This window comes from Agromyces soli, from assembly GCF_022811605.1.
GTDB lineage: Bacteria > Actinomycetota > Actinomycetes > Actinomycetales > Microbacteriaceae > Agromyces > Agromyces soli.
This window is the reverse complement of record NZ_CP094533.1, coordinates 3533571-3591112: the sequence shown is the minus strand read 5'-3', so window position 1 is coordinate 3591112 and position 57542 is coordinate 3533571. Positions and strand designations below refer to the sequence as shown.

The following is a 57542-nucleotide window of genomic DNA, read 5'->3' as shown; positions in this document are numbered from 1 at the left end:
AGCATGAGGGGGTACATGCAGATCGTGCCGACGATCGCGCCGACGATGGTGCTCGATGCGAGCACTCGTTCGAGCCCCAGCGCGGTCAGGCAGGCGAAGCCGGTCAGCTGCGACGCGAGGATCGCCGCGAGGTTCACGCCCATGGGCACCGCGAGTGCGTAGCTCAGGTCGAGCGACCAGCCGGAGAGCACGAGGCCGATCCACGGGCCCGCGACCGCGTAGACGGCCCCGCCGAGTGCGCCGAGACCGAGCGCGACGGCCGTCACCCGGCGGGCGCGGGCCGCGCGCACCGCAGGATCGGGGTTCGGCACCCAGCCCTGCGCCACCTGCACCACCGGGCGAGTGGCGTACAGCGCCAGGCGCACGATCCGCTCGGCGAGCGCGTACGCGGCGGTCGCCTGCGGCAGGAAGAGCTGCACGAGCACGATCGGGACGTTGAGGTACACCGAGGAGGTCGCGGACATCGCGACGGGCGCCGCCTGGCCCCTGAGGTTCCGCGCGGCCCGCAGCGGAGACGCGCTGAAGGTCCAGCCGGGGTGCCGGCGCAGGATGTCCCAACTGGAGATCAGGGCGGCGAGGAGCACGCCCGACAGCTGGATGGCGGCGAACCAGCTGGCGTCCTTCGTCACGATCAGCGCGACGGCTCCCGCCACGGTGCCGGCGATCCGCGGCGCCGTGTCGAGGAGCAGGAAGCGCATCGGGCTCGATTCGCCGACGTAGAACCAGCTGGCACCGAGGCTGACCAGCGTGCCGCTCGCGACGGTCAGCGCCGCGAGCAGCGCCTGATCCGGGACGAGGGCGATCGCGATGGCGATGGCGATCGGGACGATGAGGAGCGCGAGCCAGAGGCGGCTGAGCACCGAGTCGAAGAAGTACCCGCCGCGATCGGCCGGGTCGAGCTCGGCGACCCGGGTCGGGCCGACGACGCCCCAGCCGTACACGGCGAACACCGAGGCGAACCCCGCGACCGCCTGGGCGACGGCGATCGCGGCCCAGGCCTCGTCGCCCGCGGCGATGATCACGGTCGGGATCACGGCGAGGCTCACGATGCCGCTGAGGACGACGGACAGCCCGTAGCCGCCGGCGAACCGCGCGACGGTGCTCTTCTTCACGGGCAGCTCCTCGGGCCTGGTCGCGCGTCGTTCCGGCGCGCGGGTCGGTCCATTCTGCCCCACGGCGCCCGCCCGGCGAGCCTTCGGAGCGGCGGCCCCGGGAGCGACGGGCATAGACTGTGGGGTACGGGTGACGGCGAACGGCCGACGGGGGCATGGAGGTGCGATGTCTACTCTGCCGGTTCCCCGCGCCCTGCCGCGCCCGGTGACGGTCCGCCGTCGATGGCTCGAATGGCCGGCCGCACCCGGCGAACGCGAGCTCGACGTCGACGTCGAGATCGGCGGGGTCCGGCTCTGGTCGGGCAAGTCCGAGCGCCCCGGCCCGCGGATCCACCGGATGACCTGGCCGCGCGCGCTGCACCCCTACCTGAGCGGCAGCGGGGTGGTCGCGGTGCGCGCCGCCGGCGGCGAGGTGCTCGCGACCGGCCGCTACTCGCTCGGCGAGCCTCGGCTCGGGCGCGATCTCCGCTCGCTCGGCCAAGCGGGCCTCGTCGTGGACAAGTGGGGCAAGATCGCGAGCGCGCCGAGCCAGGATCTGCACTCGCTCCTGATCGACGGCCTCGAGCAGGTCATCACGGTCCTGCAGCACGGCGGCTACACCGTCAGCATCACCGGCGGCACCCTGCTCGGGGCCGTCCGCTCGGGAGAGATCATCGAGCGGGACGACGACGTCGACGTCTTCGTCTATCTGGGCGAACTCGGTCCGACCGACGTCTCGCTCGCGTCCTACCGCATCCAGCGCACGCTCGAATCCGCGTCGCACCGCGTCGTGCGGCACAGCGATGCGCACCTGCAGGTGATCATCACCGGCGAGCGGGGCACCGCCCACGTCGACGTGTTCCTCGGCTTCCACCACGACGGCACGTACCATCAGCCGATCGCGGTGCGCGGCGAGCTCCCGGTCGAGGCGATCCTCCCGCTCGGAACGGCGCGGCTCGCCGGGCGGGAGTTCCCGGCCGTCGCCGATCCGGAGCGCTGGCTCGCCCTCTGCTACGGGCCCGGCTGGCGCACTCCCGACCCGTCGTTCCGGTTCCGCACTCCGCCCTCGACGCGGCGCCGCTTCGAGAACTGGTTCGGCGTCTACGACCTCAACCGTCACTTCTGGGAGGACTGGATCGGCCGGGCCGCCGCCGGCTGGCACGCCGATGCGGAGCAGCTCGACCGCGTGGTGCCCCGCGGAGCGCGGATCATCGACCTCGGCAGCGGGATCGGCGAGAACTCCCGGCTGCTCGCCGAGCGCGGGCACCGGGTGCTCGCCGCCGACTATGCGCTCGGCGCCGTCTCGGCGGCCGAACAGCTCTCCGGCGGCCGCTTCGAGGTCCGTCGGGTGAATGCCGCCGACCGACGCGAGCTCCTCGCGCTGGGGGCGGAGGAGCTCCTGGCCGGCCACGCCCCGCACGTCCTGCTGAGCGATGTCCTCGCCTACCTCACCCGCTCGACACGGGCGAACGCGTTCCGGTTCCTGGAGCTGGTGCTCGGCCGGTCAGGGCGGGCGGTCGCGTCCTTCCCGGTGAACCCCTCGCTGCACTACGAGCACGCACGGCCCGACACCTGGCACCTCCCGCTCGCCTGGCTCGCCGAGGAGATCGCCGCCTTCGGCCTGGAGTTCGCGCTCCTCGGCACCGGGTATCGTCGGACGAGTGCCGGCCTGCGGAGGTTCGCCACCGTCGAACTCAGGAGGGCACGCGCGACGAGCGCGGTCACGTCCCGGAAGGAAGCGCAATGAGCAGAATCCGTCGAGCGGTGTCCAGGCTCGCGGGACGCCCGCGTCCGTCCCGGCCGGCGTCGTCGCCGGAGATCATGCGGCTCGAAGGAGAGATCGCCGAGCTCCGACGGGAACTCGACGAGCTCCGCTCCGAGGCGCGCCGCGCGGCCGAGCTGTACGACCTGGTGTTCGAGGGGATCCGTCGGGAGGACGCCGCCCGCTGACCGGGCGTTCCTCGGGCGTGCTCACCGTGCGCCCACGGCGAGCGCGTCGCGCCAGCTCATGTCCCTGGCGGCCTTCACCGCGCAGACGACGAGCAGCATCCAGCCGCCCTCGAGCAGCGCGAAGCTCTCGGCGAAGCTCGTGACCGCGATCACCACGAGCATCATGGCGGGCCAGGCGTAGACGACGCTGCGGCGGTTCGAGGCGAGCAGCCAGGCGCGCACCAGGGCGACGCCGACGAGCGCGACGAGCAGCAGCGCGCCGATGACGCCCACTTGGAAGTAGGCGTCCATGTACGCGTTCAGGGCGGACTCGTGCGGGCGGCCGGTGGCCACCTCGATCCACGTGTACGGAATGCGGTCGGGCCATGGCCCGACGAACCCCCAGCCCTGCAGCGGGTTCGTGTTGAGGTACCGCGAGAGCTCGCGCCAGACGTCGAGTCGCACGTCGAACTCGCCGCGGGCGTCCAGCGCCTCGATGATCTGCACCCGGAACGCCCAGCCGAGCACCACGGCGACGACGCCGGTGCTGATCAGGGCCAGTTGCCAGTTCCGGCGGGTCGCCGGGCGCGCACGGCGGAGGCCGTAGAGCGCGAGGGTCGCGACGAGCGCCGCGCCGAGGGCGATCCAGGTGGTGGGGGAGCCGGAGAGGACGAGGCATCCGGCCGCCAGGATGAACGAGGCGATCGCGCGACCGCGCAGGACGCTCTTGGTGCGCCACTCGATGACGAAGGTCAGCAGCGCGATGAGGGCCACGAAACCGAGCAGGTTGCGCGAGCCGAAGAGCCCCTGGATGGGGCCGAGGCTGGCGAGGTCGCCCTTGATGCCGAGGAAGACGATCGGCAGGTCGAGCAGCAGGCCGGACAGCACTTCGAGCACGAGCGACACCGACAGCAGCAGCCGCAGCACGTCGCCGAACGCGCGGACGATCTGGATCGTGTCGCGCATGAGCGCGACGTACACGCCGAGGACGGTGAAGGCGACGAGGTAGGCGACGCCTGCGGCGCTCCGAGCGGGGGTCGCGCTCCAGATGACCGACGCCGCGCACCAGCCGACGAAGACGAGGATGGTGAGCGGGAGGATGCCGTACCACTCGACCGCGCGCCACCTGGCGACGAGCGAGACGCCGCAGAGCGCGATGAGGGCGGTCAGGGCGGCGAGCAGCCCCGGCCAGCCGACGAGGCTCCGGATCGCGTGCGTCGAGAACGCGAGTCCGATCGCGATCAGCGTGAGCGCCTGGGCGAAGCGGGCGGACCCGGCGAACTCGCGCAGGGCCGCGACGGCCGTGCGTTCGGTCATCGGCGAACGCTCCGGATCATGCGTCCGCCTGCGGCGGCAGCCGGTGGGCTGGGACGGGCGGCGCCTCGGCGGGCATCGGCTCCGGCTGCCACTGGCCGCGCTTCGTCGACCAGGCGATGACGACCAGGAGCGCGAGGCCGCCCTCGACGAGCAGCCGGCTCTCGGCGAAGCTCTGACCGATCAGGGCGACGAGCAGCAGCAGCGGCGCGAGCGAGGCCGCCGTGTGCCGCAGGCGTCGCCCGACCGCGTCCATGGGCGGGTCGACCGCGAGGAACCAGCTGCGCCAGAGCGCCCCGATCACGACGGCGGCGAAGGCGAGCAGCCCGAGCACGCCGAGCTGCATCCAGACGTCGAGCCAGGCATCGTGCGCCTGCAGATAGGTGACGCCCTTGCGCACGGCGAGATCCTCGAACTCGGGCACCCAGGGCATCCAGTAGCCGATCCAGCCCCAGCCGAACCAGGGTCGCTCGAGCGCCATGCCGACGACCGCGTTCCAGATGTCGAGGCGGCCGGTGAGGTCCTCGCCCTTGCCGAACAGGCGCAGCAGGAGGTCCCAGCCGGCGATCAGGGCGGTCGCGCCGGCGACGAGGGCGGCGAGCGCCGTCGCGTAGACCCGTCTGCGCCGCTCGGGCCCGACCCGCCTGGCCCACACCGCGAAGCCGAGGGCGACGGCGACGAGGACGCCCGCGAGGATCACCGTCGCCGAGCGCGTCAGTGCGAGGGTGAGCACGGCGACGACGAGCCAGGCGATGCCCGGGCCGCGGCGCACGCTGCCGGCCGCGAGCATCGTGGCGAACAGGATGACGGCGAGCAGCGCGACCATCGCGAGCAGGTTGCGGCTCGCGACGACGCCCTCGATCGGGCCGCCGTCGAGCAGCAGCCCGCGCGACCAGTAGAACGCCATCGGCAGTTTCTCGCCGGTGACCTCGAAATCGGGGAAGTTCGGCAGCAACGGCGCCCGCACGAAGACCGCCACCCAGAGCTCGAAGAGGAGGGAGAGGGCCAGGATCCACTTCAGGGCGCCGGCGAGGGCGCGAGCGAGGCGGTTCCAGCTCAGCGAGATCGCGAGCGCCACGCCGACGAAGATCGTGACGAGCGCGAGCGCGACCCCCAGCGCCGAGGACGCCGGGTAGGCGGACCAGGCGATCGACGCCGTCGCGACGAACGCGAAGACCAGGGTCGACTTCGGTACGCGTCGCCAGCTCCACGCCGGGCGCTCCGCGAGCACGAGCCAGACTCCGCCGACGACGACCAGGAGCGCGACGGCCCCGAAGCCCCACCAGCCGAGCAGATTCCGCCAGAACTGTCCGGCGAACAGCGTGAAGAACGCGAAGGTCGCGTACGCGCCCACGAGCGTGTCGCGCCGGGCCGGGGTCATGCGGTCAAGCGTAGCGCGGCGGCTCAGCTCCCCGTGGTGCGGCGCACGGGCGGCGTGGCCGGCTGCTGCACCCGGACGTCGACCACCTGGCCGGTGAGCCCGGAGTCGAGCACGGCCAGCGAGACCCGGGCCACCTCGTCGGGGTCGAGCAGGGTCGCGGAGGGCTCTTCGCCGAACGCCCGCACGCGCATCGGGGTGCGGGTGCGCTGCGGATTGATGCAGTTGACCGCGACCCCGGCATCGGCCCACTCGTCGGCGAGGGCCTGCGTGAGATTGACCACGCCGGCCTTGGTGGCCGAGTACATGCTGTACCCGGCGCGGCCCCGCGTGTAGGAGCTGGACGTGAAGAGCAGCAGCTGGCCGCCGGATGCCTCGAGGTAGGGGTACGCCTCCTGTGCGACCTTGGCCGGGCCGACGAGATTGGTCTGCACCGTGCGTTGCAGGCGCTTCTTCGAGGTGCGGGTGAGCTCGGACATCGTGAGCAGGCCGGCGGTGACGACGACGTAGTCGATCGCGCCCGACTCGGCGGCGGCGGCGAGCGCCCGGCGCACGGCCTTGCGCGAGCTGACGTCGGTGCCCGTGGTGCTTCGGCTGAAGGCGTGCACGGTCGCCCCGGCGGTGCGGGCCCGCTCGGCGATCGCGGCGCCGATGCCGTAGCTGCCGCCGAACACGACGACGGACCGGCCCTCGAGCCTCGGCAGTTCGGCATCGCTCGCCTGCGCGGCGAAGGAGGCGGACTGCAGCTGGAAGATCTTGTCCGCGATGTGCAGGTCGAGCGGCTCGGTGACCTTCATGTTCTCGGCGGTGCCCTCGATCACCTTGATGTGCACCTCGGGCAGATACGTGAACACCACGCCGCAGTCGTCGGTCGCCGCGAACGCGGGGTCGTCGGCCGCGAGCGCGTAGGCGCGGCGGATGACCGGGAGGCGGAAGCCCTGCGGCGTCTGCCCGCGACGCAGGGCCGCCCGCTTCGGGATGCCGGCGATCACGGAGTGCTCGTCGACCTCGATGATCGTGTCGGTGGAGGGGATCGCCGTGTCGACCGCGTCGTACTCGTCGAGCGCCGCGATGCAGTCCTCGATGATGCGGTCGTCGAGGAACGGGCGGACCGCGTCGTGGAAGAGCACCTTGCCGTCCGCGGGGAGGACGGCGAGGGCGGCGTTCGTGCTGTCGTTGCGGGTCTCGCCGCCGGGGATGATGTCGACGAGCTTCGTGAACCGCGCGTCGTCGCGAAGGTGGTCGAGCTCGTGGATCGCACTCGCGTTCATGACGACGAGCACCTCGTCGATGGCCGGGTTCGCGTCGAGCCGCTCGAGCGTGTGCTCGACGATCGCCTTGCCGGCGATGCGGATCAGCTGCTTCGGCATGCCGAGGCCGACACGGGTGCCGACCCCTCCGGCCAGGACGACGGCGGTCGTTTTCAGGGGGACTCACTCCTTCGGGCGGGCGCCCGCAGGGCCCCGCGAGCGGGCGAATTCGCCCGGCGCGGGCGGGGACGTGGGTTCGATGCTAGCCCGTGGCGACGACGGAGTCGAGTTCCGGAGGCCATTTGGGATACTAGACTCGAGCTGGCTCGCGCGCTGCGCCGGGCGCGCGGATCCGAAATGGAAGAGAAGAGAACGGTGGAGACCCCAGCAGTGCGGAATAGGAAGATCTGGCTGTTCAATGCCGCGGAATTCGCCGGGAATCCGAAGTGGCTCTTCGAGTACGTCCGCCGGTTCCGCCCCGACATTCGGGCGTACTGGATCACGGAGTCGGCGGAGACGGTGCAGCGACTCCGCCGTCTGGGCTACCAAGCGTTGAGCTTCTCAGCACCCGAGAGTCGACGGATCCAGCGCGCCGCGGGGGTCTTCGTGGTCAATCAGGTCAAGGAGCGGATCCCCGATGCGATGCGCGGGATCGTGCTGCTGAACCTCTGGCACGGGGTCGGCGTGAAGCGCGTCGAACGCGCCATGACGACGGGGGTCCTCATGCCGCGGATCGCGGGGAAGTACATCCGCAACAACAAGGCGTACCGCGACACGCAGTTGTTCCTCGTGTCGTCGGAGCTGATGGAGACGCACTTCCGCGAGCAGATCGGCTTCGACGAGTCGCAGGTGATCCGGGCGGGGTATCCGCAGAACACCTACCTCCGCGCCCACGGCAGCATGACGACGTTCGATCATGAGCTCCGGGGCGCAGACGGGCTCACGCCGCGGACGAGCGTGATCTTGTACGCGCCGACTCATCGGGTGAGCGGGAACGCCGGATTCCTCACTCGAGCGCTTCCCGACTTCGACGCGCTCGTCGCGGTGCTCGAGGCCAACGACCAGCTCCTCATCCTGAAGATGCACCCGCATCTCGTCGGCGACCGCGCGTACCTCGAGCTCAAGCGCCGGTACGGGCGGCATCCGAGGCTGCGATTCTGGGACAACGCCCACGACGTCTACGAGGTCTTCGACCAGATCGACACGGCGATCATCGACTACTCCTCGATCCACTACGACTTGATCGCGGCCGGGGTGACGTCGTTCATCCGCTACGTCTTCGACCTCGACGCGCCCGAAGCGCTCGAGCCCGGGTTCGACTACCTCGAACTCTCCCGCGGCACGATCGCCGCGGACTTCCCCGCCCTGCTCACCGCCCTCGGCGGCGACAACCGAGTCGCCGAGGCGGAGCTCGACGAGCTCAGACGGCAGTTCTGGTCGTACGACGACGACGCGTCCATCGAGCGCATCATCGAGCACGCCCTGCAGTACGAGGTGCGCGACGTCGAGCTGCCGACGCTCTACAGCTTCGACGTCTTCGACACGGTCATGCACCGCCGCGCCGTGCGGCCGGTCTCGATCTTCCTCGCAGTCCGCCGGGAGATCGCCCGGGCGGGCGACGACTTCCCCCAGTTCCTCGCGCAGCGCTTCGTCGAAGTCCGCCAGCAGAGCGAAGCCGCCGTCCGCGAAGGACTGCGGAAGGACCCGCGCCGCGCAACCGGGGCCGAGTTCGAGATCACCTTCGACGCGATCTACGAACGGATCGGGCGGCTCTTCGATCTCGATCAGCCCCAGCTCGACCGGATCAAGGCGTGGGAGATCGAAAGCGAACTCCGCGACGTCGTGCCGGATGCCGAGATCGTCGCCAGGGTGCGCGAGCTGCACGAGGCAGGGGAGCGGGTCATCCTGATCAGCGACATGTACCTGCCGCGCTCGGTCGTCGCACGCATGCTGGAGCGTGCCGATCCGCTGCTCGCGGAGCTGCCGCTCTATCTCTCGAGCGAGCACGGCGTGCAGAAGTCGACGAAGCAGCTCTATCTCCGGGCCTTCGTCGACGTCGACTACGACTTCGAGCGCTGGGTGCACACCGGCGACAACCCGCACGCCGACGTCCGGATGGCCGCGCAGCTCGGCATCACGACCGTCAAGCTCGAGACGCCGGTCTTCGACGGCTACGAGCAGGCGATGGCGAACACGATCGGCTCGTACGACGGCTATCTGCTCGCGGGCTTGAACCGCGCCAAGCGGTTCGAGGGAGCGTCGCGAACGGAACTGTTCGCCTACCGGACCGCCTCGCTCTACCTGGTCCCGTACGTCGTGTGGGCGGTCCGGGACGCCGTAGCGCGCGGCTACGAGACGCTCTACTTCATCTCGCGCGACGGTCACCTGCTGCGCGGCATCGCGGAGCGGTGCATCGAGGAGCTCGGGCTCCCGTTGAAGACGCGCTACATCCACGGATCGCGCCGCGCGTGGCGGCTCGCCTCCCAGCTCGACGGCATCGACGACGACACCTTCGCGCCGCACGGGAGCTTCGGCGGCATCCGCACCTTCGCGGGGCTCGTCGAGGCGTCCCGACTGGAGGAGCGCGAGCTGCTGGAGCTGTTTCCGGACTTCGCGCGATTCCGCCGGGCTGGTGGGTTCAGCGCGCACGAGGCGGCCGGAATCGTGGAGACGATGCGGGCCTCGCACGCCTTCCGCAGCAGGCTCGCCGAGATCGCGGCCGCGGATCGCGAACTCGCCACGGCCTACCTGGCGCAGGAGATCGATTTCGACGAGCGGTTCGCCTTCGTCGAGTACTGGGGGCGCGGCTACACGCAGGACTGCCTGGTCCGGCTGTTCGAATCGATGGGGGTGGAGACGGGCGCTCCGTTCTATTACGCGCGGAGCATCTACCCTTCCGCCACCGCGGCCGAGCGGCACAACTACACGTCGGCCTCGTACTCGCTGCTGCTCATCGAAGCGATCTTCGCGAACCTGCCGTACGGCACGACCGAGGGCTACGACCGCGTCGACGGCCGCCTCGTGGCGCGCACCTCGCCGCGAGGTCACGACGCTGAGCTGCTCGAGGCGATGGAACGGATGCTGCCGATGTTCGCGGCCGACTTCCTCGCGCTGCCCGCACTCGACCAGGTCCAGCTCGCCCGCGACGCCTTCCGCTTCGGCTTCGAGCACTTTCGCACGCAGCCCGGATTCATCGATTACGTCGAACTGATCGCGCCGCTCCGCGACGCGGTGGAACTCGGCGGACACGAGCGGGAATTCGCGCCCGCGCTTCGCCTCGGCGACCTCGTCGCCTTCCTCCGTGGCAAGCCGATGAGCGAGATCACGAGATCGTTCCCGATCAGCATGACGCGCTCACGAGGGCTCGCCCCGAAGCTCTTCCGCCTGCAGCGCGAGGTGGGGTTGCGCCGGGTGGTCAAGCGACAGCTCCGCCGCCTCATCGGCGCGAGGCCGAACCGTCCCGGTGCGGCAGCGCCCGCTGCCGAGCAGTCCCGGCCGTCCGTGAACCCCGCGATCATGACCGATCCGGGCGCGTGAGCGGCCCCGGTGGCGGCGAGCCGGGTCCGCCCGACCGCACGTCGACCACCTGACCGGTCAGCCCGGATGTGAGGACCGCGAGCGACACGCTCGCCACGTCGTCGGGATCGAGGAGCGTGTGCGCGGGCTCCTCGCCGAAGGCCTGCGCGCGCATCGGGGTGCGGGTCCGTTGCGGATTGACGCAGTTCACGGACACCCCGGCCGTCGCCCACTCGTCCGCGAGCGCCTGGGTCAGGTTCACCACGCCGGCCTTCGTGGCCGAGTACAGCGCGTACCCGGCCCGTCCGCGGGTGTACGAGCTCGAGGTGAACAGCAGGAGCTGACCGGCCGAGGCCTCGAGGTAGGGGAACGCTTCCTGCGCGATCACCGCGGGTGCGAGGAGGTTCGTCTCGAGCGTGGACTGCAGGGCCTCCTGCGGCGTGTCGACCAGCGTGTTCACGTCCAGCCGACCGGCAGTGACGACGACGGCGTCGATCGGTCCGCTCGCAGCGGCCTCGGCCAGCGCGCTCGCGACCTGCGCTCGTGACGTCACATCGGTGCCCGTGTCCGTCCGGCTGAACCCGTGCACCCGGGCACCGGCCGCGCGCGCCGCTTCGATGATGCTCGCCCCGATGCCGTAGGACGCGCCGAACACCACGATCGAGCGGCCCGAGAGCCCCGCCTCGACCTCCAGGCCGTCCGCGGCGAACGACGCCGACTGCAGCTGGAACAGCTTGTCGGCGATGTGGATGTCCAGCGGTTCCGTGATCTTCAGGTTCTCGGCGGAGCCGACGACGACTTTGATCGGGACATCCGGGAGGTAGGTGAAGACCACGCCGCAGTCGTCGGTCGCCGTGAACTCCGGATCGGACGCGGCGCGGTCGTAGGCGCGGCGGATCGTCCCGAGCCGGAACGCCTGGGGGGTCTGGCCGCGGCGCAAGCGGGAACGCGGCGGAATGCCGGTGATGATCGAGCGATCGTCGACCTCGATGATCGTGTCCGCCGAGGGGATCGCGGTGTCGACCGCGTCGAACTCCTCGAGGGCGGCGACGCAGTCGGCGATGATCCGTTCGTCGACGAAGGGTCGGACGGCGTCGTGGAACAGCACTTTCGTCGACCCGTCGGCGGGCAGCGCATCGAGCGCGAGCCGGGTCGACTCGTTGCGGGTCTCACCGCCGGGGAGCACCGCCGACAGTTTGCCGAACCGCGGGTTGCCGAGGTACCGGTCGAGTTCGCGGATGGACTCGGCGTTCATCATGACGAGGATCTCGTCGATCGACGGGCTCGTCTGCAGCGCCTCGAGGGTGTGCTCGACGATCGCCTTGCCCGCGAGCCGGATGAGCTGCTTCGGGGTGCCGAGCCCCACGCGCTCGCCGACCCCGCCGGCGAGCACGACGGCGATCGTCCTCGTCTCCGCGGTCATCTGGTGATGGCCTTGAGCTGGTCGATGGCGTCGTCGATGGCGCCGTCGTAAACGAGTTCCCCGCGCCGGAGGACGAGGCCCCGGCTGCAGAGCTCGGCGACCATGCTGAGGTCGTGGCTGACGATGAAGAGCGTCTTGCCCGCCGCGACGAGCTCACGGATCTTCGCCTTGCACTTCTCGCGGAACGGCGCGTCGCCGACCGCGAGGACCTCGTCGACGAGCAGGATGTCGAGTTCCGTGTGAATCGCCACCGAGAAGGCGAGTCTGACGAACATGCCCGACGAGTAATGCTTGACCTCGGTGTCGATGAACTCGCCGATCTCGCTGAACTCGACGATCTCGTCGAAGCGGGCGTCGATCTCGGTCTTCGACATGCCGAGGATGGCCGCGTTGAGGTACACGTTCTCGCGACCCGAGAGGTCGGGGTGGAACCCCGCGCCCACCTCGATCAGTCCGGCCACTCGTCCGCGGGTGAGCACTCGACCACGGTCAGGCCGGAGCACGCCGGAGACGAGTTTCAGCAGCGTCGACTTGCCCGACCCGTTGTAGCCGAGCAGGGCGACCGCCTCCGACTCGCCCACGGTGAGGTCGATGTGCTGGAGCGCGTCGAAGGACGTGGACACCTTCTTCCGGCGCAGCCAGGCGACGAACGTCTCCTTGAACGAATGGGTGTGACGAAGCGTGTAGGTCTTGCGAACGCCTTCGATGATGATGCGGGGGAGCGGGGGTTCAGAGGTCCTGGGCAAAACGACCCTCCAACCTGCGGAAGACGAGCTGGCCCACGACGAGCGCGACGATCGCGATCACGATCGCGAGCGCCGAGATCAGCCAGAGATGCTCCGGACGGGCCGCGGACCCGCTCGTCGTCGGGAACCAGAATGCGGAGTGGAACAGTTCGACGGCAGCCGTGACCGGATTCATCATGTACAGGTCGAACAGCCACGGCGGCAGTTTGTTCTCGACCATCTGGAACGAGTACAGCACCGGCGAGGTGTACGTCGCGAACATGAGGATCAGCTCGACGAGGTTCTGCGAGTCGCGGAAGGTGACATTGATCGAGCCGAAGAGCAGGCCGAGGCCCGTGGCGATCAGCAGGATGATCACGATGGCGAGGAGGGCGCCGGCGAGCTGCACGAGGCTCGGGGCCCACCCGGAGAACAGGCAGACCGCGATGAGGATGGTGAGCTGCGGCAGGAAGTGCACGAAGGCGATGAACACGTCGGCGATGGGGAAGAGCTCGCGGGGGAGATAGATCTTCTTCACCAGCGCCCGGTTGTTCACGATCGACCGCGTGGCGTTGCCGAACGCCTCGTTGAAGAGGTTGACGACGACGATCCCGGAGAACAGGTACACGGGGAACGCTTCGATGCCCCGGTTGAGGCCGAGGAACACGCCCATCACCAGGTAGTAGATGAGGAACTGCGCGGCGGGCTTCACATAGGACCACGCCCAGCCGAGTGCCGAGCCGTGGTACCGGGTGAGGATGCCCTTCCGCACGAGCAGGCGCAACAGGTAGCGGTACCCGAACACGTCGAAGACGCCGCGGCCGGTGCCGGGCACGGTGAAGGCCGACAGGTCGACCGAATCGGGCTTGGACATCCTGACGATTGTATGCGCGTACGGTTGGTCGCAAGCTCTGAACCCACGCGCAGGCCGCCGTGCCGAAGAACGAGGCGACTCGAATACCCCAGAATGGTCTGGATCGACTTTCAAGGAGACACGTGAAGCTCTCGGTAATCGGCTGCGGCTACCTCGGTGCGGTGCACGCGGCGGCGATGGCCAAGCTCGGCCACGAGGTCGTCGGCATCGACACGGACGCGGAGAAGATCGCGAAGCTCGCGGCCGGGTCCGCGCCTTTCCACGAGCCCGGTCTGCAGGAACTGCTCGCAGACGGCATCGCGGCCGGGCGGCTGCGGTTCACGACGGACATCACGGAGGCCGCCGACGCCCGGGTGCACTTCGTGGCGGTCGGCACCCCCCAGCTGGCCGACGGCGACGGCGCCGATCTCCGCTACGTCCACGGCGCGATCGAGTCGCTCCGCCCGGTGCTCCGACCCGGCGCGCTCGTCGTGGGCAAGAGCACCGTGCCGGTGGGCACCGCGGCGGTGCTCGTGGACCGGATCGCCGAAACCGGGGCGTCGCTCGCCTGGAATCCGGAGTTCCTGCGAGAGGGCTTCGCGGTCGCCGATACGCTGACTCCCGATCGCATCGTCTACGGCGTGGTCGACGATGCCGACGCCGGGCTGCTCGACGAGGTCTATCGCGCGGCGCTCGAGGCGGGGACGCCCCGCATCGTCACCGACCTCGCCACGGCCGAGCTGGTGAAGACCGCCGCGAACGCCTTCCTCGCGACCAAGATCAGCTTCATCAACGCGATGGCCGAGATCGCCGAGGTCACGGGTGCGGATGTGACGACGTTGGCCGATGCGATCGGCCACGATGCGAGGATCGGCCGGCGCTTCCTGAACGCCGGCATCGGCTTCGGCGGCGGGTGCCTGCCGAAGGACATCCGGGCGTTCACCGCGCGGGCCGAGGAGCTCGGGCGAGCCGAGTCCGTCGCATTCCTGCGACAGGTCGACGCGATCAACCTGCGCCGTCGGGAACGCGTCGTCGAGCACGCGATCGAACTCCTGGGGGGCAGCGTCTTCACCCGGCGGATCGCCGTGCTCGGCCTCACCTTCAAGCCTGACTCCGACGACATCCGCGATTCGCCGGCACTCGATGTCGCGGCCCGCCTGTACGGACTCGGGGCGGACGTCGTCGCGACGGACCCGCACGGCATCGACAACTCCCGGGCGAAGCACCCGCAGCTCGAGTACGTCGCCGACGTCGGCGACGCGCTCCGCGGTGCGGAGCTCGCCGTCCTCGTCACGGAGTGGGCCGCCTACCGCGAGCTGGATCCGCGACGCACCGCCGAGCTCATGGCCGTGCCCCGCATCATCGACGCCCGCAACGCGCTCGACCCGGCGTCGTGGAAGGCAGCCGGCTTCGAGTACCGGGGGCTCGGCCGCAGCTGACCCCCGGCCGCGCCGCGTTCGCGTCGGGGCGGTGCGGCCGTGCTAGATCCCGGCGGCGGCGCGGATGCGTTCGATGAGGAACGGGGCCATCGACTTCATGTACGTCCCCGTGATGTGGCCCGCCGCGTCGCGGGCGACGATGACACCGCCGATCACGGCCGGGCACACCTCGTCGGTGCAGTAGAAGTCCGTCATGTCCACGACGTCGGCCCCGGCGTCGCGCGCGGCGACGAGCTCGACATCGTCCGGCTGCAGGGCGTCCGTCCGCGGTGTGGCGCACTCCTCGGGCGTCGCGCCGACACGGGTGAGGCAGGCGAGCACCGACTCGGGAACCGTGGGTGCGGCCGCCACGACGACCACGGCGGCCCCCGCGGCCTCGGCAGCCTCCCATCGCGAGCTGAACGACTCCGGCGGGGCGTCCTCGGTCGCCCAGCGCGCGGCCGTGGTGATGATCAGGTCGTAGCCGCCGCTCACGAGCCGATCCTGGACCTCGTCGGCCACCCGGTCGCAGTCGCTCACCTCGGGCTGGTCGCGCCATTGGCAGCCGTAGCCCGTGTACGTGTCGAGGGACCAGCCGAGCCCTTCGGCCTCCCCGAGCAGCGCGGGCAGCAGTGCGGCGGCGTGGCTGTCGCCCACGAGCGCGACCTTCAGCGCATCCGCCGCCTCCGACCCGAAGGTGCACGTCTTGAGCTCGCCGCCCTCGGGACGCCAGCACGAGTAGCCGCCCGCGGTGTCCTCGGCGAGATCGTCGAGGCTCGGCGCGACGTCGGCGAGCCCGCCGGCACGGTTCTCCTCGCACGCGTTGCCCGCACCGGGGGCGGCCGCGGCGCCGAAGCACGACGCGGACGCGTCGGCCGTCGTGCGCGCATCGCCAGGCATCGCGAGACGGACGGCACCGAGGCCCATGGCCACGACGAGGGCGGTGATGCCGACCGCCGTTGCGGCCACCTGGAGCCGGCTGCGGCGCTGCCGACGGGGCGGGCTCCCGGGCAGCAGCCAGTTCGAGCGCCGCACCGGTTCCTCGACGAAGTGATAGGACAGCACCGACAGCACCGCCGTCAGCGCCAGCGCGAGCGCAAAGTACCTGCGGGAGCCCTGCGGCACGAAGGAGACGAGGAGCACGATGACGGGGAAGTGCCAGAGGTACACCGAGTAGGAGATCGCCCCGACGTAGGTGCTGATCCGGTTCGTGAGCGGCCAGAGCGCCCGGTCGTAGCGAGGCTCGGCGCTGCTGCCCACCCCCGCCGCGATGACCGCGACGGTGGCCAGGACCGGCAGTGCGACCGTCGGCGCGGGGAACACGGAGGCCGAGTCGATGAGGAAGACGCTGGCGACGAGTCCGGCGAGGCCCGCCCATGCGAGAGTGATCCGCCAGCCGAAGGGGATCGTCAGGCTGCGCGTCAGCACGGCGGCCAGCAGGGCTCCGACGCCGAGTTCCCAAGCTCTCGAGAACGTCGAGAAGTAGGCGACGGTCGGGTTCTGCGCGGTCTCCACGACCGCCCAGACGAAGGAGGCGACGACGAGGACGGCGTAGGTGGCCACGACCGCGCGGCGGGCGCTCGTGGCGCCGCCCCAGCGGCGCAGCGCCACGAGGAAGACGATCATGGTGAGCAGCGGCCAGACGAAGTAGAACTGCTCCTCCACCGACAGCGACCAGTAGTGCTGCAGCGGCGAGGGCAGCTGGCCGAGCTGGAAGTAGTCCGTCCCGACGGACATCGAGCGCCAGTTCGCTCCGAAGAAGAACGCCCAGATGCCGTCGATCGCGACGGAGACCGCTCTGCTGCGCGGGAGGATGAGCGCCGAGACGGCGACCGTGACGAGGATGACGACCGTCGCGGCCGGGGCGATGCGACGGATCCTCCGCCGGTAGAAGCCCGAGAGCGAGAGCCGCTCGGTGCGCTCGAGCTCCCGCAGGATGTGCGAGGTGATGAGGTAGCCGGAGATGACGAAGAAGACGTCCACGCCGATGAAGCCGCCGCTCGGCCAACGGAACAGGTGATCGAGCACCACGACGACGACGGCGAAGGCGCGCAGCCCCTGAATGTCGGCGCGGAACCCGGAGCGGACGGGACGGACCGCCGCCTCCCCGGGCGTGTTCATCGTCGCCGACCGAGTCATCGATCACCTTCTTCATTCGACGCACGGTCGGACACCGAGCCGCAAAGAAGAGTACCCTCCCCATTCGTCGTCAGCGAGACGAGCGCGCCGACGTCGAAGAGGGTTCTCCGATCGAGTCGGTCCCGGATAGCATGTTCGCTCGTGCGCACCATGCAGAGAGTCCTCGTCTTCCCCGCGTGGGGCGACAACCCCTACTTGAACCTGATGAGCCTCGCGCCGCGCGCGAGCGGCTACGAGTTCCGCGGCGCGACGATCGTCGATTCTCTCGTGAAGTCCGCTGCGGATCTCGCGGCGAACGACGTGCTGCACCTGCACTGGACCTCGCCGATCCTCCAGCGGGCGGCCGACGGTCGGGAAGCTGCGGCGGCGTTCGCGCGATTCCGTGCGCTCCTCGACGAGCTGCGCGAGCGCGGGGTCAAGCTCGTGTGGACCGTGCACAATCAGCTTCCGCACGAACTCGCCTACCGCGAGCCGGAGATCGAGCTGTACCGCCTGCTCGCCGAACGGGCCGATGTCGTGCATGTCATGTCACCCGCGACGGCCGAGGTCCTCGCGGGGATCTGCACGCTCCCCGCCGATCGGGTCAGGCACCTCCCTCACCCGAGCTATCTCGGCGTCTACGGCGTCCCGCCGGCCAAGAGCGAGGCTCGGGCGCTGCTGGGGGTCGATCCAGTGGCGCCCACCGTGCTCTTCCTCGGTCAGATGCGTCCGTACAAGGGGCTCGGCACGCTCCTCGCCGCGCTCCGCCGTCTCGCCGAGACCGAGCGCACGCTGCCGACACTGCTCCTCGCCGGCTCGGCGTCCGCCGAGGTCCGCGCCGAGATCGAGTCGAGCCTTCCGGACGGGATCCCGGTCGTCGCGAAGTACGAGTTCGTGCCCGACGGCGAGGTGGGCACCTGGTTCGCCGCGGCCGACCTCGCGATCTTCCCCTACACGGCGATCCTCAACTCGGGCAGCGTGCATCTCTCGGCCGCGTTCGAGGTGCCGGCGATGCTCCCGAACGAGCCCCACCTCGTGCAGCAGTTCGCGAGCGAGCCGTGGGTGAGCTACTTCGACGTCGCGAATCCCGTCGAGTCGATGGCGAACGGGATCCGCGACCGCCTGCTCGTCGACCACCGCACCGAGCACGGGCCCGGTATCGACTTCGACGGTTTCAACGAATCGGTGTCGCCGTGGCGCATCTCGCGCCGCTACGCAGGCTTGCTCGACGAACTCACCGGCCGCCGGAGCGAGTAGCTCGCGCGGGCCATCCGCTCGCGGAGCGTCCGTGCGGCGCGCCGCGCGCCGCGCAGCGCCCAGTGCGGCCGTCGCTCGAGCCAGATCCCGCCCTCGCTGTTCCGCCCGACGGTGAATCCGGCGAAGCGGTCGTAGGGCGTCGAGAAGCGGACGGACGTCGGGAACGCGACGATCGTCGTGTCCGAGCCCGAGCCCGAGCCCGAGCCCGAGCCCGAGCCCGAGGCGCTCGCGACGAGGTGGAGGCGGACGCCGACGGGCACCCGCGAGCGGCCGATGCTCGCGGTCCATTCGGACGCCCCCTCGGCGGTGCGCCGCTGCGAGGCCGGGACGCTCACCAAGCCGTCCGCGGCACTCGTTCGGAGGTGCAGTCGGACCTCCTCGGACCCGCTCGCGCCGGAGAGCGCCACGCGTCCGCGTTCGATCCGGACGTGCGCGAGCCGATGCGCGCCCGCACGGCTCGCGCGGATGCGCCGGAGCAGCGTGTCGTCGGATACGGTGCGCGATGCCTCGAACTCCGGGAGGCGGTGCAGCGGGCGCCACGGGTCGTCGTCGGACGCTGACTCCGCCGCTCGGACGAGCCTGATCAGCTCGGCGTCGTCCGTCTCCGCCCCGGCGCGGATCTGCTCGGCGAGCACCGGGGTGAGCATGCGGACGGCGTCGCGGGCGGCGAGCGCATGGTCGGACACGCGCAGGCCGTCGAGCGCGTGCGTCCAGAGCGCGAGGTGGTCGGATTCATGCGGCGGGCGCCGCTCCACCAGTCGGACGAGCGCGGATGCCGCCTCGAGCCGATGGCGGCGGGCGAGATCGAAGACCGCCCGACGCGAGGGAGCCAGACGATTGAACCGGAACTCTGGCAGCAGTGCCATGATCGCGGCCACGGTCTCGCTGATCTGCGCGTCGGCCGAGTCGTCGCGCGACGAGACGGCCAAGTGCTCCGAGAGGTGCTTCCAGCCGTCCGCCTCGTAGAAGATCCCGGCGTAGGTCGAGCTGAGTCCGGGGTCGGCGGCTTCGGCGATCAGTGCGGCGCAGGCCAGTTCCTGGCGGAGATAGGCGAGCACGGACGCCGCCGTGGTAGCGCGCGCGGTCATCGAGGAGGCGCCCGGACGTTCGCGATAGAGGTAGACGACCTCCGGCACGACATCGACGCGGGTCGCCGCGAGGTAGCTCGTCACCATGGGCACGATGTCGTTCGAGCGCACGGTCTCGGGGTACTCGATGCCGAGACGGCGCCAGTAGTCCGCGCGGAACACTTTGTTCCAGACCGCGCGGCCTCGCAGCAGCGACGGGTGGTCGACGAGCCGGACGGCGCGCCGGGCCTCCTGGAAGGCGGGCCATCCGGCGGTCGGGCGCCAGGTCTTCGTCGGCGAGAACTTGAGGAAGTCCCCGAAGGCGAGGTCGGAGCCGGTGGCCTCGAGCGAGGCGACGAGCGAGCGGTAGCCGCCGGGCGGGACGAGGTCGTCCGCATCGCAGAAGGCGAGATAGCGTCCGCGGGCGTGGAGCACGGCGGTGTTCCGCGCGGCGGCGCCTCCGCTCTGCTCCGCGTCGACGAGTGCGACCCGGGCGTCGCACTCGGCGAACCGCGCCACGATCTCCCTGGTGCCGTCGCTCGAGTGGTCGTCGACGACGACGACCTCGAGCTCGCGCAACTCCTGGCTCAGGAGCGATTCGAGCGTCTCGCCGATCCAGTTCCGCACGTTGTGCGCCGGGACGAGGACGCTGAGCATCGGCGCAGCGGGCCGGCCGACGACGGCCCCCTCGTCACCGCCGGTGGCGTGAATCGTCATGGCAGTGGTCCTCCGGTCCCCGATCGTGCACCGGGGGAGTCTACCGGAGGGTATTCATCCCTTCGGCGTCCCGCGCAGTCGGCGGAGAAGCCCGCGAACTCCTCGTCGGCCGGCCCGGGGCAGCCACCCCGGTCGCCGTTCGACGAGCACCCCGCGCCGATCGAAATGCAGCAGGAAGCGGTCGAACGGGCTGTACTCGGGGGTGGAGGCGGCGAACCGCAGCGACATCGCCCAGCCGGTCTCGGGGTCGACGAGCACCGCTCGCAGACGGACCGCCATCGGCAGCCGCCGCCCCGCGAGCCTGCTGCGGACGCCAGGGCCGTGCTGGGCGGGTCGGGTCGGGGCGCGGGCGACGACCCGACCGCTGGACTCGTCGTACAGGGCGGCGAGATCGGCCGCGGCGACGTTCCCGTCGACCTGCAAGCCGATCGAACGGCCCGACGACACCGCGACGAGTTCAGCGGCCCGTGCGCGCGTCGCGCGCAGCCGGGCGCGCAGCTCCTCGGCCGAGCTGTTCGCTGCGTCGGCGAACTCGGGCACGGCGCGGAGCAGTTCCGGACGCGAAGTCGCGACGGCGCCGACGGCACCGAGGAGCGCGACGTCGGCGGAGTCGTCCGCGGCGTGGACGCCGGCCACGAGCGCGGCGCACAGCCGGGAGGAGAAGACGGGCTCGGCGAGCAGCGCGGCGTCGTCCGCCGCATCGTGCTCGGCGATCGTCCGCCAGCTCTCGAAGAGCCGTGCGTCCGGCGCGGCGTCGTCGTCGCAGACGACGGCCGCCGCGGCGGCGAGATCGATGCGTCCCGCGAGCAGGAGCTCGAAGACCGCGGCCTTCTGCCGGTCCCGCGCGTTCGGGCGATCGATCCCGAGTTCGGCGACGAGTTCGCGCACCAGCCCGACGATCTCGGCGTCGCGCCCGTGGTCGCCGCGGTCCGCACGGAGGTACCTGGCGAGGTGGACCCAGCCGTCGCGATCGAGGATGAGCGTGCGATACACGCGAGTCAGTTCGGGAGACGACGCGGCGCTGATGAGCCGCGCGCAGACGATCTCCTGAGTCAGATAGCTGATGAGGGAATCCGCGGACTTCGCCCGCGACGTCATCGAGCCGAGACCCGGCCGTTCCCGGTAGAGGTAGACGACGTCTTCGACGATGTCGACCGCATCGGCGGCGAGATAGGACCGGACCATCGGGACGATGTCGTTGGAGCGGGGGACGTCGGGGAAGGAGAGCTCGGTCCGCGCCCAGAACGACCGCCGGAACACCTTGTTCCAGCACGGCCGACCGTTCAGCAGCGAGGGCTCGTCCTGCACGCGGATGCCGCGTCTGGCGGCCCGGAACGCGGGCCAGTTCTGCGTCGGCGACCAGGTCCTCGTCGGCGAGAACTTGAGGTAGTCGCCGAACGCGATGTCCGAGCCGGACGCTTCCAGGCTGTCGACGAGCGCCCGGTACGCGCCCGGCGCGACGAGGTCGTCGCCGTCGCAGAACGCGAGGTAGCGGCCGCGCGCGTGGTCGGACCCGATGTTCCGCGCGGTCCCGCCGCCTCGGGTGACCGCATCGATCACGCGGATGCGCGGGTCGGCGGCGGCCAGCGCGTCGAGGAGCGCCCTGGTGCCGTCGGTCGAGTGATCGTCCACGATCAGCACCTCGAGGTCGAGGTCCTGAGCGAGCACGGAATCGAGCGTCTCCCCGATCCAAGGGCGCACGTCGTGCGACGGGATGACGACCGAGAGCAGCGGACCGCCGGCGTCGTCGCCCGGCGCGGAGGCCCGGACGGGGGCGGCGCCGATCGCGCGGCGCTCCTCGTCGGTCAGACCCTCGAGCGGCGGATTCCGCAGGCTCAGCATCTCCAGCCGTTCGATCGCCGAGCCCGCTTCGTCGAGCTCGGCATCCGCATCCGGCACCGGCGCGCCGAGCGCCGCGCGCAGGGCGGTCCGTTGCGCCAGTGAATCGGCGCGCAACTCCAGATAGCTTCGGGAGCGCGACGGGCGTGGGGCGCCCGTTCCCGCCCAGAGGTCGATCGGGAACGCGGCGAGCAGCGCCGCCGCGTCGAACTCCGGCGCCGGGACGGGGCCGAGCTCGAGGGCCTCCTCGACCGTGTGCGCGAAGCGCACGTCGGATCGCCCGGTGCCCGCGTAGTAGTCCAGGTACTTGAAGGTGCTCTCGTTCTCCGGGGCGATGGGGCGCGACGGGATCCCGAGGGCGTCCGCGACGACGAGCGCGTGCAGCGAGGTTCCGGTGACGAACTCGCTCGCCGCGAGATCGTCGATGATCGCCCAGGGATCGCCGATCGGCGAGCGGGAGAGCGCTGGGGCGAAGCGGGCCGTCTCGTTCAGGTTCGGCACGACCGTGAGCGCACGTCGCTTCGGTCGCGGGCGGCGCACGAGTTCGGGCCAGAGCTCCGGCAGCAGGAGTGCCGGGTCGCCGAACACCTCCGGCGCCTCGATCCCTCGCGCGGTCAGGACGGCGCGGGTGAGCGGACCGCGGACCGCCCGGACGTCGAGCGACGGCGGGAGGGGTTGCGTGCCGATCTTCCCGTTCACCCCGGTGCCCCAGACCACGTCGCCCGGGTTCGCGAAGTGCATGACCGAGCCGACGCTCAGCAGACGGCGCGACGCCGAGGACGCGAAACGGATGCGCCGGGTCTCGACGATCCTGCGGATCACGAGCGGGCCGAGCAGGTCGCCGAAGTTCGAGACGGGCGCGGTGCGGCCCTCCTCGTCGGCGCGTTCCGGGTTCCAGCGCACGCACCGGACCCCGAGCACCTGTTCCTCAAGATCGCTGGTCACCCGCCCGATCATAGGCGGCGAAGCTCGGCAACAGCCGGTGCGGTAGCTTGGCTGGGTGCCGATTCCCATCGCCCGGCGGATGCGCGCCGCGGCCGAGCGGCTCAGCGGCGCCGTCCACGCGGCCAGAGGAAGGTCGTGGGCGGCGCGCGCCGAGGACGACGGCCGAGGACGCGTGGACCTCGTCATGCCCGCGCACGACGTGGGGCGCTTCATCGACGAGGCGATCCGCTCCGTGCTCTCCCAGGATCGACCGCGGCTTCGGCTGTTCGTGCTCGACGACGACTCCCAGGACGACACGGCGAGCCGCGTCGAGCGCTGGGTGCGGCGGGACGCGAGGGTGCGGCTCGTCCGGGTCGCCCATCACGACCCGAATGCCGTCCGCAACGACGGGATCGCTCGGGCCGACGGGGAGTACCTCGGGTTCCTCGACGCCGACGACCGGTTGCGGCCGGGCGCCCTGCGCGACCTGGTGCGGAGCCTGGAGCGCTCGGGGTCGGACTTCGCGGTGGGCTCCTACGATCGCCTCGTCGGATCGGAGCGCCGGGCACCGGCGTTCTGGATCGACGAGGCGCACGCTCGCGAGCGGCTCGGCACGAACGTGCGCTCCTTCCCCGAGGTCATGGTCAACGCGGTGCAGTGGACGAAGCTCTACCGTCGCTCGTTCTGGGACGCGGCAGCGCTCGAATTCCCGTCCGGCGGCCATTTCCAGGACCAGCTCGTGAGCGCCCGCGCGTACTCGCGCGCCGCCGCCTTCGACGTGCTCGCCCGGAAGACGGTCGACTGGCGGATCCGCGGCGACGGTTCCTCGATGACGCAGCAGGGGGTGCGCGCGGCACAGGTTCGGGACCGCTTCACGACCGCGCTGGGCGCGCTCGCAGTGCTCGACGCCGAGACGGACGAGGCGACCTCGCGCGCCCGGCTGCTCCAGTTCCTCTCGAACGATGCCGCGATCGCCGCCGCCGAGCTCCGGGGGATGGACCGGGAGGCGTTCGACGCACTCGGGACCGGGCTCGCGGCGCTCGCGGAACGCGCGGATCGCGCGATCTGGGAACAGGTCCCCGCCGAGTCGAAGGTGCTCTTCGAGTTCGTGCTTCGCGGAGATCGAGCCCGCGCCCTCGAGTATCTGGACCGGGGCGGCCTCGACTCCCTCGCCGCGCCGCTGGTCGTCCACCGCGGCCAAACGTTCGTCGGACTGCCGTTCTGGCAGGATCCCGAGGCGGCCGTGCCCATCGACCGCTTCCGGGCGGCGCCGAGGGAGCTCCGCGCGTACGCCGAGCAGCCCCGTCGATCGAGCTGAGGCCGTGCAGCGGGACGGTCCGGCGCCGCCCTAGACGAACGCCGCTTCCCCGGTCACGGTGCGGCCGACGATGAGGGTGTTCATCTCGCGGGTGCCCTCGTAGGAGTAGAGCGCCTCGGCGTCGGCGAAGTAGCGCGCCACCCCGTAGTCGAGCACGATGCCGTTGCCGCCGAGGGTCTCCCGCGCCCACGCGACCGTCTCGCGCATCCGCGCCGTCGCGTAGGCCTTGGCGAGGGCCGAGTGCTCGTCGCGCTGGGTGCCGGCGTCGAGCATCTGCGACACCCGCACCACCATGGCGAGCGAGGCGGTGATGTTGCCCAGGCTGTTCACGAGGTGCTCCTGGATGAGCTGGTGGGCGGCGATCGGCTTGCCGAACTGCTCGCGCTCCTTCGCGTAGGCGACGGCCGCCTCGTAGGCACCGATGGCGGTGCCGACGGCGGCCCAGGCGACCTCGGCGCGGGTCTGGCGGAGGATGGCGGCGGTGTCGCGGAACGAGTTCGCGTTCTGCAGGCGCAGCGCCTCCGGCACGCGGACGTCGCGCAGCTCGATGTCGGCGTTCTGCACGGGCCGCAGGCTGATCTTGCCCTCGATCTTCGTCGCCGTGTAGCCGGGGGTCGAGGTCGGCACGATGAAGCCCTTGACCTGGCCGTCGGACTCGTCCTTCGCCCAGATGATCGTCACGTCCGAGAAGGTCGCGTTGCCGATCCAGCGCTTCTGCCCGTTCAGCACCCACTCGTCGCCCTCGCGCCGGGCGGTCGTGCGCAGGCCCCGCGCGGAGTCGGAGCCGGAGAGCGGCTCGGTGAGCCCGAAGGCGCCGATGACCTCGGCGGAGGCGAGCTTCGGCAGCCACTCGGCGCGCTGCTCGGCGGAGCCGGCGAGTGCGATCGAGCCGGCGGCCAGGCCGTTCTGCACGCCGACGAAGGTGCTGACCGAGGCGTCGATGCGGGCGAGCTCGAGGGCGACGAAGCCGCGGAACACGGCCGAGTTCTCGAAGGGCTTCGTCTCGTCCCAGGCGAACGACAGCACGCCGAGCTCGGCGAGCGGCTGCACGATCCCGGTGGGGAACTCGGCGCGCTCCCAGTAGCCGCCGATGACGGGCTTGACCTCGCGCTCGCCCCAGGCTCGGATGGCCATGACGGCCTCCTGCTCGCGATCGCCGAGGAGGGCCTCGGCGTAGCCGTAGAAGTCGCTCGAGAGGGGCGCGAAGGTCATGACTGCTCCAATGCGGGTCGGATGCCCCGAGCCTAGGACGCCGGCTCGGGGCATCCGAAGCCGTTGGTAGTTTGGAGCCAAGCCGCGAAAGGAACTGCGCCGAGATGTTCGTCAGGATCGACAACGAGCCCAGGGACTACGCCTGGGGCGACCGCGGGCTGATCGCGGCCTTCCGCGGCCGGGAGGCGAGCGGCGCGCCCGAGGCGGAGCTCTGGCTCGGCGCGCACCCCGGCTCGCCGTCGCGCATCGTCGGCGCCGAGCCGCCGTTCGGCGACCTCGCAGCCTGGATCGCCGCGGAGCCCGAGCGGGCGCTCGGCGCCGAGGTCGCGTCGCGCTTCGCCGACGAGGGGATGCCGCGGCTGCCGTTCCTGCTGAAGCTGCTCGCCGCCGGCGGCCCCCTGTCGCTGCAGGCGCACCCCACGACGGAGCGCGCGCGGCTCGGCTTCGCCAAGGAGGAGTCGGAGGGCGTGCCCGTCGACGCCTACGACCGCAACTACCGCGACCGCTTCCACAAGCCGGAGCTCGTCGTCGCGCTCAGCGAGACCTTCGACGCGCTGTCCGGCTTCCGGCCCCTCGACGAGGTCGCCGCGGTGATCGAGGTCCTGCGCGACGCCGACGCCGCATCGGCCGAGCCGCAGCCCGGCGCGATCGAGCTGCTCGCCGTGCGCCTCGGCGCCGAGGGGCTCGACGGAGCGGTCGAGTGGCTGCTCACCGACGGCCGCGGCGGCGACACGGGGGAGTCCACGTGGCTCGTCGAGCGCGTCGTCGCCCTCGCCGCCGAGCCGCTCGCGCTCGCCTCGCCCGCCGCGGCGTCGTTCCGCACGGTCACGGCGCTCGCCGAGGCATATCCGGGCGATCCGGGCATCGTCATCTCGCTGCTTCTGAACCGGGTGCGCCTGGCGCGGGGCGAGTCGCTGTTCCTCGCCGCCGGCAACATCCACGCCTACCTCGGCGGCCTCGGCATCGAGCTCATGGCCGCGAGCGACAACGTGCTGCGCGGCGGATTGACCCCGAAGCACATCGACGTCGGCGAGCTCGTCGAGGTGCTCGACTTCACCCCGATGCCGCCGCCGCGGCTCGAGCCGGAGCAGCCGGCACCCGGGGTGCGGAGCTTCCGCCCGCCGGTGCCCGACTTCGTGCTGCATCGGCTCGAGGCGGCCGAGGGGGAGGCCGCGCTCCCCGAGGTGCAGATCGACGGGCCGGCGATCGCGATCGCGGAGGCCGGGCCGGCCCGCCTCGCCGGTGCGCTCGGTTCGATCGAGCTCGGCCGTGGCGAGGCGGTGTTCGTCACGCCGGACGAGGCTCGCCTGCGCCTCGAGGGCCCCGGCACGGTCTGGCTCGCGACGACCGGCTGAGCCGAGGCATCCGCCCGCTCAGCCGGCGAGCGCCGCCGTCTCGCGCCGTCCGAAGAGCCGCCGGTAGGCGGTCGGCGTCGTCTGCAGCACCTTCACGAAGTGGTGCCGCATCACGGCCGCCGCACCGAAGCCGCACTCGCGCGCGATCTCCTCGAGGCTCAGGCCGGTCTCCTCGAGGAGCTGCTGCGCGCGCAGCAGGCGCTGCCGGTTGAGCCAGGCGTTCGGCGTGGTGCCCGTCTCGGCGCGGAAGCGCCGCGCGAAGGTGCGCGGCGACATGAGCGCCTTCCTGGCGAGCCGGTCGACGGTGAGTTCCTCGTCGAGGTGCTCCAGCATCCACGCCGTGACGGTCGCGAAGGAGTCGCTCTTGCACTCGACGACGGGCGTCTGGATGAACTGCGACTGGCCGCCGTCGCGCTGCGGGGGGACGACCATCCGGCGGGCGACGATGTTCGCGGCGCTCGCGCCGAGCTCGGTGCGCACGATGTGCAGCGCGGCGTCGATGCCGGCGGCGGTGCCGGCGCCCGTGACGACGAGGCCGTCCTGCACGAACAGCACGTCGGGGTCGACCTCGGTGGCGGGGAACGCGGAGGCGAGCCGGTCGGTGTACATCCAGTGCGTGGTCGAGCGGCGGCCGTCGAGGACGCCGGCCTGCCCCAGGATGAACGCGCCGGAGCAGACGGAGAGCACCCAGGCCCCGCGCTCGACCGCCTCGCGGATGGCCTCGAGCACGCGCTCGTCGGCGTCCTGATCGATGAGCGCGGCGGGCACGGCGACGAGGTCGGCGGTGCGGGCCGCGTCGAGTCCCTCGTGCACGACGACGTCGAAGCCGAGCTTCGTCGGGATCGGGCCGGGCTCGGCCGCGACGACGTGGAAGTCGAACGTGGGCCCGCCGTGCTCGCGCCGGTCGATGCCGAAGACCTCGCAGATGACGCCGAACTCGAACGGCGCCATGTGCGGGACGGCGATGCAGGCGATGGATCGGAGCATGGGCACCTCGCGTGGCAGGAACTGGCTGATTCGTGGCAATGCTGCCACTGTCGGCAGAATCTCACAAGTCATAGATTTCCTGCCATGACCACGATTCTGCTCCTGATCCTCGCGGGCCTCGCCGTCTGGGGCGTGGTGGCGACCCTGCTCCGGCTCGACTCCGACGGCTACGGCCGACCGGAGATCCGAGACCGCGTCCGGCACGCCCAGCACGAGCCGATCTCCAGCCGTTAGCATCATCGAGGCGGCGGCCGCTCGGGCCGCCGCGTCGAGGTGCTGCGGAGGGAACGACGGATGAGCTGGATGGTCACCGGGGGAGCGGGCTACATCGGAGCGCACGTCGTGCGGGCGTTCCAGGCCAAGGGCATCGACGTCGTCGTGCTCGACGATCTCTCCTCCGGGCGGCGCGGCTTCGTCACCGACGGCGTGGACTTCGTGCACGGCTCCATCCTCGACGGCGCTCTGCTCGAGAGCGTCTTCGCCCGGCACGACGTGCGCGGCGTCGTGCACCTCGCCGGCTTCAAGTACGCGGGCGTCTCGGTGCAGCGGCCGCTGCACACCTATCAGCAGAACGTCACCGGAACCGCGACGCTGCTCGCCGCGATGGAGGCGGCGAAGGTCGCCCGGATCGTGTTCTCGTCGAGCGCCGCCGTCTACGGCACGCCGGACGTCGACCTCGTCACGGAGGAGACGGCGAAGCATCCGCAGTCGCCGTACGGCGAGTCGAAGCTGATCGGCGAGTGGCTCCTCGCCGACCAGGCCGTGGCGACCGGTCTGGCGCACACGAGCCTGCGCTACTTCAACGTCGTCGGCTCGGGCACGCCCGAGATCTTCGACCCGAGCCCGCACAACCTCTTCCCGTTGGTGTTCGACGCGCTGCTGGACGGCCGCACCCCGAAGGTCTACGGCGACGACTACGCGACGCCCGACGGCACCTGCGTGCGCGACTACATCCACGTGGCCGACCTCGCGGCGGCGCATGTCGTGGCGGCCGAGCGGCTCGAGGCGGGGGAGCCCGTCGCGCCCGTCTACAACCTCGGATCGGGCGACGGCGTCTCGGTCGCCGAGATCATGTCCGCGGTCGCGGCCGTCACCGGCATCGACTTCGCGCCGGAGAATGCCCCGCGCCGGGCCGGGGATCCCGCCCGGATCGTGGCCTCGGGCGAGCTCGCCGCGCGCGACCTCGACTGGCGTATGCGGCACTCGCTCGAGGACATGGTGCGCAGCGCCTGGGAGGCGCGCCGCGCCGCCGGCTGAGCGCCGCGAACGGGCGCGCCGTGTCCCCAGAGCGGGGGACGGGATCACAACTCCGGAACGACTCCGGCGTGTCGCGGCGAGGCGGAAGCTTCGATCCCTGCCTGAGGGTTTACGATCTGCGACTTGACTCACTCGAATTACACCGCTGTAATTGGTCGTGACGCGGCATCCGGATCCTCGGGAGCGGCGGGCGGTACAACTGGGTGGGAGACGATATGGCAATTCCTGAATATCGTTCTGGAGTACCTGACGACTGGTTCATCGATCCGGTGCGGCTGGGGGTCCCGGGGGTGCGTCCAACGACGGACGACGACGACAACCCCCTGGCATGGCAGAGCGACGCGCTGTGCGCGCAGACCGACCCGGAGGCGTTCTTCCCCGAGAAGGGCGGATCGACCCGGGACGCGAAGAAGATCTGCACCGGCTGCGAGGTTCGTGCGCAGTGCCTCGAGTACGCGCTGTCGAACGACGAACGGTTCGGGATCTGGGGCGGGCTCTCCGAACGAGAACGACGAAAGCTCCGCAAACGAGCGGTGTAGCAACATCCGGCAGGACGAACGAGGGCCCGTGCGATGCACGGGCCCTCGTCGTTCGACCGCGGATCGGCGGCACGCCCGCCGATGGCGACGGCTCGCAGCGAGCCGGTGCTTAGGCTGACTGCGATGTCCCCCAGAGTGACCGCCATCCTCGTCGTGCACCGCGGCGGCGAACGCCTGACCCGTGCCCTCGACGCCATCCGCGCGCAATCACGCCGGCCCGAGCGCCTGCTCGTCGCGCTGGTCCAGGCGAACGCGGAGACCCGCGCCGCCGCAGCAGAGGCCGCTCCCGACGGGATCATCCAGATCGAGGAGCGCGTCGCCTTCGGCGAGGCCGTCCGCCGCGCCGAGCAGACGCTGCCGCCCCCGCAGGACGACGAGGACGCCGTCTGGCTGCTCTCCGAGGACACCGAGCCGGAGTCCCGTGCCCTGGCCGCGCTCGAGACCACCCTCGAGACCGCACGGTCCGTCGCGATCGCCGGCCCCAAGCTGCTCGAGGCGGAGCGTCCCGACCGGATCGCGAGCCTCGGCCGCTCGATGACCCGCTTCGGCGCCGCCGTGCCGCTCGTGACCGGCGAGCTCGACCAGGGCCAGCACGACGGGCTCAGCGACGTGCTCGGGGTCGACCCCGGCGGGATCCTGGTCCGGCGCGCCGTCTGGCGTTCGCTCGAGGGCTTCGACCCCGCGCTGCCGGTCGTCGACGACGGGCTCGACCTCGCCGTCCGGGCGCGCCTCGGCGGGCACCGCGTCGCCGTGGTGCCGACCGCGCACGTCCGCTTCGCCGCCGGCGGCCTGATCGGCCCGGCCGCCGGGCACCGCGCGGGCGCCGTGCGCCGCAGGGCCGCCGCGACCAGGCGCGCCGCACTGCACCGGCGGATGAGCTATGCGCCCGCCGCGGCCACGCCCCTGCACTGGCTGAGCCTGCTGCCCCTCGCGGTGCTGCGCTCGATCGTGCTGCTCGTGACGAAGGCCCCCGGCCGCATCGTCGGCGAGTTCGGCGCGGCGCTGCGCACCATGTTCTCCTTCGGCGCCATCGCCCGCTCGCGCCGGGTGCTCCGCGGCGCGCGCTCGGTCGGCTGGTCGGCGATCGCGCCGCTGCGGATGCAGCCGGACGAGATGCGCCGCCGACGCCGGCTCGAGGCCGAGGAGCGGCGGGCCAGGGCCAGGGGGCGGGTGGACGGCGTCGACTTCCTCGCCACCGGTGGAGGTTGGGTGCTGCTCGTCGCGGTCGTCGTGTCGATCGCCGTCATGTTCCCCCTGCTCGGTGCCGCCGGCGTCTCCGGCGCGGGGCTCCTGCCGCTGTCGCCCGCGGTCGACGAGCTCTGGCGGAATGCGAGCTACGGCTGGCGCGACGTCAGCACGGGCTTCATCGGTGCAGCGGACCCGTTCCAGGCCGTGCTCGCGGTGCTCGGTTCGCTCGCGTTCTGGTCGCCATCCTGGGCGCTCGTCGCGCTCTGGCTGCTCGCCATCCCGGTCTCCGCGCTCGGCGCCTGGTTCGCGGCGGCCCGGCTCACCGAGCGCGGCGCCCTGCGTGCGCTCGCGGCGGTGCTCTGGATGCTCGCGCCGCCGCTGCTGTCCTCGCTCGCCGACGGGCGACCCGGTGCGGTGCTCGCTCACGTTCTGCTCGCCTGGCTGCTGTACGCGGCACTCGGCTCGGCGACGAGCTGGGCGACGGCCGCGACCGCATCTCTGCTGTTCGCCGCCGTCGTGGCGGCCGCGCCGAGCCTCGCCCCGGCGCTGCTCGTCGCCTGGATCGTCGGCATGGCGGCGTCCGGCCGTGGCGCGGCCAGGCTCGCGCTCCTGCCCGTCCCCGCCGTGGTGCTCGCCGCACCGCTGATCTGGGCGCAGCTGGCCGCGGGCAACCGCTTGGCGCTGCTCGCGGATCCCGGCGTCCCCGTGCCTGCCGCGGTGCCGGGCTCCGGAGTGCTCGGGCTCGGCTTCACCGATCCCGCGCTCGGCGGATGGCAGCAGGTGCTGGCCGCGCTGCAGGCGAGCATCGACCCGCGTTGGGTCGTCGCCGCGCTGCTGCTGCCGCTCGCGCTCGCGGCGCTGGCGGCCTTCGCGACCGGTCGCATCCGGGCCGCGGCCTTCGCCCTCGCCGGCGCGGCCCTCGGCTTCGCCACCGCCGTGGCCGCCGCGCAGCTGTCGCTCGCGATCATCGGCGCCTCGGCCGCCCCTGTGGCCTCCGCTCCGGGCCAGAGCATGATGTGGCTCGGCCTCGTGCTCGCCGCTGTCGTCGCCCTCGACGGGGTGCGTCGCGCGTCCGCCTGGCTCGCAGCGCTGCTCACCGTCGCGACGGCGGGCGCCGTGCTGCCGCTCGCCGTCAGCATCGCCACCGGGCGGGCGGAGGTCGGTCCCGCCGCCCAGCGTTCGCTGCCCGCCTTCGTCACCGCCGAGGCGGAGAACGATCCCAGGGTGACGACCTTGCGGCTCGTCCCTGAGGCCGACGGCGGCCTCAGGGCCACCCTCGAGCACGGCGCGGGCGCGACGCTCGACGAGCAGTCGACCTTCGCGCAGACCCGCGTCACGATGGACGCCGGCGAGCTCGCGCTCGCGGAGATCGCCGGAAACCTCGCCTCGCGCGGCGGGTTCGACGCCGACCGTGCGATCGATGAGTTCGGCATCTCCTACGTGCTCCTCGGCCAGGCCGATGCGGACGCCCCACGGGCCGAGACGCAGACCGCGGATCGGTCCCGGGCCGCCCTCGACGCGAACGCCGCCCTCGTGCCGGTCGGCGAGACCGACTTCGGCACCCTCTGGCGCTTCGCCGATGCCGTGCCCGATGCGCCTGCCGCGCAGATCCCGCCGCACGCGGGCGCGCCGCTCGCCGGCTGGATCGCGACGGTGCAACTGATCGTCTTCGGCGCCGTGCTGCTGCTGTCGATCCCCGCGGGGGTCGGCCGCGAGGAGCCCGCGCGCCGCCCGAAGCGGCCGCGTCCGGAGCGCGTGCGGCGGCGCGGCGCGAAGGTCGTCCCGGCCGCGCCGGCGGCGCAGGCCGAGACCGAGGAAGGCACCCCGGTCGAGGAAGGCACGCCGGTCGAGGACGGCACGCCGGTCGAGGATGGCACGCCGGTCGAGGACGGCACGCCGGTCGAGGTCGGCTCGGCCGAACCCGAGCCGGCGACCGCGGTCGAGGAGCCCGCGCACGACGGCCCCCCGACCGATCCTGGCGTGACGAATCCCGACGAGCGAGAGGGAGAGCACGATGCCCGATAGCCGCACCCTGCTGCGGGCCGGCGGACGCGGCGTCGCCGTGCTCGGCGCCGCAGCCCTCACGGTGGCCGCGTTCGGGGCGGCGGCGATCGTGCCGTGGCCCGAGCACCGCGCGGAGCCGCTCGCCCGCTCCATCCAGCCCGCCGAGAGCCGGACGCTGCGCGTCTGCCCCGGCCCGATGCTGGAGCTCGGCGACGATGCCGAGAGCGTGTCCGCACTGGGGTCCGCCCGCATCGCGACCGCGACGCGACCGGCCGACGCCGGGGCCGAGCGGGTCGTGCTCGCGCCGCCGCGCGGCACCGAGGACGACGTCGCCGTCTCGCTCGTGACCGAGCCGGGAGCCGTGGACGCCGGGATGCTCGCGGGCGCCCAATCGCAGCGACTCACCACCGAGACCGCGGCGGGGTTCCTCGCCGCGGGCTGCGCAGAGCCGGTCGCCGATGCCTGGCTCGCCGGGGGAAGCACCGAGCTCGGGCGCTCGACGCTGCTGCTGCTCGCGAATCCGGGCGAGGTGGCCGCGACGGTCGACGTCCGCGTGCATTCGGAGACCGGCCCGGTCGAGGCGCCGTCCGGGCTCGGTCTCGTCGTGCAGCCGGGCGGACAGCGCGTCGTCTCGATCGCCGGCCTCGCGCCGGGGGCGGCGGCGCCGGTCGTGCACGTCACGAGCACGGGCGGCACGGTGGCGGCGACGCTCGAGCAGACCGCGATCGACGTGCTGACGCCGACGGGCGCCGAGCTGATCGGGACGACCGCGCCACCGGCGACGCGGCAGACCATCACCGGCGTCGTCGTCCCCCAGTCCGGCGGGATCGCCGTCGACGAGGATCACGCCGAGGGCGACGCGCATCCGAGCCTGCGGCTGCTGGCTCCGGGCGCGGACGCCGTGGAGGCCGCGGTCTCGGTCGTGCCCGAGGCCGGCGGCGAAGGCTCCGTCTTCGACGTGGTGCTGCAGCCGGGCCAGGTCAGCGACATCCCGCTCGGCGAGCTCGCCGCCGGCGAATACACCGTCCGAATCGATGCCGACGGCGAGTTCGTCGCGGCGGCCCGGACCGCCACGACGGCCGGCGGCGACGAACTCCCGAGCGACTTCGCCTGGTTCCCGGCCTCGCTGCCGCTCCTCGAGGAGACCCTCGTCGCGGTTCCCCGCGGACCCGGGACGAAGCTCCACTTCGCCAACCCCGGCGACGCCGAGGTCGAGGCGAGCGTGACGATCGGCGACGACGAGCGGCGGGTGACCGTAGCGGCCGGCGGGGTGGCCTCCGTGCAGCTCCCGGGCGGCGGGGGAAGCGCGCTCGTGACGGGCGGTGCCGGCCTCTTCGCATCCGTCAGCTTCAACGGCAACCGCCAGCTCGCCGGCTTCGCCGTGCAGCCGCCCGGCCCGCTGGACTCGCCGATCGTGGTCTACCCGCGCTGACCCGAGGCGCGCCCGGACGTCGCCGTCAGAAGTGCCGGTAGCGGCCGGGCGCGAGCTCCCACGGGTCGCGTCCGATGAGCTCGCCGACCGCTCGGAACACGCAGCTCTCGATGAGGAGCTTCTCGTCCTTGTCCTCGCCCTCCTGCAGGCGCAGGAACCGCACGATCGGCAGCCGGAAGAAGACGATCCGGCGCTCGTCGTGGAAGACGTGCCAGCGGTCGACGTGGTCGTCGTGGATGGCTTCCGCCGGCGCCTGCGAGACCTCGAACACGGCGCCGTCGAGCTCGGGCCACAGCCCCCGCAGGTACGACGCCGTCGCGGCGATCGTCATCTCGAACTCGTCGATGCGGGTGCTGAGCAGCGGCAGGTGCGGCCCGGTGACGGGGGAGCGCAGGCCGCGGCCGTGGCGGTCCCTCGCGAGCCGCCTCGGCGAGTGCGGGACTCGGGCGACACGACGAGGACGGGGCATGCCCTCCATCGTAATGTCCGTGCGGCTCGCTACGCTGGTCGAGCCATGAGACGTTGTTCGCGCACCGCATGCACCGCCGAGGCGGTCGCCACGCTGAGCTACGACTACGCCGACTCCATGATCGTCGTGGGGCCGCTCTCGCCCGTCCGCGAACCGCACGGCTACGACCTCTGCGCGAGGCATTCCGAGCGCACGAGTGCGCCGCGCGGCTGGCAGGTCGTGCGCCACAAACCGATGGGTGAGGTAGGTTTCAAGGCGTGATCGCCCCCGCCGACCCGTCCGGTTCCCTCGCCAGCCTGTCCACCGTCGTCAAGGCCTACGACATCCGCGGCCTCGTCGGCGATCAGCTCACCGAGCCGATCGTCGAGGCCATCGCCGCGGCCTTCGTCGACGAGGTCGACGCGACCGGCGGCACCGTGGTCGTCGGGCACGACATGCGCGACTCCTCGCCGGCCTTCGCCGCGGCGTTCGCCCGCGGCGCTGCGGCGCGCGGCGCCTCGGTCACCGAGATCGGGCTCTGCTCCACCGACGAGAGCTATTACGCCTCGGGGGCGCTCGCCGCGCCGGCCGCGATGTTCACCGCGAGCCACAACCCGGCGGCGTACAACGGCATCAAGCTCTCCCGCGCCGGCGCCCAGGGCATCTCGCTCGACACCGGTCTCGCGGCGATCCGCGACCGCGCCGCGGGCTACCTCGAGGGCGGCATCCCGTCCGTCGCCGAGCCCGGGGCGATCGCGGCCCGCGACGTCCTGGTCGAGTACGCCACGTACCTGCGCGGCCTCGTCGACCTCTCCGGCATCCGGCCGCTCAAGATCGTCGTCGACGCCGGCAACGGCATGGCCGGGCTCACCGTGCCCGCCGTGCTCGGCGAGGCGGCGGGGCTGCCGCGTCTCCCCCTCGAGATCGTGCCGCTGTACTTCGAGCTCGACGGCACGTTCCCCAACCACGAGGCGAACCCGCTCGAGCCCGCGAACCTCGTCGACCTGCAGCGCGCGGTCGTCGAGCACGGCGCCGACCTCGGACTCGCCTTCGACGGCGACGCCGACCGCTGCTTCGTCGTCGACGAGCGCGGCACGGCCGTGACACCCTCCGCGGTCGCCGCGATCGTCGCGCTCCGCGAGATCGCCCGGGTCCGCGCCGCGGGCGAGACCGGCGAGATCGCCGTCATCCACAACCTCATCACCTCGCGCGTCGTCCCCGAGACGATCGAGCGTGCCGGCGCCGTGCCCGTGCGCACTCGCGTCGGCCACTCGCTCATCAAGGACCGCATGCGCGAGACCGGCGCCGTGTTCGGCGGCGAGCACTCCGCGCACTACTACTTCCGCGACTTCTGGGGCGCCGACAACGGCATGCTCGCCGCGATGCACCTGCTCGCCGAGTTCGGGGCGCAGACCGGGCCGCTGTCCGAGCTGTCGGCGCGCTTCACGCCGTACGCCCTCTCCGGCGAGGTCAACTCGACCGTCGACGACGTGCCGGCCGCCTACGCCCGCATCTTCGAGGCCTTCACCGGCCGCGCGGAGTTCGACGAGCTCGACGGCCTCACCGTCGAGGGCGTGACCGCGATCGACGACCCGTTCTGGTGGTTCAACGTCCGCCCCTCGAACACCGAGCCGCTGCTTCGGCTGAACGTCGAGGGCGCCGACGAGGCGACGATGATCCGCATCCGCGACGAGGTGCTCGCGCTCATCCGCGCCTGAGCTGCGGGGGAGACGGGGCGGGTGGCGCGCGGCGTCACACTCGCGCCTCGAGTTCCCGATTCGCCCGCCGAGGCCGGAGAATGGATGCCATGAGCTCCCAGCCCCTCACCACCGCCCTGCCGTTCAAGGTCGCCGACCTCTCGCTCGCCGAGGCGGGCCGCCACCAGCTGCGGCTCGCCGAGAACGAGATGCCGGGGCTCATGGCGCTCCGCGCCGAGTTCGGCGCGGCGCAGCCCCTGGCCGGCGCGCGCATCGCCGGCAGCCTGCACATGACGGTGCAGACCGCGGTGCTCATCGAGACGCTCGTGGCGCTCGGCGCGGAGGTGCGCTGGGCGAGCTGCAACATCTTCTCCACGCAGGATGAGGCCGCCGCCGCGGTCGTCGTCGGCCCGAACGGCACCGTCGCGGAGCCCGCCGGCGTGCCGGTGTTCGCTTGGAAGGGCGAGTCGCTCGAGGAGTACTGGTGGTGCACCGACCGCATCTTCGACTGGTCGGCCGAGGCCGAGGCCGCCGGTGCCGACTGGATCGGGCCGAACATGATCCTCGACGACGGCGGCGACGCCACCCTGCTCGTGCACCAGGGCCGCGAGTACGAGCTCGCCGGTGCGGTGCCGGCCGCGGCCGCCGACGACAGCGCCGAGTTCCGCGTCGTGCTGGAGACGCTGCGCCGCTCGCTCGAGCGCTCGAGCGACCGCTGGACGCGCATCGCCGACGAGCTCCAGGGCGTGACCGAGGAGACCACGACCGGCGTGCACCGCCTCTACGAGCTGCACGCCCGCGGCGAGCTGCGTTTCCCGGCGATCAACGTCAACGACTCCGTCACGAAGTCGAAGTTCGACAACAAGTACGGGATCCGGCACTCGCTGCCCGACGGCCTGAACCGCGCCACCGACGTGCTCATGGGCGGCAAGGTCGCCTTCGTCGCCGGCTACGGCGACGTCGGCAAGGGGGCGGCCGAGGCGCTGCGCGGCCAGGGCGCCCGCGTCATCGTCTCGGAGATCGACCCGATCAACGCGCTGCAGGCGGCGATGGACGGCTACCAGGTCGCGCGCCTCGAGTCCGTCATCGGCGACGTCGACATCCTCGTCACCGGCACGGGCAACAAGGACGTCGTGCGCCTCGAGCACCTGCTCGGGCTGAAGCATCTCGCCGTCGTCGCGAACGTCGGCCACTTCGACAACGAGATCGACATGGCCGCCCTCGAGGCGCTGCCGGGCGCCGAGCGCATCGAGATCAAGCCGCAGGTGCACGAGTGGCGGCTGCCGAACGGGCGCAGCGTGCTCGTGCTGAGCGAGGGCCGGCTGATGAACCTCGGCAACGCGACCGGGCACCCCTCCTTCGTGATGAGCAACTCGTTCACGAACCAGGTGCTCGCGCAGATCGAGCTCTTCACCCGCCCGGAGGCGTACCCCACCGCCGTGTACGTGCTGCCGAAGCACCTCGACGAGAAGGTCGCCCGGCTGCACCTCGACGCGCTCGGCGTCGAGCTGACGGAGCTCACCCCCGAGCAGGCCGCCTACATCGGCGTCCCGGTCGAGGGGCCCTACAAGGTGGAGCACTACCGCTACTGACGGATGCCGCGGCGGTGCGCCTGCGCCGCCGCGGTGATCCCCGCGGAGCGGTGCGGTGCTCAGCGCTCGGGGAAGCCGTTGGGACGCGCGGTGAGCACCGGCTCGAGCGAGCGCATCCGCGCGGCCTCGAGCTCGAGCGCGGCGGTGTCGCGCTCCCGGCGCAGGGCGATGACGCCCGCGAGGAACAGCTCGGCCGGGGCATCCGGGATCGGCGAGACGTACGGCGCCGCCTCCTGCGCGAGGGCCGCGGCGAAGCCGGCGCGCCGCTCGGGCACGAGGTGGGCGGCGTTCCGGAAGAACGCGGAGATCCGCCGCTCGAGCGGCGCAGGCAGGCGGCCGACGTCGGCCGTCGCGGCCCACGCGGTGAGCGGCGTCGGCACGCCGAAGGGGTCGATCTCGAGCTTCGGCACGCGCTCCATCTGCGCATGGGTGCCGGCGAGCAGGTCGCCGAGCCGCTTCGAGGACGGGTTCAGGAAGCCCACGAGGAGCGCCAGCCCGCCGAGCGTGAAGTAGATCTCCAGCACTCCGGTGAGCGCGCGGATGAAGGCGTGCCGGAATCCGATCGAGCCGCCGTCGTCGCGGACGACGCGCAGCCCCACGGCGAGCTTGCCGAGCGAGCGGCCCCGACTCGCCGTCTCGACGGTCGTGGGCACGACGACGAGGCAGACGACGAGCGCGGTGATGGCGACGGCGCGGAACGCGGCCTCGTCGAGACGGAGGCTCGAGGCGAGCCACACCAGGCCGGCGCCCAGGAGGAGCGTCACGAGCACGTCGATCGCGGCCCCGGCAGCGCGCAGCACGGCACCGGCCGGGCGGACGTCGAGCTGCACCGCCTCGCCGGTCAGCACGCCCTCGTCGGCCGTGGTGGAACGGCGCTCGGGCGCTGCGACGGTCATGGGTAGTATTCAAGCAGATGGATCTCGACGCTCTCGCCGCAGCCCGTGCCGACGACTGGCAGCGCCTCGCCGCGCTCACCACGCAGCGCCGGCTCGACGGCCGCGAGACCGACGAGCTCATCGAGCGCTACCAGTCGGCCGCCTCCGACCTCTCGACCGTGACGACGACGGCCGGCTCGACCGCCCTCGGCGAACGGCTGTCGATCCTGCTCGCGCGGGCCCGGCTCCGTTTCACCGGGGTGCCCGAGAATCCGCTGCGCCAGCTCACCCGCTTCTGGCTCGTCTCGCTGCCCGCCGCCCTGTACCGGGTGCGCTGGATCACCCTGGCGGTGGCCGTCGCGACCGTCGTCGTCGCGGGGCTCTTCGCGTCCTGGGTGCTCTCCGATCCGCGCGTCATCGCGAACCTCGGCAGCGACGCCGAGCTCAAGCAGATCGCCGACGAGGGCTTCGTCGCCTACTACTCCGAGCATCCCGCCGCGTCCTTCGCCGGATCCGTCTGGACCAACAACGCGTGGATCGCCGCGCAGTGCGTCGCCTTCGGCATCGTCGGCGTCTGGGTGCCGTGGGTGCTGCTGCAGAACGCGCAGAACCTCGGCGTCACGGCCGGCATCATGTTCCACTTCGACGAGGCCGACACCTTCTTCCTCTACCTCGCGCCGCACGGGCTCCTGGAGCTCACCTGCGTCTTCGTGGCCGCCGCCGCCGGACTGCGCATCTTCTGGGCGTGGATCGCGCCGGGCCCGCGGGGGCGCGCCTCGGCGCTCGCCTCCGAGGCCCGGGCGCTCTTCACGATCGCGATCGGGCTCGTGTTCTGGCTGTTCGTCTCGGGCCTCATCGAGGGCTTCGTGACCCCGCAGCCCTGGCCGTCGGCGGTGAAGATCGGCATCGGCGCTCTCGCGCTGGCCGCCTTCCTGTTCACGATGCTCGGCCTCGGCCGTCGCGCCGCGAAGGCGGGCGAGACGGGCGATCTCGCCGAATTCGACTCGGGCGAGCGCCGCCTCGTCGCCGGCTGAGCCGAGCTGAGCGGCGCTCGGCCGGACCGAGCCGGGCTGGACCGCCCCGGAGACGCCGATGGCGGATGCCCCGTCGGGACATCCGCCATCGTGGTCGTACGGCTCAGGCGCTGAGCTTCGCCGCGCGGTCGAAGACCAGCTTGTACAGCACGCCCGCGATGAGGCCGCCGACGATCGGCGCCACGATCGACGCCCAGAGCTGCCCGAGCGCGTCGCCGCCGCCGAAGACCGCCGTCGCGATCGAGCGGGCCGGGTTGAACGACCCGTTGGTGATCGGGCCGGCGACGAGCACCAGCACCGTCAGCGTGAGACCGATGGCGAGCGGCGCGAAGTTCGCCGCCGCGCGGCCGGCCGAGGTCACGCCCAGGATGACGAAGAGGAACACCGCGGTCGCGACGATCTCCGCGATGAAGAAGGCGCCGATGCCGAAGCCGGCGGGGGAGAGCTCGTCGTAGCCGGTCGAGGCCGCGCGGAACGTCGCGACGACGTCGGCGCCCGGCGCGCTCGCGACGATGCCGAGCAGCACCACGGCACCGAGGATGCCGCCGACGATCTGCGCGATGAGGTACCCGGCGACGTCCTTCCAGGCGAAACGGCCGGCGACCGCGAGGCCGAGCGTCACGGCCGGGTTGAAGTGCCCGCCCGAGATCGGACCGAAGGCGTAGGCGGCGACGAGCACGCTGAGGCCGAGCGCGAAGGCGACGCCGAGAAGGGTGGCGTTGGCGGAGGAGAAGATCGCCGCTCCGATGACGCCGAAGACGAGGATGAAGGTGCCGAGGAGTTCGGCGGTGAGCTTCTGCCCCGTCGAGGGGGCGGCCGTTCCGGCCATGCTGGTGTCCTTTCCTAGGGAGACGAATCGCCTCCTGCGGAGGCGACGAAATGGCGCGGGACCCCTCCGCGCCGCGGATGAGCCTATCGAGAACGCGGATCGCCGAAGCGGCGAGGCGCGCCGGTGTGTCGTGCCACGACGTCGGATGACGGCGAGCGACGCCGCGTGCAACGCCGAGGCGCCCGGGCGCGCGACTAGAGCCGCCCGGCCGCCTTCAGCGCCAGGTACCGGTCGGCGAGCGCGGGCGGGAGCTCCTGCGGCGGTGCGCTCACCGTCTCCGCGCCGAGGCGGCGGATGGCCGCCTCGACCCGGGCGCCGTCGAGCAGGCCGCGCTCGGCGGCGGCCGCGCGGTAGACCTGGTCGAGGTCGTCGGTGCCGCCGCTCGCGGCGACCGCGTCGGGATCGGCGACCGAGGCGACGATCACGAAGTGGCGGGAGGTGAGCTGCGGGAGCATGGCGAGCAGTCCCGCCGCGTTCGCGGGGGAGTCCACGCCGGTGAGGAGGACGACGAGTGCGCGTCGGCTCGTGAGCCGGCGCACCTGAGCGGGCACCGCCGCCCAGTCGGCCTCGATGAGCTCGGGGTCGATGGTTGACATGACATCGACGAGTTTCGCCAGCAGTTCGGCGCCGTTCGCGCCGTGCACCCGGCCGCGGACGCGGCGGTCCCAGGCGAGCCAGTCGACCCGGTCGCCCGCGTGCGAGGCGAGGGCCGAGAGCAGCAACGACGCCTCGAACGCCGTGTCGAGCCTGGGCTCGTCGGCGATCCGGGCGGCCGCGGTACGGGAGGTGTCGGTGACGATGACGATGCGCCGGTCGCGCTCGGGCCGCCAGGTCCGCACCATCAGCCGCGTGCCGCCGGGGGCGTCGGGATCGGTGCGGCGCGCGGTCGCCCGCCAGTCGATCGAGCGGACGTCGTCGCCGCGGACGTACTCGCGGATGGAATCGAACTCGGTGCCCTGCCCGCGGATCAGGATCGGCGTGCGCCCGTCGAGCTCCCGGAGTCTCGTCAACCGAGACGGCAAGTGCACCCGCGAGGCGAACGGCGGCAGCACGCGCAGCACGCCGGGCGCGGCGAGCGTCGCCTGCCGGGACCACAGGCCGAGCGGACCGGCGCTGCGGATCGTGACCTGCCCGACCCGGCGGTCCCCGCGCCGCCGGGGCACGAGCACGAGGGTCGCGCGACGCCGCTCGCCGGTAGGGATCCGGAGCGGTGAGCGATTCGGCCCGACGACGCCCGCGGAGGGCTGCCAGCCGTCGCGGACGACGGCGCGCAACGCCCGCCCGCCGAGGTTCTGCACGATGAGGTGCGACTCCACGGCCTCACCGAGCCGGACCCGAGGCGGCAGCTCCCGCTGCAGCGCGACGCGCCGCGGGGAGCCGGCCAGGGAGAGGTCGATCGCCCCGAGGCCGGCGCAGAGCGCCGCCCAGGCGAGCAGCGCCAGCCACGCCGCCTGGCCGCCTGCGGCCGCCACTGCGGCCGGCGTCGGCGCGCCGGAGGCGGCGCCCGCGAGCGCGCCCGCGACGACGATCGGCACCACGCCGAGGGCGAGGAGCAGCACGAACCTCCCGGAGATCGTCATCTCAGAGCGGGACCCGGACCTGCTGGACGATGCCGCGGAGCACCTGATCGACGGCGACGCCCTCGAGCTCGGCCTCGGGCCGCAACTGCACGCGGTGGCGCCAGACGGGCAGCAGCATCGCCTGCACGTGATCGGGGGTCAGTCGCTCGTAGCCGGTCAGCCAGGCCCAGGCCTTCGCCGCGGCGAGCAGGGCGGTCGCCGCTCGCGGGCTGATCCCGAGCCGGAGCGAGGGCGCCCGGCGGGTCGCCCTGGCGAGGTCGACGAGGTAGGCGAGGACGTCGTCGGAGGCGCCGACCCGGCCTGCCGCGGCGCGCGCGGCCGTGAGCTCGCCCGCCGAGAGCACGGGCTGGACGCCGGCCGCCTCCAGGTCGTGCGGGGAGAAGCCGTCGGCGTGACGGCGGAGCATCGCGAACTCCGCGTCGCGCTCGGGCACCTCCAGCACGAGCTTCATGAGGAAACGGTCGAGCTGCGCCTCGGGGAGGGAGTAGGTGCCCTCGTACTCGATGGGGTTCTGCGTGGCCGCCACGAGGAACGGATTCGGCAGCGGACGGGTGACGCCGTCGGCGGAGACCTGCCGCTCCTCCATCGCCTCGAGCAGCGCCGACTGCGTCTTCGGCGGGGTGCGGTTGATCTCGTCGGCGAGGAGGAGGTTCGTGAAGATGGGACCCTCTCGGAACGCGAACTCCCCGGACCTCGGGTCGTAGGCGAGCGAGCCCGTCACGTCGCCCGGCATGAGGTCGGGGGTGAACTGCAGACGACGGGTCTCGAGCCGGAGCGTGCGGCTCAGTGTGCGCACGAGCAGCGTCTTCGCGACACCGGGAACGCCTTCGAGGAGGACGTGGCCGTCGGCGAGCAGGGCGATGATGAGGCCGGTGATCGCGCCGTCCTGGCCGACGACGGCCTTGCCCACTTCGGCGCGGACGCGGTTGAGCGCGTCGCGCAGTTCGGCGTCCGTCTGCATGGGGTCGGTCATGAGGGCCTTCCTGGTCGTTCGGTGGACTGCGTGGGGTCGGCGTCGGGCCGGAGGGTGCGGCGCACCTCGGCCTCGAGCTCGTGGATGGCGGCGGCGAGCTCCACGAGTCGCCGGTCGTCGGCCGGCTCCTCGTCGACGAGCAGCCGCTCGGTGGCGTACGGATCCCGGCCGGTCGCGAGCGCGGCGGCGTGGGCGATCTCGCGGACGTCCGCGGAGCGGGGCAGCTTCAGGATGCCGAGCAGGCGGCCGAGTGCACCGATGCGGAGCTGATCGAGCGCGTGGGTGCGCACCGCGCTGCGCTCGTAGAGGCGGGCGCGACCCTCGCGGGTCTCGGCGACGGGGACGTCGACGACCAGGTCTTCGGCGACGAGCGGTCCGAAGCGGCGGCCGCGCCAGACCGCCGCCACGACGACGAGCACGATGAGCAGGAGGATGACCGGCGTCACCCAGCCCGGGGTGAGCTCGCCGAGCGTCGGGGCGGTCGCGGCGTCGACGTCCTCGATGCCGGGGACGTACCAGGCGAGCGCGCCGGTCTCGCCGAGGATCCCGAGTGCGAGCGCCGCGTTTCCGGCCTCGTCGATCGTCTCGTTCGCGAACGCGGTCGGGGCGGCGACGATCGTGATCCGACCGCCGTCGCCCGGGCCTTCGGCGAGGGCGAAGCCGAACTCGCCGTCCGGGAAGCAGCCCTGCCAGCCCGCGGCCCGGGCGCCGTCGTCGATCCGGAGCAGCCCCTGTCCGTCGGAGAGCGTGCCCGCCCGTTCGGCGGCGGGAAGCTCGCAGGCGGCGCCGTCGAGCGCGCCGCTCGCGGTGCCGGCCAGACGCACGCCCTCGGCGAGCGCGTCGAGCGAGGCGAAGTCGGGCGCGATGACGACGAGGCGTTCGGCGGTGTCGGCGAGCTCGCCGAGCCGTTCCGGATCGAGGAAGCCCGCGACGTCCGCGACGACGACGGTCGCTCCGCCGCGGGCGGCGCTGCGCGCATCGTCGAAGGCCGAGACCTCGTCGACCTCGACGCCCTGGGCGCGGAGCACCTCGACGACGGCCTTCGCGCCCGCCGGGGCGGGGTTGTCGGCGCCGAGGGGCGGGCCCCCGCCGCGGATGCCGCCCTGCAGCACGAGCAGCGCGACGGCACCGAGGATCGCGACGGCGCCGATGGCGATCCAGGTGCGGGCGCGGCGCAGGCCGCCGCGCAGCGTGGGGGTGATGGAGGTCGCCTGCCGGGGGTCGGCGTCGCGCGCGGTCGCGGGCGTCTCCGGCGCGGGCAGCTCCGCCGGGGGCGCCGGCGCGTTCGTGCCGTTCACACCGGCACCGCCGAACGGCGTGCGGACGCGTCATCCGGCATGGTGGTCGCGAGCGCGGTCTCGAGCTCGGTCAGCTGCTCGTACTCGGCAGCGCCGCCGCTGCGTCCCAGGTACCTGACCTCGTCGAACGCCCGTGCCGCCTGCTGCAGCGCGGCGCCGTGGGCGGGGAACGGGATCGTCGCGGCCGCGGCGATCGCGTGGGCCGTGGTGCCCGGGTGGATGCGCACGAGCTCGCGCTCGACGAGTCCGCGGGCGAGCGCGCGGAACCGCTCCTCGATCGCGAGCGGCCAATCGCCGCGCTGCGCCGCGAGCGCCGCGGCCCGGCGCAGCTCGTCGAGCCCGCGGACGTCGCCGTCCTCGAACAGCGGGACCTGCGCGGCACGGCGCCGTCGGAGCCGGGGCGCGCCGAACACGAGCAGGCCGATGACGACGAGTGCGATCACGATGAGGACCACGATGCCGATGACGAAGGGCTGCGGCACGCCGCCCGCCCCCGAGAAGAGCTCGCCCAGCCACTCGCCGATGGCCTGCATCAGCCGATCGAACCAGCTCGGCTCGGCCGCGCGGTACTCGGGTTTGGCGAGCTCGTCGATGAGCCAGCGCCGGGCCTCCTCGGCATCCGGGTCGACCGGGATCTCGATGCGCACGGCCGCTCAGGCCCAGTTCGGCGAGGTCGCGGTGGGCGCCGCCGACGGGGCGAACGGGTCCCCGACGGGGTGGCCGGTTTCGCGGAGTTCGACGTGCCGCTGCAGGACGAGGTCGAGCCCCTCTTTGCGCATGCGCAGGTCGACGTAGACGACCGCGACGACGGCGGATTGCACGACGGCCGTGACCGCGCCCAGGACGAGCGAGAGCACCATCGAAACGGCGTAGAGCGCGATGATCGCACCGACGCCGCTGCCGGAACCGGTCGGGTCGACGAGGCCGACGACGATGCCGCCGATGACGGAGACGGGGGTGCTCACGAGCTGCGCGGCGAAGTACAGGATCACGGCCACCAGCGCCTCGACGCCGAAGGTGCGCCAGAAGAATCCGTTCGTGAGCTGCCAGGACCTCCCGATCGCGCGGCCGACGCCGGCCTGCTCCAACACGATGACGCTCGGCACGAGGGACAGCTTGACGGCGAGCCAGACCCCGACGGCGCCCACGCCGAGCGAGACGAAGCCGATGATGAGGATCGTCGCGACGATGCCGCCGACCCCGCCGTCGGTGGCTGCGGCGAAGCCGACGCCGACGAGGACGCCGAGCACGACCACCACCAGGATGGCGAGCACGACGGCGACCGCGACGAGCAGCGTCCAGCCGATGAGCGGCCAGATGCGCCGCGCGGTGCGACGCCACAGCTCGCCGAAGCGGAGCCGTTCGCCGAGGGTGCTGCTCGCGACCTCGACCACCATGATGCCCTGCAGGAACGCGCTGCCCACGACGGAGAGCGCCAGCGGGATCAGCATGAGCAGGAGGAAGCCGCCGACGGCGCCGGCCGCGATGGCGCTCTGGTCGGCGACGCTCGCCGAGCCGGCCCGTGCCGTCACGGCGAAGAAGAACGGCACGAACGCGCCGACGGTGGCGAGCGCGATGACGAGCTGGACGATCAGCCCGCTGCCGAGGACCGGCCCGGGGTTGCGGCGGAGCGTGCGGAACGGCGCCCACATCAGCGTGCCGAATCCGAGCGGGCGCAGCGGGAGGAGGCCGGGCTTCGGAGGCGGGGTCCATCCCGGCTGCGGTGCGCCGTACTGGGGTTGGGGAGCGCCGTACCCGGGTGCCCCGTACTGGGGCTGGGGGATGCCGTGTCCCGGCTGGCCGTATCCCGGCTGGCCGTATCCCTGCTGGGGCGCCGGCGCCGGCGCCGGCGCCGGCCAGCCGCCCGGGGCGCCGCCGTTCGCCGGCGGCGACCACGCGCCGGGTTCGGGCGCCTGCCACTGCGGATCGGTCACGAACGGGCTCCTTCCGGCGGTCTTCCCATGCTTTCACATCCCGCCGGGAACGCGCCGTCGTCGTCCACAGCGCGCCCCTCCCTTCGCGATCCCGCTCCGTCCGCCGTCGAACGGCTACGCTGGGACGACCGGCCACGTCGCAGAAGCCCCGGCCCGAGCGGAGATGTGAATCGATGTCCCAACGCATCCTGGTCGTCGACGACGACACGGCCCTCGCCGAGATGATCGGCATCGTGCTGCGTTCCGAGGGATTCGAGCCGCTGTTCTGCGCCGACGGGGCCGAGGCCGTCGAGGCGTTCCGCGAGGCCCGGCCCGATCTCGTGCTCCTCGACCTCATGCTGCCCGGCATGGACGGCATCGAGGTGTGCGGGCGCATCCGTGCGGAGTCGGGCACCCCGATCATCATGCTGACCGCGAAGAGCGACACCGCGGACGTCGTCCGCGGGCTCGAGTCCGGCGCCGACGACTACATCGTGAAGCCCTTCAACCCGAAGGAGCTCATCGCGCGCATCCGCACCCGGCTCCGCCCGGCCCCCGAGCAGGCGCCGGAGACCCTCGGCGTCGGCGACCTCGTGATCGACGTCGCCGGGCACGAGGTGCGCCGCGGCGACGAGCGCATCAACCTGACGCCGCTCGAGTTCGATCTACTGCACACCCTCGCGGCGAAGCCGCAGCAGGTCTTCACGCGGGAGATGCTGCTCGAGCAGGTCTGGGGGTACCACTACAAGGCGGACACCCGCCTCGTGAACGTGCACGTGCAGCGCCTGCGGGCGAAGGTCGAGCACGATCCCGACAACCCCCGCATCGTCATGACCGTGCGCGGCGTGGGCTACCGCGCCGGCGCCACCACCTAGCGCATGAGCACGACCGAGGCGGCGCCGTTGACGCTGCGGATCGGTCGCTGGCGGGGCGTCCCTCGGCGGCTGGCGACCCTTTGGCGCCACTCGCTGCAGTTCCGCACCGTGCTCATCACGCTGGCGCTCTCGGGACTCGCGATCCTCGTCATCGGCCTCTACATCAGCTTCAGCGTCGCCTCCAACCTGTTCAAGACGCAGCTCGACCAGGTGCTCGCCTCGTCGAACAACGCGACCGCGGCGGCGCAGCGCATCCTGAACCCCTCCGACGCCTCGGACCAGGCGGCGATGCAGTCCCTCATGGACTCCACCGTGAAGATCGTGCAGTCGAGCTCGGGCAGTTCGCTCATCGGCGTCTACCGCGCGCCCGACCAGGACCCGTCGACCATCGCCCCCCTCGGCAGCATCGCGCCGGGACTCGAGGCGGTGCTCACCGACGAGCTGCGCGAACGAGTGCAGGAGAACCCCGGCGGGCAGTTCTGGCAGTCCGTCGCCCTCGACGACGGCGAGGGGGGCGCCGATCCGGGCGTCGTGGTCGGCTCCGACCTCCAGGTGCCGGGCGCGGGGCGGTACGAGCTGTACATCGGCTACGACTTCGCGGACGCCCAGCAGACGCTCGACCAGATGCAGGCGACCGGCGTCGTCGGCGCCATCGCGCTCCTCGCGCTCCTCGCCGTCGTCACCCTCCTCGTCGTGCGCTGGGTCATCGAACCGATCCGCACTGCGGCGGTGACGAGCCGCCGGCTCGCGGCGGGAGATCTCGGCGTGCGGATGCCGGAGAAGGGCGAGGACGAGCTCGCCACGCTCGCGGCCTCCTTCAACGGCATGGCCGACAGCCTGCAGGCGCGCATCCGCGAGCTCGCCGAGCTCTCCGTGGTGCAGCAGCGCTTCGTGTCCGACGTCTCGCACGAGCTGCGCACCCCGCTCACCACGATCCGACTGGCCGGCGACGTGCTCTACGGGCAGCGCGACGACTTCCCCGGCCCGACCGCTCGGACCGTGGAGCTCCTGCACACCCAGACCGACCGCTTCGAGCAGCTCCTCGCCGACCTCCTGGAGATCAGCCGCTACGACGCCGGCTCGGTCGAGCTCGCCACCGAGCCGACGAATCTCGTGCACCTCGCGGGCGACGCCATCGAGTCGATGCACGAGCTCGCCGAGGAGCGCGGCAGCGAGCTCCGCCTCGATGCGCCGGGCGGGCACCTCGACGCGCACGTGGACCCGCGACGCATCCGCCGCATCGTGCGGAATCTCCTCGGCAACGCCATCGAGCACGGCGAGGGCCGACCCATCGTGATCGCGGTCGACTCCAACGAGCAGGCGGTCTCGCTGAGCGTGCGCGACTACGGCCTCGGCATGAGCGAGGAGGAGCAGGCGCACGTCTTCGACCGCTTCTGGCGCGCCGACCCGAGCCGCACCCGCACCATCGGCGGCACCGGCCTCGGGCTCGCCATCTCGCTCGAGGACGCGGTCGTGCACGGCGGTGCGCTCGACGTCTGGTCGCGGCCCGGGGTGGGGACCGTGTTCCGGCTGACCGTGCCGCGGGCGGCCGGCGGCGAGTTCGCCGAGCCGCCGCTGCCGCTCGCGCCGCTCGACCCGGAGGCCGACGGCCCGGGGGCGCCGAACACCGTCACCACCGACACGAAGAGCCTGGGGGTGCCCGATGCGTAGGGGGATCGCGCTCGCGGCGGCGGCGATCGCCGCGTTCCTGCTCGCGAGCTGCGCCTCGCTGCCGAGCTCGGGCGGGGTGAACGCCGGCAGTCCGGGATCGGGCGACGAAGCGCTCGAGCTCGATCTCCAGGCGCCCGCGCCGACCGACGGGGCGAGCCAGGAGGAGATCCTGCGCGGCTTCATCAACGCGGCCACGAGCCCGCGCAGCAACTACGCCGTCGCCAGGCAGTACCTCGCCCCCGGGTTCGCCGACGAGTGGCAGCCGGGGGAGGGCGCGACCGTCGACCGCTTCGCCGACCGCGACACGATCCGCATCGACGACGCGCACCTGCAGATCGACGCCGTGCCGGCCGCGGAGCTCGCGGCGAACGGCCAGTACCAGGCGGCGCTGTCGCAGGCGCCGATCCAGCTCGACTACCGCTTCGTGAAGGTGGGCGACGAGTGGCGGATCAGCGAGGCCCCGGCGGGCGTGCTGATGGACGAGTCGAACTTCTCCCGCGTCTACCGCACCCACACGCTCTACTTCTACGATCGCGACTTCCGCTTCGCGGTGCCGGATGTGCGCTGGTTCGCCGGGCGCGAGTCGGTGCAGACGAGCATCGTGCGGGCGTTGCTGGCCGGGCCGGCCGACTGGCTCGACGCCGGCGTGGTGTCGGCGTTCCCGGAGGGGGTCCAGCTCGACCCGGACGCGGTGCCGATCGACGGCGGCGTGGCCGACGTCTCGCTCGAGGGCGCGACGGCCGACGATGAGCTGGCCTCGCAGCGGATGCGATTCCAGCTGAAGGAGAGCCTCGCCTCGGTGCCGAACGTCGACGACGTGCAGCTCTCGCTCGACGGCACGGTCCAGGGCGGCGCGCTGACGTTCTCGGCCGTGACCGACCCCGTCGGCGACTCCCGGCCCGTGGTCTACGACGGAACCGTCTTCGGCCACCTCGCGGCGACCGGCGACGGCATCGAGCCGATCCCGGGGCTCTCGGACCAGGTCGCGGCGCTGCTGCCGACGGCGGCGGCGGTCGCGCCCGACGCGCAGTCGGCCGCGGTTCGCTCGGTGGAGGGCGACGTCTACCGGGTGCTGCCCGACGAGCAGCCGGTGCGGGTCGACGATCGTGCCGGGCTGATCGCGCCGGCGATCGACGCGCACGGCTACCTCTGGACGGTGCCGGCCGACTCGCCCAGACAGCTCCGTGCGACCGGCCCGGACGGGAACGCGATCGCGATCGCGCCGCCCTGGACCGGCGACGGCATCGCGTCGATGGAGCTCTCGCCCGACGGGACGAGGCTCATCGCCCTCCTCGACGACGGGGCCGCGAGCCGGTTCGTCGCGGTGGCCGTCGCTCGCACAGCCGACGGTGCGCCGCAGTCGCTCGGCTCCGTGCAGCTCGTGCTGGCCGGCGACTCCGGAGAGGCCGAGGACGTGAGCTGGCTCGACCAGACGACCGTCGTCGCCCTGAGCTCGACGGACGGCGGCAGCGTCATCGTCAGCCAGGTGCTCGGCGGGCTCGCGACGCGGCGCGACGGCCCGGGCGGCGGCGTGCAGCTGGATGCCACGGCGAGCCCGCGCGAGTACCGCGTGCTCACCGAGGACGGCGATCTCGAGACCGTGAGCGGAGTGGGCTGGCAGGTCCGGGCGAGCGGGCTGCGCTTCCTCGGCGCGCAGCTCGCGGGCTGAGCCCCGGCTCCTCCTCCCCAGCGACGTCCGGGTCTCGCGCCTCCCCGGTTCGGGGCGCGGCACGCGTGGCGGGATGCCGCGCCGGCATCCTTGCCGCATGGCCGGCCGAGTGGTGCGTGACGCGCTCGCCGGAGCGCTCTCGCTCGTGCTCCCGGTGTCCTGCGCCGGCTGCGGGGCGTTCGACCGGGCCGTCTGCCCGGCCTGTGCGCGCGAACTCGAGCCGGCGCCCCGGCTCGTCGCCAGGGAACCGCTCGGAACGCGCGCCGTCTGGGCCGGGCTCCGCTATCGCGGCGCGGTGCGTCCCGTGCTCCGGGCCTACAAGGATGCTGGCCGCACCGATGCCGCGGCCGCGCTCGCGCCCGCACTCGGCGCCGCGATCGAAACGGCGCTGCGGGCGCTGCCCCAGGGCGGCCCCGACGCCCTGGAACTCTGCACGATCCCCTCCACGCCGGCGGCGCTCCGAGCGAGGGGCTACCGGCCGGTCGAACGGCTGCTGACCGGGCTGGGGCTGCGCGCCGCCCGCGTGCTGCGGCCGGTCGCCGGCCATCTCGACCAGGCGGGGCTCGATGCCGAGGCCAGGCGGCGGAATTCCTCCGGCTGGCTCCGTGCGCACCGGGCGCACGGGAGGCGGTTCCTCCTCGTCGACGACGTGCTCACCACGGGGTCGACCCTCGCCGCCGCGGCAGCGGCGATCGAATCCGGGGGCGGCCGGGTCCTGGGCTTCGCCGTGCTCGCCGAGACCCCGCGCCGCGCGGATGAACATCGCAGGAGATCTTCGGGGAACTCTCCGTGACAAGCGGCCCGAAGCGGGCTACGGTGGCAGCACAGGCGTGGTCCAACCACCCTTCAGAACCGGGTGACACGCCGGGAGATGGAGGCCGTAATGGAACTGAACATCGTCGGACGCAACCTTGGGGTCACCGATCGATTCCGTGCCTACGTCACTGAGAAGGCCGAGAAGGTCTCGCGCCTCGCCGAGCGAGCGATCGCGCTCGATGTGAAGCTCGTGCGCCACAGCGAGAAGAACGGGAACCCGGGACCCGACCGCGTCGAGCTCACGCTCGTCGGCCGCGGCCCCGTCGTCCGGGCGGAGGCGGACGGCAGCGACAAGTACGCCGCGTTCGACGTGGCGCTCGGGCGATTGCTCGAACGGATCAGGCGGGCGAAGGACCGCAAGAAGGTGCACCGCGGCGGCGCCCACCGGCACACCTCGCTGCGCGAGGCGGCGGACGCCGGGTTCACCGGGGTCGGCGTCCAGGCCGCGGACGCCGAGGTGCTCGAGCGGGTGCGCACGGGGAGCATCCCGGTCGTCGACGAGCACGAGGAGCACGGCGAGGACGAGGTGTACACGCCGGTCGTCATTCGCCGGAAGGTGTTCGCGTCCGCACCGATGACCGTCGACGAGGCCCTCTACTTCATGGAGCTCGTCGGACACGACTTCTACCTCTTCGTCGACTCCGACTCGGGCCGGCCGAGCGTCGTCTACCGGCGCAAGGGCTGGGACTACGGGGTGATCGGCATCGACGAGCAGGCCGGCGCCGTCGTCGACGACCCGGTCACGAAGGGGCGCGAGGCGGTCGCCTCTTAGACGCAGGAATCGCGCGGGGCATCCGGTCGAGGGCCGGATGCCCCGCGGTCCGTGTCAGCGGCGGCCGGCGCACCGGCGCCGCTCGGCGGGCGTCCGGCTCGTGTCCAGGTCGCTGCCCACTAGCATGGCTATGATGACCGTCTGCACAGGCGGCAGCGGGCGTGCCCTCCACCCGAGCGGGTGCGGCCGACGACACTGGGAGAGCATTTCGTGGCTTCGATTCTGGAAAAGGTCCTGCGCGTCGGCGAGGGCCGCACCCTCAAGCGCCTCGAGAACTACGCGAAGGCGATCAACGCCCTCGAGGACGACTTCAAGGACCTCAGCGACGAGGAGCTGAAGCACGAGACCGTCGAGCTGCGGGAGCGCTACTCGAACGGCGAGTCCCTCGACGACCTGCTGCCCGAGGCCTTCGCCGCCGTCCGCGAGGCGTCCCGTCGCACCCTCGGCCTCCGCCACTTCGACGTCCAGCTCATGGGCGGCGCCGCACTGCACCTCGGCAACATCGCCGAGATGAAGACCGGTGAGGGCAAGACGCTCGTCGCGACGACCGCGGCGTACCTCAACGCGCTCACGAGCCGCGGAGTCCACATCATCACGGTGAACGACTTCCTCGCCTCCTACCAGTCGGAGCTCATGGGCCGCGTCTTCCGCGCCCTCGGCATGACGACCGGCTGCATCCTCTCCGGGCAGACCCCGCAGCAGCGCCGCGAGCAGTACGCCGCCGACATCACCTACGGCACGAACAACGAGTTCGGCTTCGACTACCTGCGCGACAACATGGCGTGGCAGGCGTCCGACATGGTCCAGCGCGGGCACTACTTCGCCATCGTCGACGAGGTCGACTCCATCCTCATCGACGAGGCGCGCACGCCGCTCATCATCTCGGGCCCCGCCTCCGGCGAGGCCAACCGCTGGTTCACCGAGTTCGCCCGGCTCGCCGAGCGCCTCGTCCCCGGCGAGGACTTCGAGGTCGACGAGAAGAAGCGCACCGTCGGCGTGCTCGAGCCCGGTATCGAGAAGGTCGAGGACTACCTCGGCATCGACAACCTCTACGAGTCGGCGAACACCCCGCTCATCTCCTTCCTGAACAACTCGATCAAGGCCAGGGCCCTGTTCAAGAAGGACAAGGACTACGTGGTGATGAACGGCGAGGTGCTCATCGTCGACGAGCACACCGGCCGCATCCTCGTGGGCCGCCGCTACAACGAGGGCATCCACCAGGCGATCGAGGCGAAGGAGGGCGTGCAGGTCAAGGCCGAGAACCAGACTCTCGCCACCGTGACGCTGCAGAACTACTTCCGCCTCTACTCGAAGCTCTCCGGCATGACCGGTACCGCCGAGACCGAGGCCGCCGAGTTCATGTCGACGTACAAGCTCGGCGTGGTGCCGATCCCGACGAACAAGCCGATGCAGCGCATCGACCAGCCCGACCTCGTCTACAAGAACGAGGAGTCGAAGTTCGCCCAGGTCGTCGAGGACATCGTCGAGCGCCACAAGAACGGCCAGCCGGTCCTCGTCGGCACGACGAGCGTCGAGAAGAGCGAGTACCTCTCCCGGCTGCTCGCGAAGAAGGGCGTGCGTCACGAGGTCCTGAACGCGAAGAACCACGCGCGCGAGGCCGCGATCATCGCGCAAGCCGGCCGCCACGGCGCCGTCACCGTCGCAACGAACATGGCCGGTCGAGGCACCGACATCATGCTCGGCGGAAACGCCGAGTTCATCGCCGTCCAGCGCATGCACGAGAAGGGCCTGTCGCCCGTCGACACCCCGGAGGAGTACGAGGCCGCCTGGGACGACGTCTTCGCCGAGGTCAAGCGCGAGGTCGACATCGAGGGCGAGAAGGTGCTCGAGGCCGGCGGGCTCTACGTGCTCGGCACCGAGCGGCACGAGTCGCGGCGCATCGACAACCAGCTCCGCGGTCGATCGGGTCGTCAGGGAGACCCCGGTGAGAGCCGGTTCTACCTCTCCCTCACGGACGACCTGATGCGGCTCTTCAACGCCGGCGCGGCCGAGAGCATCATGGCGCGCGGGGTCCCCGACGACGTGGCCATCGAGTCGAAGGTCGTCTCGCGGGCCATCCGTTCGGCGCAGTCGCAGGTCGAGGCGCGAAACGCCGAGATCCGCAAGAACGTGCTGAAGTACGACGACGTCCTCAACCGGCAGCGTGAGGCGATCTACTCCGACCGCCGGCACATCCTCGAGGGCGACGACCTGCACGAGCGCACGCAGGCGTTCCTCGAGAACGTCATCGACGAGGTGCTCGACCAGCACACGGCCGAGGGCAACCCCGACGAGTGGGACCTCGACGCCCTCTGGACCGAGCTGAAGACGCTCTACCCGATCGACATCACCATCGACGAGGTCGTCGCCGAGGCGGGCGAGAAGGGCCGGGTCAACCGCGACTTCATCCGCCGCGAGATCCTCTCCGACGCGAAGCTCGCCTACCAGCGCCGCGAGGAGCAGCTCGGCAGCCCCGCCATGCGCGAGCTCGAGCGCCGCGTCGTGCTCTCGGTGATCGACCGCCGCTGGCGCGACCACCTGTACGAGATGGACTACCTGAAGGACGGCATCGGCCTGCGCGCCATGGCGCAGCGCGACCCGCTGGTCGAGTACCAGCGCGAGGGCTACGCGATGTTCCAGCAGATGATGGGCTCGATCCGCGAGGAGACCGTCGGCTTCCTGTTCAACCTCGAGGTCGAGGTCGCACAGCAGGGCGGCGTCGCCGGGCCGAACATCGAGGCCAAGGGACTCGGCCGTCCGGCAACCCCCGAGGAGAAGCTCAGCTACACCGCGCCGAGCGACTCGGGCGAGGCCGAGGTTCGGAACCAGCGCGGACAGCTGCAGCAGGCGGCGACGCAGCGTCTGCGTCGTGCCGTCGCCGAGTCGCAGAGCGAGGGCTCCGGTGCGGCGCCCGCGCAGGGCGGCGCGCGCGGCGCGTTCGGGCAGGCCACCGGCGAGGCGTCCCCGCAGAACCGGGCCGAGCGTCGCGCCCAGGACCGCAAGGGCCGCTAGCGATCACGACACGAGAGCCGCGCATCCGAGGGATGCGCGGCTCTCGTGCGTTCGCCCCGCCGTTCGCTCGCGAGCGAACGAGCGGCGATCGATCGGCGCGCTCAGAGCACCCCGAGCACCGACGCCCGCCAGCGTGCGTCGAAGCCCTCGAGCCGGATGACGATGGCGCGGGTGCGCGGGCGCTGGTGCACGAGCACGACGGCCTCGATCACGCCGTCGGCCGGCTCGCTGGCCCGGACCGTGCCGATCGCGAAGACCGGACGCTGCGGGCGGGCACCGCGCACCCGGCGGGCCCGCGCGGCGAGGGCGACTCGCTTCTCGAGCCCGCGGTAGACGTCGTCCGTGACCCAGCGCGCGAGCTGCTCGAGGTCTCGCGCTCCCGCGAGCGCCTCGACGACGCAGTGCGCGAGGTTGCGCAGCACCGGCATCGGATCGGGAAGCTCGGCCCGGCCGACCGGCTGCGGACCGAAGAAGTCGTCGCGGTCGAGTGGAGTCGGGTCGTAGACGGGGTCACCGGTCTGCGCCGGTTCGAAGTGCGGGGCCATCGTGCTCCTGGATCGTAGCGATCGCCGAGCACGGCCCGACGACCGGATCACCCCCGAACGGGGGAGGAGGGGGACCCGTGCTTGAACGCTAGACGGTGCCTGGAATCCCTGTCAAGAAATCTGGGCGCCTGTGGAGAGCGTCGGGCTGTCCTGGCTCGGTCTGGACTAGGGTCGCCGGCATGCGATTCGAGCGCCTCATCGACGACCTCTCGGCGCAGATGGAGCACGAGCAACGAGAGGAGGAGCGCTCCCTCGCACTCGAGGAGGAACGGCATCGGCTCGGTCGGCTCTCCGTGCGGGAACGGGCGCGAGCGCTGCACGAGCTCGGGCGGCCGCTGCGGTGCGAGCTCGTCGACGGCCGCGCCATGACACTGGCGCTCGAGTCGTTCGGCCGGGACTGGCTGGCGGCGCGCGCCCAGCCGCCCGTCGGCGGCCTGCTGATCGTGCGGATCCCCGCGATCGAGGCGATCGTCGGGGATCGGGAGGAGCTGCAGGCGAGCCTCGCCCCCGTCCCGGAGTCGCCGACCGCGCTCGCCGCGCGCATCGGATTCGGGTTCGTCCTCCGCGACCTCGCCCGTCGTCGTGCGGCGGTGCTCGTGCGCGGCGTCAGCGGCGCGAGCTGGCAGGGCACGATCGACCGGGTCGGCGGAGATCACCTCGAGCTCGCGCTGCATCCGGCGGGCACGCCCCGGCGCGAGGCCGAGGTTCGCGGCTACCGGCTCGTGCCCTTCGAGCGGATCTCGACGATCGCGATGTGAGGGGCCGATGCGGGGCCGCAGCACCGCTCCGATTGGAATCCCGAACGTCCTCCCGGGGGGTTCGGTGGCGGTGCGAACGCGGCGACCGCGATCAGTCCACGGGACGCACGCCACCGCGGCGGACGCCCGAGAGCTCGGCGATGCCGGCGAACTCGCCCTCGTTCCAGGCGGCGTGACGACGGGTCGCTTCGTACTGCTCGTCGATCCAGACCTCGAGCTGGGCGCGCTCGACGCGCCAGGGACCGTGCTCGCCGACGCGGATGGCGGGGAGCTCTCCCGAACGGATGAGGCCGTCGACCGTGCCCACGTCGACGGCGAGCAGCTCCGCGGTATCGGCGAGGGACAGGAATCGCCCGAGCTCGCCGCTCGGTCCAGGTGAGGTCATGCCCTCGATTATCGACCCGGCGGGCGGGGACGACGGGGTCTGTGGATAACTCCGGACGTGTGGCTCGCACCCTCGGGACGATGGACGGGCCGAGGAGTTCGGCGGGAGCAGGCGGGAGCGTGAATGGGCTGGCGGACGAGGCCGGGCAGGGCGGTCGACCTTCGACTGGTGGTCGGGCTGCTGCTCGTCGTCGCATCGGTGGTCGGCGTGTGGGCGCTCGTGGGCGGTCTCGACCGCTCGGTGCGGGTCTACGCGGCTCGAGACACGATCACGGCGGGCTCGCGTCTCGAGGCGCGCGACCTCGAGACGGTGTGGGTCGTGCTGGGGGATCGGGCGGCGCGATACCTCTCGGCCGAGTCCGCGTTGCGGCCCGGAACGATGCTCGCGCGCACCGTCGGACCCGGGGAGCTCCTCCCGCGCGACGCGGTCGCCGATGCATCGGACGGCACCTTCGCGACCGTCGTCGTGCCGAGTCGAGGGCCGCTTCCCGAGGTGGTCGCCCCCGGAAGCTCGGTCGACGTCTGGGCGGGCGATGCGGTCGAGCGGGGATTCGAGCCGCCCGCCGTGCTCGTCCCCGCCGCAGAGGTCGTCTCCCTCCGACCGGCGGACTCGCCCGGCGCCGACGGGCCGCTCGTGGAACTGCGGCTCGACCGCGAGCGCCTGCCGCTCCTGCTCGAGGCGATCGCGTC

The 57542-nt window shown here is 72.2% G+C and carries 46 protein-coding genes (2 of these 46 cut by a window edge); 24 read left to right on the top strand and 22 right to left on the bottom strand.

The window, feature by feature from the left end; genetic code table 11:
• Window positions 1-1112: the 5' portion of a polysaccharide biosynthesis protein gene (locus MTP13_RS17210; RefSeq protein ID WP_243568865.1), read on the bottom strand. It extends 118 nt beyond the left edge of the window; only the first 1112 of its 1230 coding nucleotides appear in the window; its start codon is at window positions 1110-1112; its stop codon lies beyond the left edge, outside the window.
• Window positions 1113-1278: 166 nt separating this feature from the next.
• Between MTP13_RS17210 and MTP13_RS17205 the strand changes: the two genes are divergently transcribed.
• Together MTP13_RS17205 and MTP13_RS17200 are read left to right on the top strand one after the other, a co-directional pair.
• Window positions 1279-2838 carry a class I SAM-dependent methyltransferase gene (locus MTP13_RS17205; protein ID WP_243568864.1) on the top strand — a complete coding sequence of 520 codons (1560 nt, stop codon included), beginning with the start codon at window positions 1279-1281 and terminating at the stop codon, window positions 2836-2838.
• Window positions 2835-3041, top strand: coding sequence for a hypothetical protein (locus MTP13_RS17200; protein ID WP_243568863.1), 207 nt, complete (start codon window positions 2835-2837; stop codon window positions 3039-3041). The genes MTP13_RS17205 and MTP13_RS17200 overlap by 4 nt, the downstream gene beginning before the upstream one ends.
• 21 nt (window positions 3042-3062) lie before the next feature.
• Here MTP13_RS17200 and MTP13_RS17195 read toward each other — a convergent pair whose 3' ends face one another.
• Genes MTP13_RS17195 through MTP13_RS17185 form a run of 3 tightly spaced genes read right to left on the bottom strand, consistent with a single transcriptional unit; the run spans window position 3063 to window position 7082 of the window.
• The gene (locus MTP13_RS17195; protein WP_243568862.1) at window positions 3063-4337 is read right to left on the bottom strand and encodes an O-antigen ligase family protein; all 1275 of its coding nucleotides are present in this window, start codon (window positions 4335-4337) and stop codon (window positions 3063-3065) included.
• Window positions 4338-4353: 16 nt separating this feature from the next.
• Window positions 4354-5715: an O-antigen ligase family protein gene (locus tag MTP13_RS17190; RefSeq protein WP_243568861.1), complete on the bottom strand. Its 1362-nt coding sequence runs from the start codon at window positions 5713-5715 to the stop codon at window positions 4354-4356.
• Window positions 5716-5738: 23 nt separating this feature from the next.
• Complete coding sequence (locus MTP13_RS17185) at window positions 5739-7082, bottom strand: bifunctional cytidylyltransferase/SDR family oxidoreductase (RefSeq protein ID WP_243568860.1); 1344 nt, start codon at window positions 7080-7082, stop codon at window positions 5739-5741.
• A 237-nt stretch (window positions 7083-7319) separates the two neighbouring features.
• Here MTP13_RS17185 and MTP13_RS17180 point away from each other — a divergent pair, with 237 nt between their 5' ends.
• Window positions 7320-10499, top strand: coding sequence for a CDP-glycerol glycerophosphotransferase family protein (locus MTP13_RS17180; RefSeq protein ID WP_243568859.1), 3180 nt, complete (start codon window positions 7320-7322; stop codon window positions 10497-10499).
• Here the strand turns inward: MTP13_RS17180 and MTP13_RS17175 are convergent.
• From MTP13_RS17175 to MTP13_RS17165, 3 genes are read right to left on the bottom strand one after another with little or no spacing between them, the layout of a single operon-like run.
• A complete protein-coding gene (locus MTP13_RS17175) occupies window positions 10477-11901 on the bottom strand; it encodes a bifunctional cytidylyltransferase/SDR family oxidoreductase (protein WP_243568858.1) in 1425 nt (474 codons plus the stop codon). The genes MTP13_RS17180 and MTP13_RS17175 overlap by 23 nt on opposite strands.
• Complete coding sequence (locus MTP13_RS17170) at window positions 11898-12647, bottom strand: ABC transporter ATP-binding protein (RefSeq protein WP_243568857.1); 750 nt, start codon at window positions 12645-12647, stop codon at window positions 11898-11900. Before MTP13_RS17170 ends, MTP13_RS17175 begins: the two co-directional genes overlap by 4 nt.
• Window positions 12631-13500, bottom strand: a complete 870-nt coding sequence (locus tag MTP13_RS17165) for an ABC transporter permease (RefSeq protein ID WP_243568856.1) — start codon at window positions 13498-13500, stop codon at window positions 12631-12633. Before MTP13_RS17165 ends, MTP13_RS17170 begins: the two co-directional genes overlap by 17 nt.
• 122 nt (window positions 13501-13622) lie before the next feature.
• Here MTP13_RS17165 and MTP13_RS17160 point away from each other — a divergent pair, with 122 nt between their 5' ends.
• Entirely contained in the window at window positions 13623-14918 is a 1296-nt protein-coding gene (locus MTP13_RS17160) for a UDP-glucose dehydrogenase family protein (protein WP_243570877.1), read from the top strand.
• A gap of 42 nt (window positions 14919-14960) precedes the next feature.
• On the opposite strand, the gene MTP13_RS17155 is transcribed toward MTP13_RS17160, so the two are convergent.
• A complete protein-coding gene (locus tag MTP13_RS17155; protein WP_243568855.1) occupies window positions 14961-17036 on the bottom strand; it encodes an acyltransferase family protein in 2076 nt (691 codons plus the stop codon).
• A gap of 150 nt (window positions 17037-17186) precedes the next feature.
• Here MTP13_RS17155 and MTP13_RS17150 point away from each other — a divergent pair, with 150 nt between their 5' ends.
• A complete protein-coding gene (locus tag MTP13_RS17150) occupies window positions 17187-18272 on the top strand; it encodes a glycosyltransferase (RefSeq protein ID WP_341681665.1) in 1086 nt (361 codons plus the stop codon).
• Here MTP13_RS17150 and MTP13_RS17145 read toward each other — a convergent pair.
• Together MTP13_RS17145 and MTP13_RS17140 are read right to left on the bottom strand one after the other, a co-directional pair.
• Window positions 18227-20056, bottom strand: coding sequence for a glycosyltransferase family 2 protein (locus MTP13_RS17145; protein WP_243568853.1), 1830 nt, complete (start codon window positions 20054-20056; stop codon window positions 18227-18229). The genes MTP13_RS17150 and MTP13_RS17145 overlap by 46 nt on opposite strands.
• A gap of 54 nt (window positions 20057-20110) precedes the next feature.
• Window positions 20111-22909, bottom strand: coding sequence for a glycosyltransferase (locus MTP13_RS17140; RefSeq protein ID WP_243568852.1), 2799 nt, complete (start codon window positions 22907-22909; stop codon window positions 20111-20113).
• Between MTP13_RS17140 and MTP13_RS17135 the strand changes: the two genes are divergently transcribed.
• Entirely contained in the window at window positions 22896-24137 is a 1242-nt protein-coding gene (locus MTP13_RS17135) for a glycosyltransferase family 2 protein (RefSeq protein WP_243568851.1), read from the top strand. The genes MTP13_RS17140 and MTP13_RS17135 overlap by 14 nt on opposite strands.
• A gap of 30 nt (window positions 24138-24167) precedes the next feature.
• Here MTP13_RS17135 and MTP13_RS17130 read toward each other — a convergent pair whose 3' ends face one another.
• Complete coding sequence (locus MTP13_RS17130) at window positions 24168-25349, bottom strand: acyl-CoA dehydrogenase family protein (RefSeq protein WP_243568850.1); 1182 nt, start codon at window positions 25347-25349, stop codon at window positions 24168-24170.
• 104 nt (window positions 25350-25453) lie between these two features.
• On the opposite strand from MTP13_RS17130, the gene manA reads away from it, so the two are divergent.
• Entirely contained in the window at window positions 25454-26704 is a 1251-nt protein-coding gene (gene manA, locus MTP13_RS17125) for a mannose-6-phosphate isomerase, class I (RefSeq protein ID WP_243568849.1), read from the top strand.
• A gap of 18 nt (window positions 26705-26722) precedes the next feature.
• Here manA and MTP13_RS17120 read toward each other — a convergent pair whose 3' ends face one another.
• Window positions 26723-27691 carry a GlxA family transcriptional regulator gene (locus tag MTP13_RS17120; protein WP_243568848.1) on the bottom strand — a complete coding sequence of 323 codons (969 nt, stop codon included), beginning with the start codon at window positions 27689-27691 and terminating at the stop codon, window positions 26723-26725.
• Between the two features lie 84 nt (window positions 27692-27775).
• Between MTP13_RS17120 and MTP13_RS17115 the strand changes: the two genes are divergently transcribed.
• The 5 genes from MTP13_RS17115 to MTP13_RS17095 all read left to right on the top strand — a co-directional run bounded on the left by MTP13_RS17115 (window position 27776) and on the right by MTP13_RS17095 (window position 34111).
• A complete protein-coding gene (locus tag MTP13_RS17115) occupies window positions 27776-27925 on the top strand; it encodes a hypothetical protein (RefSeq protein WP_189086293.1) in 150 nt (49 codons plus the stop codon).
• Window positions 27926-27985: 60 nt separating this feature from the next.
• Window positions 27986-28948 (top strand): UDP-glucose 4-epimerase GalE, encoded by a 963-nt coding sequence (gene galE, locus MTP13_RS17110; protein ID WP_243568847.1) that lies wholly within the window; start codon window positions 27986-27988, stop codon window positions 28946-28948.
• Window positions 28949-29163: 215 nt separating this feature from the next.
• Window positions 29164-29487, top strand: a complete 324-nt coding sequence (locus MTP13_RS17105; RefSeq protein ID WP_243568846.1) for a WhiB family transcriptional regulator — start codon at window positions 29164-29166, stop codon at window positions 29485-29487.
• Window positions 29488-29610: 123 nt separating this feature from the next.
• Window positions 29611-32700, top strand: coding sequence for a glycosyltransferase (locus MTP13_RS17100; protein WP_243568845.1), 3090 nt, complete (start codon window positions 29611-29613; stop codon window positions 32698-32700).
• Window positions 32690-34111 carry a DUF5719 family protein gene (locus MTP13_RS17095; protein WP_243568844.1) on the top strand — a complete coding sequence of 474 codons (1422 nt, stop codon included), beginning with the start codon at window positions 32690-32692 and terminating at the stop codon, window positions 34109-34111. The genes MTP13_RS17100 and MTP13_RS17095 overlap by 11 nt, the downstream gene beginning before the upstream one ends.
• A 25-nt stretch (window positions 34112-34136) precedes the next feature.
• On the opposite strand, the gene MTP13_RS17090 is transcribed toward MTP13_RS17095, so the two are convergent.
• On the bottom strand, window positions 34137-34580 hold the full coding sequence (locus tag MTP13_RS17090; protein WP_243568843.1) for a hypothetical protein: 444 nt from the start codon (window positions 34578-34580) through the stop codon (window positions 34137-34139).
• 45 nt (window positions 34581-34625) lie between these two features.
• On the opposite strand from MTP13_RS17090, the gene MTP13_RS17085 reads away from it, so the two are divergent.
• The 3 genes from MTP13_RS17085 (at window position 34626) to ahcY (ending at window position 37848) form a co-directional block, all read left to right on the top strand.
• Window positions 34626-34841 carry a DUF3499 family protein gene (locus tag MTP13_RS17085; RefSeq protein WP_189086299.1) on the top strand — a complete coding sequence of 72 codons (216 nt, stop codon included), beginning with the start codon at window positions 34626-34628 and terminating at the stop codon, window positions 34839-34841.
• Window positions 34838-36277, top strand: coding sequence for a phosphomannomutase/phosphoglucomutase (locus MTP13_RS17080; protein WP_243568842.1), 1440 nt, complete (start codon window positions 34838-34840; stop codon window positions 36275-36277). The genes MTP13_RS17085 and MTP13_RS17080 overlap by 4 nt, the downstream gene beginning before the upstream one ends.
• A gap of 89 nt (window positions 36278-36366) precedes the next feature.
• Entirely contained in the window at window positions 36367-37848 is a 1482-nt protein-coding gene (gene ahcY / locus MTP13_RS17075) for an adenosylhomocysteinase (protein ID WP_243568841.1), read from the top strand.
• 59 nt (window positions 37849-37907) lie between these two features.
• On the opposite strand, the gene MTP13_RS17070 is transcribed toward ahcY, so the two are convergent.
• Window positions 37908-38744 (bottom strand): RDD family protein, encoded by an 837-nt coding sequence (locus MTP13_RS17070; RefSeq protein WP_243568840.1) that lies wholly within the window; start codon window positions 38742-38744, stop codon window positions 37908-37910.
• 17 nt (window positions 38745-38761) lie between these two features.
• On the opposite strand from MTP13_RS17070, the gene MTP13_RS17065 reads away from it, so the two are divergent.
• Complete coding sequence (locus tag MTP13_RS17065; RefSeq protein ID WP_243568839.1) at window positions 38762-39757, top strand: stage II sporulation protein M; 996 nt, start codon at window positions 38762-38764, stop codon at window positions 39755-39757.
• A gap of 103 nt (window positions 39758-39860) precedes the next feature.
• Here the strand turns inward: MTP13_RS17065 and MTP13_RS17060 are convergent, their stop codons facing one another.
• The 6 genes from MTP13_RS17060 to MTP13_RS17035 all read right to left on the bottom strand — a co-directional run bounded on the left by MTP13_RS17060 (window position 39861) and on the right by MTP13_RS17035 (window position 46371).
• Window positions 39861-40586 carry an aquaporin gene (locus MTP13_RS17060; RefSeq protein WP_243568838.1) on the bottom strand — a complete coding sequence of 242 codons (726 nt, stop codon included), beginning with the start codon at window positions 40584-40586 and terminating at the stop codon, window positions 39861-39863.
• A 194-nt stretch (window positions 40587-40780) separates the two neighbouring features.
• Entirely contained in the window at window positions 40781-42166 is a 1386-nt protein-coding gene (locus tag MTP13_RS17055; RefSeq protein WP_243568837.1) for a DUF58 domain-containing protein, read from the bottom strand.
• A gap of 1 nt (window position 42167) precedes the next feature.
• Window positions 42168-43139, bottom strand: a complete 972-nt coding sequence (locus tag MTP13_RS17050) for an AAA family ATPase (protein WP_243568836.1) — start codon at window positions 43137-43139, stop codon at window positions 42168-42170.
• Window positions 43136-44437, bottom strand: a complete 1302-nt coding sequence (locus tag MTP13_RS17045) for a DUF4350 domain-containing protein (RefSeq protein WP_243568835.1) — start codon at window positions 44435-44437, stop codon at window positions 43136-43138. The genes MTP13_RS17050 and MTP13_RS17045 overlap by 4 nt, the downstream gene beginning before the upstream one ends.
• Entirely contained in the window at window positions 44434-45084 is a 651-nt protein-coding gene (locus MTP13_RS17040) for a DUF4129 domain-containing protein (protein ID WP_243568834.1), read from the bottom strand. The genes MTP13_RS17045 and MTP13_RS17040 overlap by 4 nt, the downstream gene beginning before the upstream one ends.
• A 6-nt stretch (window positions 45085-45090) precedes the next feature.
• On the bottom strand, window positions 45091-46371 hold the full coding sequence (locus MTP13_RS17035; protein WP_243570950.1) for a hypothetical protein: 1281 nt from the start codon (window positions 46369-46371) through the stop codon (window positions 45091-45093).
• A 173-nt stretch (window positions 46372-46544) separates the two neighbouring features.
• Between MTP13_RS17035 and mtrA the strand changes: the two genes are divergently transcribed.
• The 6 genes from mtrA to secA all read left to right on the top strand — a co-directional run bounded on the left by mtrA (window position 46545) and on the right by secA (window position 55165).
• Window positions 46545-47225 carry an MtrAB system response regulator MtrA gene (gene mtrA / locus MTP13_RS17030; protein ID WP_243568833.1) on the top strand — a complete coding sequence of 227 codons (681 nt, stop codon included), beginning with the start codon at window positions 46545-46547 and terminating at the stop codon, window positions 47223-47225.
• A gap of 3 nt (window positions 47226-47228) precedes the next feature.
• A complete protein-coding gene (gene mtrB / locus MTP13_RS17025) occupies window positions 47229-48896 on the top strand; it encodes an MtrAB system histidine kinase MtrB (RefSeq protein WP_243568832.1) in 1668 nt (555 codons plus the stop codon).
• Window positions 48889-50565, top strand: a complete 1677-nt coding sequence (locus MTP13_RS17020; protein WP_243568831.1) for an LpqB family beta-propeller domain-containing protein — start codon at window positions 48889-48891, stop codon at window positions 50563-50565. Before mtrB ends, MTP13_RS17020 begins: the two co-directional genes overlap by 8 nt.
• Window positions 50566-50662: 97 nt before the next feature.
• On the top strand, window positions 50663-51358 hold the full coding sequence (locus MTP13_RS17015) for a ComF family protein (RefSeq protein ID WP_243568830.1): 696 nt from the start codon (window positions 50663-50665) through the stop codon (window positions 51356-51358).
• A 90-nt stretch (window positions 51359-51448) separates the two neighbouring features.
• Complete coding sequence (gene hpf, locus MTP13_RS17010; protein ID WP_243568829.1) at window positions 51449-52153, top strand: ribosome hibernation-promoting factor, HPF/YfiA family; 705 nt, start codon at window positions 51449-51451, stop codon at window positions 52151-52153.
• Window positions 52154-52363: 210 nt separating this feature from the next.
• On the top strand, window positions 52364-55165 hold the full coding sequence (gene secA, locus MTP13_RS17005) for a preprotein translocase subunit SecA (protein ID WP_243568828.1): 2802 nt from the start codon (window positions 52364-52366) through the stop codon (window positions 55163-55165).
• Between the two features lie 101 nt (window positions 55166-55266).
• On the opposite strand, the gene MTP13_RS17000 is transcribed toward secA, so the two are convergent.
• Window positions 55267-55710, bottom strand: a complete 444-nt coding sequence (locus tag MTP13_RS17000; protein ID WP_243568827.1) for an Rv3235 family protein — start codon at window positions 55708-55710, stop codon at window positions 55267-55269.
• A 179-nt stretch (window positions 55711-55889) separates the two neighbouring features.
• Between MTP13_RS17000 and MTP13_RS16995 the strand changes: the two genes are divergently transcribed.
• The gene (locus MTP13_RS16995) at window positions 55890-56468 is read left to right on the top strand and encodes a hypothetical protein (RefSeq protein WP_243568826.1); all 579 of its coding nucleotides are present in this window, start codon (window positions 55890-55892) and stop codon (window positions 56466-56468) included.
• A 91-nt stretch (window positions 56469-56559) separates the two neighbouring features.
• Here MTP13_RS16995 and MTP13_RS16990 read toward each other — a convergent pair whose 3' ends face one another.
• The gene (locus tag MTP13_RS16990) at window positions 56560-56853 is read right to left on the bottom strand and encodes a helix-turn-helix domain-containing protein (RefSeq protein ID WP_243568825.1); all 294 of its coding nucleotides are present in this window, start codon (window positions 56851-56853) and stop codon (window positions 56560-56562) included.
• A gap of 168 nt (window positions 56854-57021) precedes the next feature.
• On the opposite strand from MTP13_RS16990, the gene MTP13_RS16985 reads away from it, so the two are divergent.
• On the top strand, window positions 57022-57542 hold the 5' portion of the coding sequence (locus MTP13_RS16985) for a hypothetical protein (protein ID WP_243568824.1). It continues 43 nt past the right edge of the window; only the first 521 of its 564 coding nucleotides appear in the window; its start codon is at window positions 57022-57024; its stop codon lies off the right edge, out of view.

What these genes read in the sequence shown, in the direction of transcription:
- MTP13_RS17205 (WP_243568864.1), top strand. Translation starts at nt 1,279, where the DNA reads ATGTCTACTCTGCCGGTTCCCCGCGCCCTGCCGCGCCCGGTGACGGTC.
- MTP13_RS17200 (WP_243568863.1), top strand. Translation starts at nt 2,835, where the DNA reads ATGAGCAGAATCCGTCGAGCGGTGTCCAGGCTCGCGGGACGCCCGCGT.
- MTP13_RS17195 (WP_243568862.1), bottom strand. Translation starts at nt 4,337, where the DNA reads ATGACCGAACGCACGGCCGTCGCGGCCCTGCGCGAGTTCGCCGGGTCC.
- MTP13_RS17190 (WP_243568861.1), bottom strand. Translation starts at nt 5,715, where the DNA reads ATGACCCCGGCCCGGCGCGACACGCTCGTGGGCGCGTACGCGACCTTC.
- MTP13_RS17185 (WP_243568860.1), bottom strand. Translation starts at nt 7,082, where the DNA reads ATGCCGAAGCAGCTGATCCGCATCGCCGGCAAGGCGATCGTCGAGCAC.
- MTP13_RS17180 (WP_243568859.1), top strand. Translation starts at nt 7,320, where the DNA reads ATGGAAGAGAAGAGAACGGTGGAGACCCCAGCAGTGCGGAATAGGAAG.
- MTP13_RS17175 (WP_243568858.1), bottom strand. Translation starts at nt 11,901, where the DNA reads ATGACCGCGGAGACGAGGACGATCGCCGTCGTGCTCGCCGGCGGGGTC.
- MTP13_RS17165 (WP_243568856.1), bottom strand. Translation starts at nt 13,500, where the DNA reads ATGTCCAAGCCCGATTCGGTCGACCTGTCGGCCTTCACCGTGCCCGGC.
- MTP13_RS17155 (WP_243568855.1), bottom strand. Translation starts at nt 17,036, where the DNA reads ATGACTCGGTCGGCGACGATGAACACGCCCGGGGAGGCGGCGGTCCGT.
- MTP13_RS17150 (WP_341681665.1), top strand. Translation starts at nt 17,187, where the DNA reads ATGCAGAGAGTCCTCGTCTTCCCCGCGTGGGGCGACAACCCCTACTTG.
- MTP13_RS17145 (WP_243568853.1), bottom strand. Translation starts at nt 20,056, where the DNA reads ATGACGATTCACGCCACCGGCGGTGACGAGGGGGCCGTCGTCGGCCGG.
- MTP13_RS17140 (WP_243568852.1), bottom strand. Translation starts at nt 22,909, where the DNA reads ATGGGAATCGGCACCCAGCCAAGCTACCGCACCGGCTGTTGCCGAGCT.
- MTP13_RS17130 (WP_243568850.1), bottom strand. Translation starts at nt 25,349, where the DNA reads ATGACCTTCGCGCCCCTCTCGAGCGACTTCTACGGCTACGCCGAGGCC.
- manA (WP_243568849.1), top strand. Translation starts at nt 25,454, where the DNA reads ATGTTCGTCAGGATCGACAACGAGCCCAGGGACTACGCCTGGGGCGAC.
- MTP13_RS17120 (WP_243568848.1), bottom strand. Translation starts at nt 27,691, where the DNA reads ATGCTCCGATCCATCGCCTGCATCGCCGTCCCGCACATGGCGCCGTTC.
- MTP13_RS17115 (WP_189086293.1), top strand. Translation starts at nt 27,776, where the DNA reads ATGACCACGATTCTGCTCCTGATCCTCGCGGGCCTCGCCGTCTGGGGC.
- galE (WP_243568847.1), top strand. Translation starts at nt 27,986, where the DNA reads ATGAGCTGGATGGTCACCGGGGGAGCGGGCTACATCGGAGCGCACGTC.
- MTP13_RS17105 (WP_243568846.1), top strand. Translation starts at nt 29,164, where the DNA reads ATGGCAATTCCTGAATATCGTTCTGGAGTACCTGACGACTGGTTCATC.
- MTP13_RS17100 (WP_243568845.1), top strand. Translation starts at nt 29,611, where the DNA reads ATGTCCCCCAGAGTGACCGCCATCCTCGTCGTGCACCGCGGCGGCGAA.
- MTP13_RS17095 (WP_243568844.1), top strand. Translation starts at nt 32,690, where the DNA reads ATGCCCGATAGCCGCACCCTGCTGCGGGCCGGCGGACGCGGCGTCGCC.
- MTP13_RS17090 (WP_243568843.1), bottom strand. Translation starts at nt 34,580, where the DNA reads ATGCCCCGTCCTCGTCGTGTCGCCCGAGTCCCGCACTCGCCGAGGCGG.
- MTP13_RS17085 (WP_189086299.1), top strand. Translation starts at nt 34,626, where the DNA reads ATGAGACGTTGTTCGCGCACCGCATGCACCGCCGAGGCGGTCGCCACG.
- ahcY (WP_243568841.1), top strand. Translation starts at nt 36,367, where the DNA reads ATGAGCTCCCAGCCCCTCACCACCGCCCTGCCGTTCAAGGTCGCCGAC.
- MTP13_RS17070 (WP_243568840.1), bottom strand. Translation starts at nt 38,744, where the DNA reads ATGACCGTCGCAGCGCCCGAGCGCCGTTCCACCACGGCCGACGAGGGC.
- MTP13_RS17065 (WP_243568839.1), top strand. Translation starts at nt 38,762, where the DNA reads ATGGATCTCGACGCTCTCGCCGCAGCCCGTGCCGACGACTGGCAGCGC.
- MTP13_RS17060 (WP_243568838.1), bottom strand. Translation starts at nt 40,586, where the DNA reads ATGGCCGGAACGGCCGCCCCCTCGACGGGGCAGAAGCTCACCGCCGAA.
- MTP13_RS17055 (WP_243568837.1), bottom strand. Translation starts at nt 42,166, where the DNA reads ATGACGATCTCCGGGAGGTTCGTGCTGCTCCTCGCCCTCGGCGTGGTG.
- MTP13_RS17050 (WP_243568836.1), bottom strand. Translation starts at nt 43,139, where the DNA reads ATGACCGACCCCATGCAGACGGACGCCGAACTGCGCGACGCGCTCAAC.
- mtrA (WP_243568833.1), top strand. Translation starts at nt 46,545, where the DNA reads ATGTCCCAACGCATCCTGGTCGTCGACGACGACACGGCCCTCGCCGAG.
- mtrB (WP_243568832.1), top strand. Translation starts at nt 47,229, where the DNA reads ATGAGCACGACCGAGGCGGCGCCGTTGACGCTGCGGATCGGTCGCTGG.
- MTP13_RS17020 (WP_243568831.1), top strand. Translation starts at nt 48,889, where the DNA reads ATGCGTAGGGGGATCGCGCTCGCGGCGGCGGCGATCGCCGCGTTCCTG.
- MTP13_RS17015 (WP_243568830.1), top strand. Translation starts at nt 50,663, where the DNA reads ATGGCCGGCCGAGTGGTGCGTGACGCGCTCGCCGGAGCGCTCTCGCTC.
- hpf (WP_243568829.1), top strand. Translation starts at nt 51,449, where the DNA reads ATGGAACTGAACATCGTCGGACGCAACCTTGGGGTCACCGATCGATTC.
- MTP13_RS17000 (WP_243568827.1), bottom strand. Translation starts at nt 55,710, where the DNA reads ATGGCCCCGCACTTCGAACCGGCGCAGACCGGTGACCCCGTCTACGAC.
- MTP13_RS16995 (WP_243568826.1), top strand. Translation starts at nt 55,890, where the DNA reads ATGCGATTCGAGCGCCTCATCGACGACCTCTCGGCGCAGATGGAGCAC.
- MTP13_RS16990 (WP_243568825.1), bottom strand. Translation starts at nt 56,853, where the DNA reads ATGACCTCACCTGGACCGAGCGGCGAGCTCGGGCGATTCCTGTCCCTC.